This window comes from Sphingomonas sp. (genome assembly GCF_024508665.1).
In the GTDB taxonomy this organism is placed as follows: Bacteria; Pseudomonadota; Alphaproteobacteria; order Sphingomonadales; family Sphingomonadaceae; genus Sphingomonas.
On sequence record NZ_JANINP010000006.1, the window covers coordinates 167,024 to 220,670 of the forward strand.

Annotated in this window: 61 protein-coding genes and 1 tRNA gene (2 of these 62 cut by a window edge); 35 read left to right on the top strand and 27 right to left on the bottom strand. The window is 65.6% G+C overall.

The window, feature by feature from the left end:
• Positions 1-659, top strand: the 3' portion of a protein-coding gene (locus tag Q0L25_RS09570) for a cation:dicarboxylase symporter family transporter (RefSeq protein WP_296613696.1). The gene continues 619 nt to the left of window position 1, outside the view; 659 of the gene's 1,278 nt are visible here — the last part of the coding sequence; its start codon lies off the left edge, out of view; it ends in the stop codon at positions 657-659.
• A complete protein-coding gene (locus tag Q0L25_RS09575; protein ID WP_296613698.1) occupies positions 656-1,657 on the top strand; it encodes an aldo/keto reductase in 1,002 nt (333 codons plus the stop codon). The genes Q0L25_RS09570 and Q0L25_RS09575 overlap by 4 nt, the downstream gene beginning before the upstream one ends.
• Before the next feature lie 163 nt (positions 1,658-1,820).
• Here the strand turns inward: Q0L25_RS09575 and Q0L25_RS09580 are convergent, their stop codons facing one another.
• Positions 1,821-2,519, bottom strand: a complete 699-nt coding sequence (locus Q0L25_RS09580; RefSeq protein WP_296613700.1) for an NnrU family protein — start codon at positions 2,517-2,519, stop codon at positions 1,821-1,823.
• Positions 2,520-2,560: 41 nt separating this feature from the next.
• Positions 2,561-4,372 carry a peptide MFS transporter gene (locus Q0L25_RS09585; protein ID WP_296613702.1) on the bottom strand — a complete coding sequence of 604 codons (1,812 nt, stop codon included), beginning with the start codon at positions 4,370-4,372 and terminating at the stop codon, positions 2,561-2,563.
• Positions 4,373-4,521: 149 nt separating this feature from the next.
• Between Q0L25_RS09585 and Q0L25_RS09590 the strand changes: the two genes are divergently transcribed.
• From Q0L25_RS09590 to Q0L25_RS09600, 3 genes are all read left to right on the top strand, one after another.
• Entirely contained in the window at positions 4,522-5,100 is a 579-nt protein-coding gene (locus tag Q0L25_RS09590; RefSeq protein ID WP_296613703.1) for a nitroreductase, read from the top strand.
• A 39-nt stretch (positions 5,101-5,139) separates the two neighbouring features.
• Positions 5,140-5,493, top strand: a complete 354-nt coding sequence (locus Q0L25_RS09595) for a GntR family transcriptional regulator (RefSeq protein WP_296613705.1) — start codon at positions 5,140-5,142, stop codon at positions 5,491-5,493.
• A 139-nt stretch (positions 5,494-5,632) separates the two neighbouring features.
• A complete protein-coding gene (locus Q0L25_RS09600; RefSeq protein ID WP_296613707.1) occupies positions 5,633-7,195 on the top strand; it encodes a hypothetical protein in 1,563 nt (520 codons plus the stop codon).
• A gap of 185 nt (positions 7,196-7,380) precedes the next feature.
• Here the strand turns inward: Q0L25_RS09600 and Q0L25_RS09605 are convergent, their stop codons facing one another.
• On the bottom strand, positions 7,381-8,199 hold the full coding sequence (locus Q0L25_RS09605; protein ID WP_296613709.1) for an arylamine N-acetyltransferase: 819 nt from the start codon (positions 8,197-8,199) through the stop codon (positions 7,381-7,383).
• Positions 8,196-9,914: an acyl-CoA dehydrogenase gene (locus Q0L25_RS09610; RefSeq protein WP_296613711.1), complete on the bottom strand. Its 1,719-nt coding sequence runs from the start codon at positions 9,912-9,914 to the stop codon at positions 8,196-8,198. The genes Q0L25_RS09605 and Q0L25_RS09610 overlap by 4 nt, the downstream gene beginning before the upstream one ends.
• Positions 9,915-9,955: 41 nt before the next feature.
• Here Q0L25_RS09610 and Q0L25_RS09615 point away from each other — a divergent pair, with 41 nt between their 5' ends.
• Together Q0L25_RS09615 and aqpZ are read left to right on the top strand one after the other, a co-directional pair.
• On the top strand, positions 9,956-10,933 hold the full coding sequence (locus Q0L25_RS09615; protein ID WP_296613713.1) for an L-threonylcarbamoyladenylate synthase: 978 nt from the start codon (positions 9,956-9,958) through the stop codon (positions 10,931-10,933).
• Positions 10,934-11,047: 114 nt separating this feature from the next.
• Positions 11,048-11,773: an aquaporin Z gene (aqpZ, locus tag Q0L25_RS09620; protein ID WP_296613714.1), complete on the top strand. Its 726-nt coding sequence runs from the start codon at positions 11,048-11,050 to the stop codon at positions 11,771-11,773.
• A gap of 171 nt (positions 11,774-11,944) precedes the next feature.
• Here aqpZ and msrA read toward each other — a convergent pair whose 3' ends face one another.
• Positions 11,945-12,493, bottom strand: a complete 549-nt coding sequence (gene msrA / locus Q0L25_RS09625; protein ID WP_296613716.1) for a peptide-methionine (S)-S-oxide reductase MsrA — start codon at positions 12,491-12,493, stop codon at positions 11,945-11,947.
• Positions 12,494-12,644: 151 nt separating this feature from the next.
• Here msrA and galE point away from each other — a divergent pair, with 151 nt between their 5' ends.
• Positions 12,645-13,640, top strand: a complete 996-nt coding sequence (gene galE / locus Q0L25_RS09630) for a UDP-glucose 4-epimerase GalE (RefSeq protein ID WP_296613718.1) — start codon at positions 12,645-12,647, stop codon at positions 13,638-13,640.
• Between the two features lie 214 nt (positions 13,641-13,854).
• Here the strand turns inward: galE and Q0L25_RS09635 are convergent.
• Positions 13,855-13,930: transfer RNA gene (locus Q0L25_RS09635), tRNA-Lys, on the bottom strand.
• 108 nt (positions 13,931-14,038) lie between these two features.
• Between Q0L25_RS09635 and Q0L25_RS09640 the strand changes: the two genes are divergently transcribed.
• Positions 14,039-14,374, top strand: a complete 336-nt coding sequence (locus Q0L25_RS09640; RefSeq protein WP_296613720.1) for a hypothetical protein — start codon at positions 14,039-14,041, stop codon at positions 14,372-14,374.
• Here Q0L25_RS09640 and folK read toward each other — a convergent pair.
• Entirely contained in the window at positions 14,371-14,829 is a 459-nt protein-coding gene (folK, locus tag Q0L25_RS09645) for a 2-amino-4-hydroxy-6-hydroxymethyldihydropteridine diphosphokinase (RefSeq protein WP_296613722.1), read from the bottom strand. The two genes, Q0L25_RS09640 and folK, sit on opposite strands and share 4 nt — an antisense overlap.
• 26 nt (positions 14,830-14,855) lie before the next feature.
• Between folK and Q0L25_RS09650 the strand changes: the two genes are divergently transcribed.
• Complete coding sequence (locus Q0L25_RS09650; protein WP_296613724.1) at positions 14,856-15,515, top strand: uracil-DNA glycosylase; 660 nt, start codon at positions 14,856-14,858, stop codon at positions 15,513-15,515.
• Positions 15,516-15,523: 8 nt separating this feature from the next.
• Here Q0L25_RS09650 and Q0L25_RS09655 read toward each other — a convergent pair whose 3' ends face one another.
• Entirely contained in the window at positions 15,524-15,979 is a 456-nt protein-coding gene (locus Q0L25_RS09655; RefSeq protein WP_066590492.1) for an SRPBCC family protein, read from the bottom strand.
• On the bottom strand, positions 15,972-16,298 hold the full coding sequence (locus tag Q0L25_RS09660; RefSeq protein WP_296613727.1) for a helix-turn-helix transcriptional regulator: 327 nt from the start codon (positions 16,296-16,298) through the stop codon (positions 15,972-15,974). The genes Q0L25_RS09655 and Q0L25_RS09660 overlap by 8 nt, the downstream gene beginning before the upstream one ends.
• A 104-nt stretch (positions 16,299-16,402) precedes the next feature.
• On the opposite strand from Q0L25_RS09660, the gene Q0L25_RS09665 reads away from it, so the two are divergent.
• Positions 16,403-16,660, top strand: a complete 258-nt coding sequence (locus tag Q0L25_RS09665; protein WP_296613729.1) for a hypothetical protein — start codon at positions 16,403-16,405, stop codon at positions 16,658-16,660.
• A gap of 23 nt (positions 16,661-16,683) precedes the next feature.
• Here the strand turns inward: Q0L25_RS09665 and Q0L25_RS09670 are convergent, their stop codons facing one another.
• A complete protein-coding gene (locus tag Q0L25_RS09670) occupies positions 16,684-17,556 on the bottom strand; it encodes a sigma-70 family RNA polymerase sigma factor (protein ID WP_296613731.1) in 873 nt (290 codons plus the stop codon).
• Positions 17,557-17,699: 143 nt separating this feature from the next.
• On the opposite strand from Q0L25_RS09670, the gene Q0L25_RS09675 reads away from it, so the two are divergent.
• Entirely contained in the window at positions 17,700-18,323 is a 624-nt protein-coding gene (locus Q0L25_RS09675) for a glutathione S-transferase family protein (protein WP_296613733.1), read from the top strand.
• A 51-nt stretch (positions 18,324-18,374) separates the two neighbouring features.
• On the opposite strand, the gene aguB is transcribed toward Q0L25_RS09675, so the two are convergent.
• Entirely contained in the window at positions 18,375-19,223 is an 849-nt protein-coding gene (gene aguB, locus Q0L25_RS09680) for an N-carbamoylputrescine amidase (protein ID WP_296613735.1), read from the bottom strand.
• Positions 19,224-19,290: 67 nt separating this feature from the next.
• Between aguB and Q0L25_RS09685 the strand changes: the two genes are divergently transcribed.
• The gene (locus tag Q0L25_RS09685) at positions 19,291-19,698 is read left to right on the top strand and encodes a low affinity iron permease family protein (protein WP_296613737.1); all 408 of its coding nucleotides are present in this window, start codon (positions 19,291-19,293) and stop codon (positions 19,696-19,698) included.
• 22 nt (positions 19,699-19,720) lie between these two features.
• Here the strand turns inward: Q0L25_RS09685 and Q0L25_RS09690 are convergent, their stop codons facing one another.
• The gene (locus Q0L25_RS09690) at positions 19,721-20,938 is read right to left on the bottom strand and encodes an FAD-dependent monooxygenase (protein WP_296613738.1); all 1,218 of its coding nucleotides are present in this window, start codon (positions 20,936-20,938) and stop codon (positions 19,721-19,723) included.
• Between the two features lie 308 nt (positions 20,939-21,246).
• Here Q0L25_RS09690 and Q0L25_RS09695 point away from each other — a divergent pair, with 308 nt between their 5' ends.
• The 5 genes from Q0L25_RS09695 to Q0L25_RS09715 all read left to right on the top strand — a co-directional run bounded on the left by Q0L25_RS09695 (position 21,247) and on the right by Q0L25_RS09715 (position 26,720).
• Positions 21,247-23,550 (top strand): DNA translocase FtsK, encoded by a 2,304-nt coding sequence (locus tag Q0L25_RS09695; protein WP_296613740.1) that lies wholly within the window; start codon positions 21,247-21,249, stop codon positions 23,548-23,550.
• A gap of 129 nt (positions 23,551-23,679) precedes the next feature.
• On the top strand, positions 23,680-24,303 hold the full coding sequence (locus tag Q0L25_RS09700; protein ID WP_296613742.1) for an outer membrane lipoprotein carrier protein LolA: 624 nt from the start codon (positions 23,680-23,682) through the stop codon (positions 24,301-24,303).
• 306 nt (positions 24,304-24,609) lie between these two features.
• The gene (locus tag Q0L25_RS09705) at positions 24,610-25,392 is read left to right on the top strand and encodes an exodeoxyribonuclease III (protein WP_296613744.1); all 783 of its coding nucleotides are present in this window, start codon (positions 24,610-24,612) and stop codon (positions 25,390-25,392) included.
• Positions 25,393-25,417: 25 nt separating this feature from the next.
• Positions 25,418-26,470 (top strand): GTP cyclohydrolase II, encoded by a 1,053-nt coding sequence (gene ribA, locus Q0L25_RS09710; RefSeq protein ID WP_296613746.1) that lies wholly within the window; start codon positions 25,418-25,420, stop codon positions 26,468-26,470.
• A gap of 37 nt (positions 26,471-26,507) precedes the next feature.
• Positions 26,508-26,720 (top strand): hypothetical protein, encoded by a 213-nt coding sequence (locus tag Q0L25_RS09715; protein ID WP_296613748.1) that lies wholly within the window; start codon positions 26,508-26,510, stop codon positions 26,718-26,720.
• Positions 26,721-26,722: 2 nt separating this feature from the next.
• On the opposite strand, the gene Q0L25_RS09720 is transcribed toward Q0L25_RS09715, so the two are convergent.
• On the bottom strand, positions 26,723-27,406 hold the full coding sequence (locus tag Q0L25_RS09720; RefSeq protein ID WP_296613750.1) for an HAD family phosphatase: 684 nt from the start codon (positions 27,404-27,406) through the stop codon (positions 26,723-26,725).
• Positions 27,403-28,065 carry a YggS family pyridoxal phosphate-dependent enzyme gene (locus Q0L25_RS09725; protein ID WP_296613752.1) on the bottom strand — a complete coding sequence of 221 codons (663 nt, stop codon included), beginning with the start codon at positions 28,063-28,065 and terminating at the stop codon, positions 27,403-27,405. The genes Q0L25_RS09720 and Q0L25_RS09725 overlap by 4 nt, the downstream gene beginning before the upstream one ends.
• Before the next feature lie 61 nt (positions 28,066-28,126).
• On the opposite strand from Q0L25_RS09725, the gene Q0L25_RS09730 reads away from it, so the two are divergent.
• The gene (locus tag Q0L25_RS09730; RefSeq protein WP_296613754.1) at positions 28,127-28,624 is read left to right on the top strand and encodes a thiamine phosphate synthase; all 498 of its coding nucleotides are present in this window, start codon (positions 28,127-28,129) and stop codon (positions 28,622-28,624) included.
• Positions 28,625-28,711: 87 nt separating this feature from the next.
• Here Q0L25_RS09730 and Q0L25_RS09735 read toward each other — a convergent pair whose 3' ends face one another.
• Positions 28,712-29,401: a hypothetical protein gene (locus Q0L25_RS09735; RefSeq protein WP_296613756.1), complete on the bottom strand. Its 690-nt coding sequence runs from the start codon at positions 29,399-29,401 to the stop codon at positions 28,712-28,714.
• Between the two features lie 243 nt (positions 29,402-29,644).
• On the opposite strand from Q0L25_RS09735, the gene Q0L25_RS09740 reads away from it, so the two are divergent.
• From Q0L25_RS09740 to holA, 4 genes are read left to right on the top strand one after another with little or no spacing between them, the layout of a single operon-like run.
• Positions 29,645-30,034, top strand: coding sequence for a DUF3576 domain-containing protein (locus Q0L25_RS09740; RefSeq protein ID WP_296615661.1), 390 nt, complete (start codon positions 29,645-29,647; stop codon positions 30,032-30,034).
• Between the two features lie 48 nt (positions 30,035-30,082).
• Positions 30,083-32,575 (top strand): leucine--tRNA ligase, encoded by a 2,493-nt coding sequence (gene leuS / locus Q0L25_RS09745; RefSeq protein ID WP_296613758.1) that lies wholly within the window; start codon positions 30,083-30,085, stop codon positions 32,573-32,575.
• Complete coding sequence (lptE, locus tag Q0L25_RS09750) at positions 32,572-33,069, top strand: LPS assembly lipoprotein LptE (protein WP_296613760.1); 498 nt, start codon at positions 32,572-32,574, stop codon at positions 33,067-33,069. Before leuS ends, lptE begins: the two co-directional genes overlap by 4 nt.
• Complete coding sequence (holA, locus tag Q0L25_RS09755) at positions 33,066-34,085, top strand: DNA polymerase III subunit delta (protein WP_296613762.1); 1,020 nt, start codon at positions 33,066-33,068, stop codon at positions 34,083-34,085. Before lptE ends, holA begins: the two co-directional genes overlap by 4 nt.
• Positions 34,086-34,298: 213 nt before the next feature.
• On the opposite strand, the gene Q0L25_RS09760 is transcribed toward holA, so the two are convergent.
• The 6 genes from Q0L25_RS09760 to Q0L25_RS09785 are packed head-to-tail and all read right to left on the bottom strand — an operon-like array spanning position 34,299 to position 40,005.
• On the bottom strand, positions 34,299-35,204 hold the full coding sequence (locus Q0L25_RS09760) for a ParB/RepB/Spo0J family partition protein (protein WP_296613764.1): 906 nt from the start codon (positions 35,202-35,204) through the stop codon (positions 34,299-34,301).
• Complete coding sequence (locus Q0L25_RS09765; RefSeq protein WP_066589385.1) at positions 35,201-35,986, bottom strand: AAA family ATPase; 786 nt, start codon at positions 35,984-35,986, stop codon at positions 35,201-35,203. The genes Q0L25_RS09760 and Q0L25_RS09765 overlap by 4 nt, the downstream gene beginning before the upstream one ends.
• Positions 35,983-36,594, bottom strand: a complete 612-nt coding sequence (gene rsmG / locus Q0L25_RS09770) for a 16S rRNA (guanine(527)-N(7))-methyltransferase RsmG (protein WP_296613766.1) — start codon at positions 36,592-36,594, stop codon at positions 35,983-35,985. Before rsmG ends, Q0L25_RS09765 begins: the two co-directional genes overlap by 4 nt.
• Entirely contained in the window at positions 36,591-38,429 is a 1,839-nt protein-coding gene (gene mnmG, locus Q0L25_RS09775; protein ID WP_296613769.1) for a tRNA uridine-5-carboxymethylaminomethyl(34) synthesis enzyme MnmG, read from the bottom strand. The genes rsmG and mnmG overlap by 4 nt, the downstream gene beginning before the upstream one ends.
• A gap of 37 nt (positions 38,430-38,466) precedes the next feature.
• A complete protein-coding gene (mnmE, locus tag Q0L25_RS09780; protein ID WP_296613771.1) occupies positions 38,467-39,747 on the bottom strand; it encodes a tRNA uridine-5-carboxymethylaminomethyl(34) synthesis GTPase MnmE in 1,281 nt (426 codons plus the stop codon).
• Positions 39,748-39,774: 27 nt separating this feature from the next.
• Positions 39,775-40,005 (bottom strand): DUF6489 family protein, encoded by a 231-nt coding sequence (locus tag Q0L25_RS09785; protein WP_296613772.1) that lies wholly within the window; start codon positions 40,003-40,005, stop codon positions 39,775-39,777.
• 104 nt (positions 40,006-40,109) lie between these two features.
• Between Q0L25_RS09785 and Q0L25_RS09790 the strand changes: the two genes are divergently transcribed.
• On the top strand, positions 40,110-40,811 hold the full coding sequence (locus Q0L25_RS09790; protein ID WP_296613774.1) for a dienelactone hydrolase family protein: 702 nt from the start codon (positions 40,110-40,112) through the stop codon (positions 40,809-40,811).
• Positions 40,812-40,817: 6 nt separating this feature from the next.
• Here the strand turns inward: Q0L25_RS09790 and Q0L25_RS09795 are convergent, their stop codons facing one another.
• The 5 genes from Q0L25_RS09795 to hemE form a co-directional block, all read right to left on the bottom strand.
• Positions 40,818-41,468 (bottom strand): YjbE family putative metal transport protein, encoded by a 651-nt coding sequence (locus Q0L25_RS09795; RefSeq protein WP_296613776.1) that lies wholly within the window; start codon positions 41,466-41,468, stop codon positions 40,818-40,820.
• A 53-nt stretch (positions 41,469-41,521) separates the two neighbouring features.
• Complete coding sequence (locus Q0L25_RS09800; RefSeq protein WP_296613777.1) at positions 41,522-42,175, bottom strand: YjbE family putative metal transport protein; 654 nt, start codon at positions 42,173-42,175, stop codon at positions 41,522-41,524.
• A gap of 177 nt (positions 42,176-42,352) precedes the next feature.
• A complete protein-coding gene (gene rho, locus Q0L25_RS09805) occupies positions 42,353-43,609 on the bottom strand; it encodes a transcription termination factor Rho (RefSeq protein ID WP_296613779.1) in 1,257 nt (418 codons plus the stop codon).
• A 151-nt stretch (positions 43,610-43,760) separates the two neighbouring features.
• Positions 43,761-44,201, bottom strand: coding sequence for a CopD family protein (locus Q0L25_RS09810; protein ID WP_296613782.1), 441 nt, complete (start codon positions 44,199-44,201; stop codon positions 43,761-43,763).
• Positions 44,198-45,241, bottom strand: coding sequence for a uroporphyrinogen decarboxylase (hemE, locus tag Q0L25_RS09815; RefSeq protein ID WP_296613784.1), 1,044 nt, complete (start codon positions 45,239-45,241; stop codon positions 44,198-44,200). The genes Q0L25_RS09810 and hemE overlap by 4 nt, the downstream gene beginning before the upstream one ends.
• A gap of 289 nt (positions 45,242-45,530) precedes the next feature.
• Between hemE and Q0L25_RS09820 the strand changes: the two genes are divergently transcribed.
• From Q0L25_RS09820 to Q0L25_RS09870, 11 genes are all read left to right on the top strand, one after another.
• The gene (locus Q0L25_RS09820) at positions 45,531-46,343 is read left to right on the top strand and encodes a pyruvate, water dikinase regulatory protein (protein WP_066589417.1); all 813 of its coding nucleotides are present in this window, start codon (positions 45,531-45,533) and stop codon (positions 46,341-46,343) included.
• A complete protein-coding gene (locus Q0L25_RS09825) occupies positions 46,340-46,930 on the top strand; it encodes a nucleoside triphosphate pyrophosphatase (protein ID WP_296613787.1) in 591 nt (196 codons plus the stop codon). Before Q0L25_RS09820 ends, Q0L25_RS09825 begins: the two co-directional genes overlap by 4 nt.
• Entirely contained in the window at positions 46,927-47,730 is an 804-nt protein-coding gene (locus Q0L25_RS09830) for a shikimate dehydrogenase (protein WP_296613789.1), read from the top strand. The genes Q0L25_RS09825 and Q0L25_RS09830 overlap by 4 nt, the downstream gene beginning before the upstream one ends.
• The gene (gene coaE / locus Q0L25_RS09835; RefSeq protein ID WP_296613791.1) at positions 47,727-48,320 is read left to right on the top strand and encodes a dephospho-CoA kinase; all 594 of its coding nucleotides are present in this window, start codon (positions 47,727-47,729) and stop codon (positions 48,318-48,320) included. Before Q0L25_RS09830 ends, coaE begins: the two co-directional genes overlap by 4 nt.
• Before the next feature lie 8 nt (positions 48,321-48,328).
• Complete coding sequence (dnaQ, locus tag Q0L25_RS09840; RefSeq protein ID WP_296613792.1) at positions 48,329-49,030, top strand: DNA polymerase III subunit epsilon; 702 nt, start codon at positions 48,329-48,331, stop codon at positions 49,028-49,030.
• Positions 49,031-49,088: 58 nt separating this feature from the next.
• Entirely contained in the window at positions 49,089-49,673 is a 585-nt protein-coding gene (raiA, locus tag Q0L25_RS09845; RefSeq protein ID WP_296613794.1) for a ribosome-associated translation inhibitor RaiA, read from the top strand.
• A gap of 77 nt (positions 49,674-49,750) precedes the next feature.
• The gene (locus Q0L25_RS09850; RefSeq protein ID WP_296613796.1) at positions 49,751-50,218 is read left to right on the top strand and encodes a PTS sugar transporter subunit IIA; all 468 of its coding nucleotides are present in this window, start codon (positions 49,751-49,753) and stop codon (positions 50,216-50,218) included.
• On the top strand, positions 50,208-50,675 hold the full coding sequence (locus Q0L25_RS09855; RefSeq protein ID WP_296613797.1) for a PaaI family thioesterase: 468 nt from the start codon (positions 50,208-50,210) through the stop codon (positions 50,673-50,675). Before Q0L25_RS09850 ends, Q0L25_RS09855 begins: the two co-directional genes overlap by 11 nt.
• A 1-nt stretch (position 50,676) precedes the next feature.
• Positions 50,677-51,015 carry a DUF1491 family protein gene (locus tag Q0L25_RS09860; protein ID WP_296613798.1) on the top strand — a complete coding sequence of 113 codons (339 nt, stop codon included), beginning with the start codon at positions 50,677-50,679 and terminating at the stop codon, positions 51,013-51,015.
• Between the two features lie 157 nt (positions 51,016-51,172).
• Positions 51,173-51,844 (top strand): cell wall hydrolase, encoded by a 672-nt coding sequence (locus Q0L25_RS09865; protein ID WP_296613800.1) that lies wholly within the window; start codon positions 51,173-51,175, stop codon positions 51,842-51,844.
• A 119-nt stretch (positions 51,845-51,963) separates the two neighbouring features.
• The gene (locus Q0L25_RS09870; RefSeq protein ID WP_296613802.1) at positions 51,964-52,464 is read left to right on the top strand and encodes an MmcB family DNA repair protein; all 501 of its coding nucleotides are present in this window, start codon (positions 51,964-51,966) and stop codon (positions 52,462-52,464) included.
• 198 nt (positions 52,465-52,662) lie between these two features.
• On the opposite strand, the gene purH is transcribed toward Q0L25_RS09870, so the two are convergent.
• Positions 52,663-53,647 carry the 3' portion of a bifunctional phosphoribosylaminoimidazolecarboxamide formyltransferase/IMP cyclohydrolase gene (gene purH / locus Q0L25_RS09875; RefSeq protein WP_296613803.1) on the bottom strand. 593 nt of this gene lie beyond the right edge of the window, so 985 of the gene's 1,578 nt are visible here — the last part of the coding sequence; its start codon lies off the right edge, out of view; the stop codon is at positions 52,663-52,665.

Consider the following 53,647-nt stretch of genomic DNA (forward strand, 5'->3'; position numbering starts at 1 on the left):
CGTTCGGAGTTGGCATGCAGACGGGCGCGGCCGCGTTCGGCGCGCTGGCGCACTATATCCTGACGGTCTCGACCCTGGGCATCCTGGTCCTGTTGTCCGCCTATCCGATCGCCGCGGTCGGATCGCGGGTGAGCATCGGCCGCTTCGCGCGCGCGGTGCTGCCGAGCCAGATCGTCGCGATCAGCACCTCGTCCTCGCTCGCCTCTTTGCCGACCATGCTCAGGTCGAGCGAGGAGATCGGCGCCCCGGCGCGGGTGTCGGGCATCGTCCTTCCGATCGCGGTCGCGGTGTTCCGCGCCACCAGCCCGGCGATGAACCTGGCGGTGGCCCTCTATGTCGCGCATCTGACCGGAACGCCGATCGGCCCCGGCCAGCTCGCCGCCGGCGTGGTCACCGCGGCGATCACGACGATGGGGTCGGTGTCGTTGCCCGGCACGATCAGCTTCTTCGCGTCGGTCGCGCCGGTATCGGTGGCGATGGGCGTGCCGCTCGAGGCATTGGGGCTGCTGGTCGCGGTCGAGACTATCCCCGACTTGTTCCGAACGCTCGGCAACGTGACGATGGATGTCGCGGTCACCGGGACGATCGCGGCGCGGAGCGGGATCACCACTGACACCGAAAGCGAAACCGACCGCATGATCGAGGAGATCCCGGCATGAAATACCGCACGCTCGGCAGCCATGAAGGCGGCTTGAAAGTCTCGGCGATCGGCATCGGCTGCATGCCGATGATCCGCAACGGCAACATCAATTACGGCCATGCCGACGACGACGAATCGATCCGCACGATTCATGAGGCGATCGAACTGGGCATCACTTTCTTCGACACCGCGGAGATGTACGGTCCGTTCGCCAATGAGGAACTGGTCGGCCAGGCGATCAAGGGCAAGCGCGACGGTCTGGTGATCGCGACCAAGTTCGCGATGCGCTGGAACGGCAATGAGATGACCGGGCTCGACGGCAGCCCGGCCAATGCCCGCCGTGCGGTGGAGGGATCACTGAAGCGGCTGGGGATCGACACGATCGACCTGTTCTACCAGCACCGGGTCGACCCAAATGTGCCGATCGAGGAGACGGTCGGCGGCATGGCGGAGCTGGTCAAGGAAGGAAAGATCCGCCACATCGCCTTGTCGGAAGCGGGACCCCAGACGCTGCGCCGCGCCGCCACGGTGCATCCGATCACCGCGCTGCAGAGCGAATATTCGGTGTGGGAACGCGACGTCGAGGACGAGATCCTGCCGGCCTGTCGCGAGCTTGGCATCGGGTTCGTGCCGTACAGCCCGCTCGGTCGCGGCTTCCTCGCTGGCACTATCCGCAGTCTCGACGAACTGCCCGCCGACGACTGGCGCCGCAACGACCCGCGCTACCAGGCCGATACGCTGCCGCAGAACCTCAAGATCGTCGATGCGATCGCCGAGGTGGCGAAGCGTCACAAGGCGTCGAACGCACAGGTCGCGCTCGCCTGGCTACTCGCCCAGGGTGATGATGTGGTGCCGATCCCTGGCGTCAAGCGCCGCGAGACGATGCGCGATTCGGCCGGGTCGGTCGACGTCACGCTGACCGCCCACGACCTCGCCGCGATCGATGCCGCCGCGCCCAATGGCGGCACGGCAGGGCCGCGCTATGGCGAACGAGGTATGCGGATGGTCAAGCTATAGGCTGAATCTTGGCGGGATCTCCCTCTCCCCGTGTGGGAGAGGGAGGGGGCGCCGAAGGCGCGGAAGGGTGAGGGGGACTCACAGCTTTCGCCGATTCCCCCCTCATCCTTCCGGCACTGCGCGCCTCCCTCCTTCTCCCACAGGGGGAGAAGGAATCAGCCCCCTAACCGCCGATCCACCGCCAGATGCCGGCAGGCACCCCAGCGAGCGGCAGATGGGCCCAGGTCGCGGCCAGCCACAGCACGATCCCGCCGACCGCTGGCACGACGCCGGCGGGCGTGAACTTGACCCGTCCGCCGAGAATCGCGCCGAGCGGCCAATAGCTGGTCTGCTGTTCCCATGCCCGCCACGTCTCGGGCTGGAGTTTTTCCTTCTTCCTGTCCTGCAGCGCGGCACCGACCAAAGCGAGGAGGATGATCGTCTTGGCCAGCACGATATTGGCGGGCGTCGGCATTACCAGGATGTGCGCCACGCCCCAAAGCGCGAAGCTCCACATCATCGGGTGCCGGGTCACGCTGAACACGCCGCACGGTTCGGGCGGCACGCCCGGCGCTCGCGGCGGCCCGGGGAGTGCCGGGTTGCCACGCAGCGACCCCACGAACAGGACGCTCGCCGGCAGCATGATCAGCGTGCCGACGATCCACAATCCGTCGCCCACCGCCCAGAGCGGCGTTTCCGCCGGCACCGCGCGAAACGCCAAGGCAAGCCAGCCGAACGTCGCCAGTGCGACCAGCGAATAGATGCCCTGGAACGGCATCTCGCCGACCGCGCGGACGATCGGGGCACGCAATGGATGCGACAGCAGAAAGTGTGATCCGACGAATGCGACCGCGGCAGTTATTTCCCAGGATAACGGACTCATGGACCCTCTCCCCCGAACCCTTCGAGGGAGAGGCTAGAACATCACTGGACGCCGTGCATCCACTTCTTGAGCGGCCAGGACAGCAACAGCAGCAATACGCCGAGGCCGATCGCGACGAGCGCGATCACCGTGAAGGTGTGGGTATAGGTATCCAGGCTGACCTTTAGGTTGGTCGCCTGCCCGCCCACCGTCTCGACGCTGGCAAATTGCGCGACCAGGCCGGCGACATATTGCGCGACGGAGATCGACAGGAACCACACGCCCATCATCAACCCGACGACCCGCGCGATGGAGAGCTTGGTGATCATCGACAGGCCCACCGGCGAGATGCACAATTCGGCGATCGAGTGGATCACGTAGAGCCCGGCGAGCCACCACAAACCTACCTTGAAGCTGCTGTCGGCGAAGGTCGATCCCCAGACCAGGAACAGGAAGCCGGCCCCCACGCCCATCAGCGCGGCGGCGAACTTGATCGGGATCGACGGCTCCCAGCCGCGGCGCGCGAGCCAGCCCCAGAAAGCGCTCAGCACCGGCGCCAGCAGCACGATCGAGATCGGGTTGAAATTCTGCGTCTGTGGCGCCGACATCACCCAGTCGCCGATGATCGTGCGATCGGTATTGCGATCGGCGAACAGGGTCAGGCTCGACCCCGCCTGCTCGAACAAGGTCCAGAACACGACGTTGAACACGATCAGCACCATCGCGGCGAGCATCATCTGGCCTTCCACCTTGCTGCCCTTGATGAATGACCAGATCAGGATGCCCGGCACCGAGAGGATGAACGTCCCGAACAGCAATTTCCCCGTCAGCGGAAGTGACGCGAGATAGCCGATGAAGCCCGATCCTTCCGGCGGCTTTTCCGCCTGCATCAGATTGACGAAGAGGAAATAGATCACCGGCACGGCCAGGATCGCCAGCGCATAGATCAGCATCGCGCGATCGGGCCCGGTCCTGGCGGGCGGGTTGCCATAAGGGTCGAGCCGGCCGCCGTGATAGCTGATCATGAAGAACGAGATCACCATCGCCACGCCGGCGAGGCCGAGCCCGAGCGGCCAGCCGAAACTGTCGGCGAAGAACGCGCAGAGGAACTGGCCGAGGATCGAGCCGGTGTTGATCCCCATATAGAAGATCGTGAAGCCGGCATCGCGGCGGCGGTCGCCTTGCTCGTAGAGCTCGCCGACCATGGTCGAGATATTGGGCTTGAAGAAGCCGTTGCCGACCGAGACCAAGGACAGCGCCATCAACAGGATCATGGTCAGGAGCGGGCTGCGCTCGGCTTCCTCGACGAAGCTACCCTTGGCGAGACGGCGGACTTCCTTGCCGTCCGCGCCGAGCAGCGACATGCTGCCGTCCTCATTGCCGCGCATCGCGAGCTTCTTGCCGTTATCGACCAGATAACGCGCCTCGGCCGGATCGCTGGTCGGTGCGTCGCGGAAGTGATCGACGACCACTTCATACTTCTTGCCGTCGATCACCTGATAGGGCTTGGCCGGCTGGCCACCGAAAGCGAGGGTGAAATAGCCGATCGCCATCATCAGCGCGCCGAAGCGTACCGCGCGTTTCGAGCCGAGATATTGGTCGGCGAGCAGGCCGCCGACCAGCGGGGTCAGATAGACCAACGCGGTATAGCCGCCGTACAGGCCGGTAGAAGCACGGTCGCCGAGAATGAAATGCTTGGTGAGGTAGAGCGTGAGCAGCGCCCGCATGCCGTAAAAGCCGAACCGCTCCCACATCTCGGTGCCGAACAGCCAGAAGAGGGGCTTGGGATGGCCGAACCACGTCCCCTCTGCCGCGGGGTTGGTGTGGGTAATGTCCGGCTCGCGCGGATTGTCCGCGGTCGGGGTGTCCACCATGCATTCGCTCCCTGAAGTCTTGCTTCCGCCGTCTGAGTACGCGGCGGATGGATGAGCGGAGACTAGCGGCAAAGCGGGGGGAGTAAATATACCGGGGATAGCCGCCGGCCGCCGTTGCCGGTGCGCGCACGCGCTCCTAGATGGCGGCCATGTTCAACGACCTTTCCACTCCGCTGTCGCTGCTGTCGACCCGCCGGTCGGGCAAGCCGCGCGATCTCGTCGCGCCGGGGCCCGATGATGCCCAGCTGCAGCAGATCCTGGAGATCGCGGCGCGCACGCCCGACCATGGCAAGCTCGCACCGTGGCGGTTCGTGATCGTTCCCGCCGACAAGCGCGCGGCGCTGGCGGAGACGATCACCACTGCCTATCGCGCCGAGCGGCCGCAGGCGGCGCGGCTGGAGATCGAGGCGCTCGAGCAATTCGCGACCCAGGCGCCGACTTTGGTGGTGGTGCTGTCGTCGCCCAAGGTCGAAAGCCATATTCCTTTATGGGAGCAGCAATTGTCGGCGGGCGCGGCGTGCATGAACCTGCTTCACGCCGCGCATGCTCTGGGCTTCGCCGGCGGCTGGCTGACCGGCTGGGCGGCCTATTCGGACGCGGTCCGCGATGCGTTCGGCGCGGAACCCGAACGGATCGCCGGGTATATCTTCCTGGGAACGCCGGCAAAGCAACTAGAAGAAAGGCCGCGACCCGATCCGCAAAAGATTATTTCAACGTGGCAAGGGTAATTGACTGGACTCTTTTGGCCGTTGCTGTATTAGTGCACCATGGCACTTAGCAATGACGACAGCCCGGTCTACATCCGGCTGAGGGGCACGATCTCGGCGGCGATCCTGCGGGGCGAATATCGGGCGGGCGACCAATTGCCGTCGGTCCGCGCACTCGCGGCCGAACATGGCGCCAACCCGCTGACCGTCGCCAAGGCCTATCAGAGTTTCCAGGACGACGGTTATGTCGAGGTGCGGCGCGGCGTCGGCATGTTCGTCCTGCCCGGCGCGGCGGAAAAGCTACGCGTCGCCGAGCGCGACCGCTTCGTGACCCAGCAATGGCCGCGCATCGCCGAGTATATCGACCTGCTCGGACTCGACGCCGCCGATCTGCTGGAACGCGAACGCGCCTGAATCTTCGGCTGGGCTCTAACCCTTACGATCATCCAATACATCTCGTTAAGGCCGTCCAACCCGCGGCGTTGCGTCCCATCCCGACGCCTTCACGACGATCCGCTTTGACCTGGCGAGAGCTGCCGGTAATTAGCTGGCCATGGCGGGGCGGGAAACGGGAAGCGGATTAACCGCAGCGCTCAACCCCGGCACGATCCTGGTCAGTCGCGCGGCGATCGCCATTCTGGCGGCGGTGTTCCTCGCCGGGCTCGTGCGATTGACCGCACACGCTTCCGTCGCGCTCAGCTTTCCCTACGCCTTCGACTATGGCGAAGGCGTCGTCTGGCAACAGATGCGCAACATCGTCCAGGGCGAGGGCTACCGGGCGATCGGGATCTATCCCGCGATCGCCTATGAATACCCGCCCGTCTTCCATCTTTGCGCGGCAGGTGTCGCGCGGATCACCGGGATCGATGAGCTCTACGCCGGACGGCTCGTATCACTGGCATCGGCGATCGCCTCCGCGCTGCTCATCGCCCGGCTGACGGCCAATGTCCTTGCCGGCGAGAAGCGGAGAGTGGTCGTCGCCGCCGCGACCGTCGCGGGATTGGCGTTCCTTACGCTGCCGCTGGTCGGGGAATGGTCGCTGTTGATGCGGATCGACCTGTTGGCCTGCGCTTTTTCGCTCGGGGGCATGCTGCTGGCGATTCATGCCCCCCGGTCGATTGTCGCCTGTATCGCCGCGGGCCTCCTCTTCACGCTGGCGCTTTACACCCGCCAGACGAGCCTGCCGGCGCCGGCGGGTGCGTTTCTGGTCCTGCTCGCGGTACGTCCTGCCCGGGCCTGGCTGATGGCAGCCGTTTCGGTCGGCAGCGGTCTAGCGGTCCTTGGGGTGCTGGAAGCCATGACCCAGGGCGGCTTTCTGCTCAATATCGTTTCGTACAACATCAACCGCATCATCTGGGATCACGCGCTCGCGTTCGGCACCGTGCTGCTGGCCAATGTCGCGGTGATCGGGATCGCGCTCTTCGGCCTATTCGACAGCTTGCGCCTCTCGGGCGTGCGGCGGTGGCGCGATCTGAAGGCGTGGCTCGCCACCGATCCGAAAAATGTCGCAATCGCGGTCGTCGCCGCGACCTTGGGCTGCAAGACGCTGATGCTGCCGGCGATCTTGAAATCGGGCGCGAGCGACAATTACCTGATCGATTGGTTTTCCGAGCTCGCCATATTTTTCGGGATCGCGATGGTGCCGGTGCTGCGCGCGGCGTTAGGCTTGCATGCGAAACCGAATGCGATCCTGTTGGGCCTGGCCGGCATCGTTCTGCCGCTGCAAACCGCAGGAGCAGGGCTTTTGCCCGACCAGGGCGCCGTCCACGCTCAGCAGCGAGCGCTCGACGTGATCGTCGATCGCATCCGTCAGGCGAAACGGCCGGTGATTTCCGACGACGCCACCCTCTTGATCAGGGCGGGGCAAGCCATGCGTTGGGAGCCGTCCATCATTGCCGAGCTCGGCAGCGCCGGACGCTATGACGAAGCCAAATTCGTCACGCTGATCGAGGAACGCAAATTCGGATTTTTCGTCACCGATGGCGACCGCGGCGAAATGGTGTTCGATCAACGCTTCAATCCGAAGGTCGTCGAGGTGATCCACATCGCCTATCCTCGTCGCGAACGCATCGGCGGCCGGGTTTTGCACCTGCCGCGTCACGACGCGACTCCCTGAGGCCAATCGACTCAGGCGGAGCATGTCGGCTCTTTTCAATCCTCCCCCGCCAGGGGGAGGTGGCGGCCGTAGGTCGACGGAGGGGGCGGACGGCGACCCATGAGCCGTCGTGCTTCCTCCCCCTCCGCCAGGCCCGCCTGACACCTCCCCCTGGCGGGGGAGGATTATCTGAATGTCGATCCGCCCTAGAACAATCCCAGCCGAGCGACTTCCTCCTCGCTCAGGTCGATCCCGAACAGCAGGCTCAGCCGCATGCGATAGACGCGCGGGTCGTCGATCGTTCCGGCCGTGTCCTCGCCGGCCGAGTGGCGGCGATAGTCGCGGTCGGTTAGCGCGGCGAAACCGTGCGGCAGGACGATGCTGACCACGTTGAGGTCGACGAAACGCGTCCCCGGTGCGGTCGCGGTCCAATGGTTGGACATTTCGAAGTCGATCGGCGGCACCATGTCGAGCGTGAAGCTATATTGTTCGACCCAGCCGTCGCTCTCCACGCGCCCGTCTGTGGCTGCCGGATTGCCGTGGCGCGACAATACCCAGCCGCGGTCGTCGTGAAGCAGCCGATAGCGCGCGCCGTCGGGCGCGGTCGCCTCGGCGCCATCGATCAGCGGCATCACGGGCGAATAGCTGCCGCCGAACCCGGCATCGGCGATCCAGTCCTGGCCATCGATCGTCACCAGGAGCAGCATGTGGGTGCGCCCCGGCGTCGCCTCGGCACCGAACCAGACGCGCGCGAGCAACGGACGGACGGCGAAGCCGAGCGCGGTCAGCGCGTCGCAGAACAACCGGTTCTGCTCGAAGCAATAGCCGCCGCGCCGCCGCGTCACGAGCTTGGCGAAGACCGAGTCGCTGTCGATCGCGATCCCGCGGCCGAGCCGGATGTCGAGATTCTCGAACGGAATGGCGAGGCGATGCGCGCGCTGCACGGTCGCCAGCCCGTCGAGGTCGCAGGCTGGACGCTCGCCGAGGCGGATGCGCTCGAAATAGGCGTCGAGATCGAAACTCATGCGGCGAACAGCTCCGCCGGCAGTTGGTACAATGAAGATGCCGGCGCGGTCGCCGCGGCGTGGAGGCCGAGCGCCTCGGGTACGATCTGCGCGACATAAAAGCCACACACCGCGCGCTTCATGCGCAGGAAATCGTCATCGCCATCGGCCGCCGCACGTCCCTGACGCTCCATCAGCCAGCCGCAGACCGCGACCGACAGCATCGTCAGAAACGGATAGCTCGCCGCGAGCCGATCGTCGGCATCGGCCGTCGCCAGCCGCCGCCCGATTTCGTCACAGGCGTCGATCAGCATGCGCAGCGCCGAATCCTCGGCCTCGGCGCGCATGTCGGCGATGAGCGTCGCGAACGCCGCTCCGTTCGACAGGCCGAGCTTGCGTCCGACCAAGTCGGCGGCCTGGATGCCGTTGGTCCCTTCGTAGATCGGGGTGATGCGGGCATCGCGGAAGAACTGCGCCGCGCCGGTCTCCTCGATATAGCCCATGCCGCCATGGACCTGCACGCCCAGGCTCGCGACCTCGTTGCCAAGATCGGTGCCGTGCGCCTTGGCCAGCGGAGTCAGGATTTCGAGCCGATCCTTGGCCGTTTCATCGCCCAGGCCGGCGCGGTCCACCATGCCCGCCGCGAGATAGACGAGCGCGCGTGCTGCCTGGGTCTGCGCCTTCATCCGCATCAGCATGCGGCGCACATCGGGGTGCTCGACGATCGCGACCGGAGACTTGTCGGCCGAACCGGCGCGCGCCGACTGGATGCGCTCGCGGGCATAATCGACTGCTTTCTGCGTCGCGGCCTCGGCCACCTGAACGCCCTGCAGACCGACGTTGAGGCGGGCATTGTTCATCATCGTGAACATCGCGCGCATGCCGGCATTCTCCGCACCGATCAGCTCGCCGATACAATCGCCATTGTCGCCGAACGACAGTACGCAGGTGGGAGAAGCGTGCAGGCCCATCTTGTGTTCGATCGAGACGACGCGGACATCGTTGAACGCGCCAGGCCTGCCATCGGCATCGAGCCGATATTTGGGGACCAGGAACAGCGAGATGCCGCGCGTCCCCTCGGGCGCACCCGGCGTGCGGGCGAGGACGAGGTGGACGATATTGTCGGCCATGTCGTGGTCGCCGAACGAGATGAAGATCTTGGTCCCCGAAATCTTCCACTTGCCGTCGCCCGCCGGTTCGGCGCGGCTGCGCAGCGCGCCGACATCCGACCCTGCCTGGGGCTCGGTCAGGTTCATCGTGCCGGTCCATTCGCCGGTCGCGAGATGCGGGAGATAGGCTGCCCGCTGTTCGGGCGTGCCGTGGTGGAGCAGCGCCTCGATCGCACCGACGGTCAAGGTCGGGGCCAGCGCAAAGCCCATATTCGCGCTGCCGAGCGTTTCGAGCACTGCGCTCGATAGAACGAAGGGCAGGCCCTGCCCGCCGAAATCGCCGGGCGCGCCGATCGTGCCCCAGCCGCCCTCGACATAGGCCTTATAAGCTTCCGGATAGCCGGCCGGCATCTTCACGCCCTCGGGAGTCCATTTGGGACCGTCGGTATCGCCCGCACGCGCCAGCGGCGCCCATTCGCCCGCGGCGAACGCGCCGGCGCCTTCGAGCACCGCGTCGACCAGATCGGGCGTCGCATCGGCGAAGCGCTCGGTCGCGGCGAGAGCGGCCAGCTGGGCGACATGATCGAGCACGAAACGCTGCTCACGAACGGCGGGATTGAAGGGCATGCGGCTTCCTCTCCTGATCCGACGCGCTATAGCCCCCCGCCATGGCCGCGCAACTCACCCGCATTTTACGTTACGGAGCCGATTCTGTCGCCGAAGCGGCGGCGCTGATCCGGCAAGGCGCCTGCGTCGCGGTGCCGACCGAGACGGTCTATGGCCTGGCCGCCGACGCGACCAACGCCGCCGCGGTCACCGCCGTCTATGCGGCCAAGGGGCGGCCGAGCTTCAATCCGCTGATCGTCCACGTCCCTGATATCGCCGAGGCGAAGAAGCTGGCGGCGTTCGATCGGCGCGCCGACACGCTCGCCGAGGCCTTCTGGCCGGGGCCGCTGACCCTGGTCCTGCCGCTCAAGCCGTCGGCGCAGATCGCCTCGCTGGTCACCGCGGGGCTGGAGACGATCGCGATCCGCGTGCCGCGCCACCGCGCGATGCGAGCGCTGCTGGAGGCGAGCGGGCGTCCGCTCGCCGCACCTTCGGCCAACGCGTCGGGATCGATCAGCCCGACGCGCGCCGAACATGTCGCGGCCAGCCTCGACGGCCGCATCCCGCTGATTCTCGACGACGGGCCGACCAGCCAGGGCATCGAATCGACCATCGTCCGCGAAGTGTTCGGCATGACGCGCATCTTGCGCCACGGACCGGTCACGATCGACGAGGTGCGCGCGGCGATCACCCGGCCCGGCGTGAAGCTCGATCGCTTCGATACCGGCGAGGACGACGGCCCGCCCGAGACGATCGAATCGCCCGGACAGCTGCTCGCCCATTATGCGCCGCGCAAGCCTTTGCGGATCGACGCGCCGCGCGCCGCCGAGGACGAATGGATGATCGGCTTCGGCGCGACCGGGGGCGACGACAATCTCTCGCCGAGCGGCGATATGGCCGAGGCGGCGGCCAATCTGTTCGACGCGCTGCACCGGGGCGATGCCTCGTCGCGGCCCAGAATTGCGGTCGCGCCGGTGCCCAATGAGGGGATCGGCGTCGCGATCAACGACCGGCTGCGCCGCGCATCGCATCGGGAATGACTGCAAAACAAGCGTTTAAGTCTTTACACTCGCGAAACGAGGTTTAGTCTCCGCACCCATCGGGCCGTCCCGGCACTCGTTCCGTACAGGCGGCACGAACAAGGAGAGGGGCGTATGACGAACATCCAACGCGGATTGGCCGAGCTGATCGGCACGTTCTGGCTCGTTTTCGGCGGCTGCGGCGCCGCGGTCCTGGCCTGTAACTTCCCCGCCAGCGGCATCGGCTTTGCCGGCGTCGCTTTGGCGTTCGGCCTGACCGTACTGACCATGGCCTATACGATCGGACATATATCGGGTTGTCACCTCAACCCGGCGGTGACGCTCGGTCTATGGGCCGGCGGACGCTTCCCCGGCAAGGACATCCCGCTCTACGTCATCGCGCAAGTGCTGGGCGCGGTGATCGCCGCCTATCTGCTCTATTTCATCGCCTCGGGACAGCCGGGCTGGGAGCTGGGCGGGTTCGCCACCAACGGCTTCGGCGAGCATTCGCCCGGCCATTATTCGCTGGTCGCCGGCGTCACCATGGAGATCGTCATGACCTTCATGTTCCTGGTCGTGATCATGGGCGCGACCGATACACGCGCGCCGGCCGGGTTCGCGCCGATCGCGATCGGGCTCGCACTGACCTTGATCCACCTCGTCTCGATCCCGGTGACCAATACGTCGGTCAATCCGGCGCGCTCGACCGGCCAGGCATTGGTCGTCGGCGGCTGGGCGATCGAGCAGCTCTGGGTGTTCTGGGTCGCGCCGTTGATCGGCGGGATTTTGGGCGGCGTCGTCTACAAGGCGCTCGGCGCCGACGCGACGGTCAGGCCGCCGGTGGAAGGGGCGGCGCTGTAACTCCCGATTTCCCCTCCCTTTTAGGGAGGGAATCAAGGGGTGGGTATAGCGGCAGGCGAGGCTCGATGCCTCGTCTGCCGCTATTTTGCCGATGCGGAGGATGATTCTTCTGGCGCGCAGACGCGCGCACCCACCCCCAGCCCCTCCCTGCAAGCAGAGAGGGGAGATCGGTCACGCCGCCGCCGTTTCCGCTTTCGACCGCGCCGCGAAGCTCTTGCGGAGCTTCTTCAGCTTGGGCGGGATCACCGCCAGACAGTACGGATTGCGCTGGCCTTCGCCTTCCCAATATTCCTGGTGGTAATCCTCGGCCGGGTACCATTCGCCGAGCGGCTCGATCGTCGTCACGATCGGGTCGGGCCAATTGGCCGCGTTGCGCGCGATGGCCGCCTTGGCCTCTGCCTCCTGCGCCGCATCGTGCGGGAAGATCGCCGAGCGATATTGCGTGCCGACGTCATTGCCCTGGCGATTGAGCGTGGTCGGATCGTGCGTCGCGAAAAAGATGTCGAGCAGGTCGGCGTAGGAGATCTGCGCAGGATCGAAGCCGACGCGGATCGCCTCGGCATGGCCGGTGTCGCCGCCGCATACCTGTTTGTAGGTCGGGTTGGCGACCGTGCCGCCGATATACCCGCTTTCGACACTCTCGACGCCGATCACGTCGTTATACACCGCCTCGGTGCACCAGAAACAGCCGCCGGCAAGCGTCGCATATTCGAGGGACATTCGTCTCACTCCCTTTTCAAGTTGGCCTAAACATAGGTACGGCGCGCGCGGCGGCAAAGAGGCACGCCTGTGTTGGTTTCAGCTGCGCTGAAATCGGTGCCGGCCCGCAACCGGTTCAGCTGTGCTGAACCAAAACTGAAAAGGATTGCGCATGAGCAAAGGCAAGGTGCTGGTGACGGGCGGCGCGGGTTATATCGGCAGCCACGCGGTGCTGGCTTTGCTCGATGCCGGCTGGGACGTCGTCGTGGTCGACAATCTCGTCACCGGGTTCGACTGGGCGGTCGATCCGCGCGCCACATTGGTCGTCGCGAATATCGAGGATGACGACAAGGTCCGCGCCGCGATGCGGGAGCATGACGTCCTGGCAGTGATGCATTTCGCGGGATCGGTGGTGGTGCCCGAATCGGTCGAGAATCCGCTCAAATATTACCGCAACAACACCGTCGCGAGCCGCGCGCTGATCGAGAGCGCGGTGGTATCGGGCGTCAAGCACTTCATCTTCAGCTCGACCGCGGCGACCTATGGCACGCCCGAGCGCGTGCCGGTGGCCGAGGAAGATCCCAAGCTGCCGATCAATCCGTACGGCATGTCCAAATTGATGACCGAGGCGATGCTGAAGGACGTCGCCGCCGCACACCCGATCAATTATTGCGCGCTGCGCTATTTCAACGTCGCCGGCGCCGATCCGCAGGGCCGGTCGGGCCAGTCGACCGCGGGCGCCACCCATTTGATCAAGGTCGCGGTCGAGGCGGCGACCGGCAAGCGCGACCATGTCGGCGTGTTCGGCACCGATTTCGCGACCGCCGACGGTACCGGGGTGCGCGACTATATCCATGTCAGCGATCTTGCCGCCGCGCATGTCCATGCGCTCGACCGGTTGATTGCCGAGCCCAGCGAAAGCCTGACGATGAACGCTGGTTACGGGCACGGCTATTCGGTGCTGCAGGTGCTCGACGCCGTCGACCGCGTCACCAATCACGAGGTCAAGCGCGTGCTGCAGGGACGCCGCGCGGGCGATCCGGCCGAATTGGTGTCGGACAATCGCCGCATCCTGGCGACCTTGCCGTGGCGGCCGCAGTATGACGATCTCGACCGCATCGTGCGCGACGCGCTGGCGTGGGAGCGCAAGTTGGCGGAACGGGGGTGAGTCACCCAAAATCCTCTCCCCTTGCGGGAGAGGATAGCGAAGCTTGCGAGCTTGCTCGCTAGCGGAGCTTGGAAAGGGAAGCGGAGCGAAGCTCCGCGCGGTCGCGTTGCGACCGCACCCTCTCCCAACTCCGACTAGGGTCCTTATGGACCCAAGTCTCTGTATCCCTCTCCCGCAAGGGGAGAGGAAGGCAACACGTCGCTGCAGGAAATGCTGGTGGGTCCGCCGGGATTCGAACCCGGGACCTCTCGATTAAAAGTCGCTTGCTCTACCGACTGAGCTACGGACCCCAGCGTCGCGGCGCTTAGGGGTAGGGGCGCGCCGGGTCAACCATTGCGCGGCTTGGCATCGGGCGCGGCCGCCGCTAGCCATGCCGAATTGCAGCGATAAGGGGCATCATGGCCAGCGATCCCGATCCGATGCGCCCGTCGGTGCGCCCGGTTCCTTATTATCCCGAACCCATGGCCTCCGACGGGTCGGGTGCGGCGACCGCGTCGCTGGTGCTCGGCATATTGGGGCTGGTCTGTTCGATTATTCCGATCATCGGGCTGATCTCCTGGCTGCTCGCGCCCGCCGCGCTCATCACCGGTGGAATCGGACTGAAGAGCACCACCAGCAAGGGGCTTGCGATCGGTGGGCTGGTGACTGGCGGGCTCGCGTTGATTGTCTGTCTGTTGTGGCTGGTTCTGTTCGGCGCCGCGATCGCGTCGGTGGGAAGCGCGCGCAGCTTCTAGAACAGGCGTGCCGCCAACTGACGGATTGTCAGCCCGGTAACGGGGTCGCGCCAATTGGGGACGACCGCGGCAAGCGGCCGGAGCACGAAGTCGCGCCGGCGGAATTCGGGATGGGGCACGGTCAATCCGTCGCTCGACCAAGAACCGCCCGACCACAGGACGATGTCGAGGTCGATCACGCGATCGGTCCAGCGCTGCCCGCGCCTCCGCCCGAACGCGGCCTCGATCGCCTTCAGCCGTGCGAGCATTTCGGGCGGGCTGTCGTCGCTCTCGATCAGCGCCGCGGCATTGACGAAACGGCGCCGCGCCGGGCCGAGTGGTGGGGTCGTGATGAATGGCGACGTCACGACGACATCGCCACCGATTGCCGCCAGCGCCGCGCGCACCTCGTCGGCGGGCGCGCCGTGGCGGCCGCGGCGGTTGGAACCCAAGGCAATGACATAACTGGACGGCATGACGCCACCGCGCCTACCGCAAGCGCATGGACTTTGCACCCGGCCCGATCCCCGACACCGAACCGCCGCACGATTGCCCGCGCTGCCCGCGCCTGGTGACGTTCCGCGAGCAATTGCGGGCCGAGCAACCCGATTGGTGGAACGCCCCGGTGCCGGCGTTCGGCGATCCCGATGGCTGGCTGTGCATCGTCGGGCTCGCGCCGGGCAAGAACGGCGCCAATCGCACCGGACGGCCGTTCACCGGCGATTATGCCGGCGACCTGTTGTTCGCGACGCTCGCCAAGTTCGGCTTCACCCGCGGCACCTATCAATCGCGCCCCGATGACGGGCTGACGCTAGAGGGTGTGATCATCTGCAATTCGGTCAAATGTCTGCCGCCGGAGAACAAGCCGACTCCCGAGGAGATTCGCGCCTGCCGTCCATTCCTGGAGGGGCAGGTCGATGCTCTTCCCAAGGCGCGTGTCTTCATTGCGCTCGGCCAGATCGCGCATCAATCGGCGGTCAAGGTGCTGGGCGGCAAGCTTCCCAAATGCCGCTTCGCCCATCTTGCCGAACATCGCGTGCCCGATGGCCGGATGCTGATCGATAGCTATCATTGCTCGCGCTACAATACGAATACCGGCCGCCTGACCGCCGAGATGTTCGAGGCGGTGTTCGCGCGGGCGATCGCATTGCGCGGCGCCTGACCATCCGATCAGGGCTTGTTGGGCAGCACCACCGTCCCGGTTTCGATCAGTGATTTCAGATTGGAGAGGATTTTCGGCCAGCCGCCGGATACCGCGGCGATGAACTGCGAATCGGCGCGCTCGATGCTGTGCGTGACGCTGAGCTTCACGCCGTCTCCGACCGGTTCCAATTCCATCATGCAGACCGAATAGCCCTCGGCATTGAACTCGGGCTTCCATTCGTTGCGCCAGCGGATGCCGAGGCGCTTCGCCGGTTCGAACGCGACGATCTCGCCCTGATCGGCGATGCGACCGTCTGGGAACAGCAGTTTCCAGCTGCCGCCGAGCCGCCAATCCGCCTCCGGCCGATTGCCGAGCCAATATTGCGCGACGAAATCGGGGTCGATCAGCGCTTCCCACAGCCGGTCCGGGCTGGTTTTGACGTAGGTCACGTAGACGAAGCTGCTCTGCGCATGGTCAGTCATTGTTGTCTCCTTCGAGATTTCGCTTGAGCGCGGATAGCGCGCTCAGGCGCGGCTGATCGAACTTGCCGATCCAGCGTTCAGCGATTTCGTTGATCGGCACGCGGTTGATGAAATGGTGCTTTTCCCGGCCCTGCCGGACCGCGACGACGAGATTGGCGGCCTCCAGGATGGCGAGATGTTTCGCCACAGCCTGGCGCGTCATGGCGAGGCCTGCGCACAAGTCGCCGAGCGACTGGCCGTCGGCCGCATGCAAGCGATCGAGCAGTCGCCGTCTGCTGGGATCGGCCAAGGCCCTGAAGATGTCGTCGTCTGTCGGCATGACAGGCAACCTAATAGTTGCCTTTTTCGAGATATGCAACCCTATGGTTGCATATCTAGCGGGGCTTGGTTGAACTTCGGCCGCGGTCGTCGGTTGTTTCGGGCATGACCCACGAACCGCCCGTCCCGCCCGACAATCAGTCGCCTTATCCGATCGCCGAGCCGCCGCACGAACATCACGCCGCGCCGTTGCCCGCTCCCGAATCCGAGTCAGAGGACCCGTCCGGGCCGCCGCGTATGCTACTGGTCGGCGGCGCTATCGCCGCCGCCGGGGTCGCAGCGATCGGCGGGCTGGCTGCGTTCCTGCTCCGACGCGGCAAATCGCGGCCCAAAGCGGCGCCCAAGGCCAAGCGGAAGCGCTGAAGGCCGATCAGCCGGAGGGCACTTTACGTAAGCGGCGAGATTACCGCGTCGCGAAGCACGTAGCGCGCGTGATGGAAATCGCGCAGGCGGACGATGCGGCCGTCGGCCCAGTCGATCACGATCAGTCCGGTCGGCGGCCCCGCCGGATCGGCGGGATCATGGACGATCGCCGCGGAGCGACCTTCGATCATGCCGACCGAGAGGCGCCATGACGTCATTTCGGTATAACGCGTGAAATAGGTTTCGAACGCCGCGCGGCCGCGCGTCATGCGCGCCACCAGGTCGAACCGCACGTCATCGGCCAGCATCGCGCGAATCGCGTCGAAATCGCGCGCATTGAACCGGTCGACATAGGTCTGCAGGCGGATCACGTCGCCGGGATCGGCGGGCGGCGAGGATGGCGGCGTGTCGGCCAGTACACGCAAACGCGCCCGGCCGCGATGCAGCGCTGCCTTGGTCGCCGCCAGGGTGGTGTCGAGAATCCCCGCCGCTTCATCGTTCGAATAGCCCAGCACATCCTTCAGGATCACGGTCCCGCGCTGCAGCGGCGGCAGGTGCATGAAGACCGCCAGCGCGGCGCCGGCGGCAACCCGGCGCGCGGCCTCGTCACCCTCCGAGACCATATCCTCCTCCTGGATCTCCTGTTCGCCGGCGCGGCGGGCGCGCGCCCGCAAATGGTCGATCGCGGCATTGTGCGCGATGCGGAACGCCCAGGCCGTGCCATCTCCCTCGGGCGGCGTCCGGTCGAGCGCGGCCATGGCGCGCGCGATCGCGTCCTGGACGACATCCTCGCCGTCGAGCACCGATCCCACCATGCGCGCGGCATAACGATGCAGCGCCGGTCGCAGCTCGACCAACATTGCCTCGACCCGGGCCCGATCCTGCTCGTCCGTCATGTCTCTCGCCATCCGCCTGTCTTCTATCGGGATAGACGATGGCGGCCCCGAAAAAGATTCGGCCGCGCGAATCCTTTTTCGCCGAGCCTCCGTCCTTGGCGATAGCGGGCGGCGTTGGGCTGCCCCGTTCTACGGAGACTGACATGAAACTCTATGCGCTGACCAAATCGCTCAATTCCCGCAAGGTTTTGGCGCTGATCCACCATCTCGACCTGCCGGTCGAGATCCACGCCATGACCGTCGAGCAGGTCCAGTCCGACGCCTATGCCGCGACCAACCCCAATCGTCTCGCTCCGACCCTGGTCGATGGCGATTTCGTGCTGTGGGAATCGAACGCGATCGGCGTCTATCTTGCCGAGGGCAGTGCGATGCTGCCGATCGGGCGCCGCGAGCGCGCGGACATGGCGCGCTGGCTGCTTTGGGAAGGCGTGCATTACAACAAGGCGCTCGGCACGATCTTCTTCGAATCGGTCGTGCGGCCGCAATTGGGCTGGGGCGAGACCAACCAGCCGCTGGTCGACGATGCACTGGTACAAGCGGCGCGCCTGCTGCCGGTGCTCGACGCGCATCTCGCGACGCGCGCGTTCATGCTGGGCGACATGCTAAGCTTCGCCGACTTGGCGATCGCCTCGGCCGAGCCGTATCGCGATGCGATGCCGATCGACTTCGACGCCTATCCCAATGTGCAGCGCTTCTACGACACGATCGCGCTGCTGCCGGCATGGCAAAAGGCGCTCGGCACGCCGCGGATGGCGGTCGCTGCCTGAATGCCGTCGGGCGCCGTCACCTCGCGGCGCCCGGCTCCAAAATCGGGACGATCAGATGTCCTGGACCAGCCTGCCGTACAATTCGGGGCGACGGTCGCGGAAGAAACCGAAGGCGGCGCGGTGACGCTTGACGCGATCGAGGTCGAGCGTCGCGGTGATCACGCCCTCTTCCTCACGGTCGAGTTCGGCGAGGATGTCGCCGCGCTCATCGGTGATGAAGCTGGTGCCGTAGAAGGTCTGGCCATGTTCGGTACCGACGCGATTGGCGGCGACCACCGGTACCACGTTGGACACTGCGTGCCCCACCATCGCCCGGCGCCATAGCCGCGCGGTATCGAGGCCCTCGTCATGCGGCTCGCTGCCGATCGCGGTCGGATAGAACAGGATTTCCGCGCCCATCAGTATCATCGCGCGTGCGGTTTCGGGATACCATTGGTCCCAGCACACGCCGACGCCGAGCTTGGCCGACGGTCCGTCCCACACCTTGAAGCCGGTGTTGCCGGGGCGGAAATAGAATTTCTCCTCGTAACCCGGACCATCGGGAATATGGCTCTTGCGATAGACGCCGGCGACCTTGCCATCGGGATCGACCATGGCCAGGCTGTTATAGTGATGCGGGCCGTCGGCCTCGAAGAAACTGGTCGGAATCCACACCTTGAGTTCGGCGGCGAGCGCCTGCATCGCCTGGACCGCGCGATGCTCGGCAGTCGGCCGCGCATTGGCGAACAGCCCCTCATCCTCGACGCGGCAGAAATATTCGCCTTCGAACAATTCGGGCGGAAGGATCACTTGCGCGCCTCTACCCGCCGCCTCGCGGACCATGCGGGAGACGTTGGCGATATTCGCCTCGATATCGTTGGAGAAGGCGAGCTGGAGCGCGGCGACGCTTATCTGGGTCATGACCTCTGCCATAGCGGGGAAGGGCGGAAAGTGGCAGTCCTTGTCGCCGGTTCAAGAGGAACGGCGGATGGAACGCATTTTCGAGACGATCGCGGGCAAGGTCGCGAGCTGGACCGGACGCCCCCCGGCCTTCATGCTGGCGCTTGCGGTGATCATCGTCTGGGGCGTGACCGGGCCGATCTTTCACTATTCGGACACCTGGCAGCTGATCATCAACACCGGCACCACCATCGTCACCTTCCTGATGGTGTTCCTGATCCAGAATGCCCAGAATCGCGACGGATCGGCGATCCAGGCCAAGCTCGACGAACTGATCCGCGCGCTCAAGGGGCCACGCAACGAGTTCGTCGGGATCGAGCATTTGTCGCAACAGGAACTCGAACAAATCAAGGCGAAGCTCGAAGAGCTATGCGGTGGTGATGGCGACCAGGGTAGCGACCATGCTTCGTTCAAGCGGCTGATCTCGCGGTTGTGAGACGCTGCCTGGGGTCGGATCCCTAAACCGTCAGCCCCGCGAGCAGCTTGGGCAACGCGCCCGATTCGCCGCGTGCCTCGGCAATGAAGCGATCCTTGAGCGCCGGCGCGTGCTGCACCGCGGATAGCCCGAACCGCCGCACCGCGCTGGCGGTCTTGCCGGGAATACCGAACAATCGGGTCAGTCCGTCAGTCGCCGCCGCGACCATGAAGGTATCGAGGCTGCGCCACCGTTCGTAGCGCTTCAGCAGCGCGCGGTCGCCGACATCGAGCCCGATCCGCTTGCCGTCGACCAGCACTTCCACCAACGCGGCGACGTCGCGGAAGCCGACGTTCACGCCCTGGCCGGCGATCGGGTGGATGCCGTGCGCGGCGTCGCCGACCAGCGCCAGCCGCTCCGCGGTGATCGTCGCGGCGTGATGGAAGCCCAGCGGATAGGCGAAACGCGGGCCGAGCCAGGTGATCTGTCCGAGGAAACCGCCCATCTTGCGATCGAGTTCGGCCATGTAGCCGCGATCGCCGAGCTTCTGCATGCCCGGCCCCTGCGCACCGCGCACCGACCAGACGATCGCCGAGCGATGCCCGCGTTCGTCGTCGTTGAGCGGCAGGATGGCGAACGGGCCTTCGGGATAGAAGATCTCGTAGGCGACATTGTCGTGGCTGTGCTCGTGCCCGATCGAGGTGACCAAAGCGACATGGTCGTAAGTCCAGCGCGCGACGTTGAGCCCCGCCGCCTCGCGCGTCGGCGAATTGCGCCCTTCCGCCCCGATCAGCAGCGACGCACGCACCTCGCTGCCGTCGCTCAGAGCCGCGCGGACGCCTGCTTCGTCGCGGTCGACCGCCGCAGCGCGCGTCTGCATCCGGAGGTCGACGCCGGGTGCCGCGCCGGCAGCGTCGAGCAAGGCGGTACGGAGATCGCGATTCTCGAACATCGTGCCGAGCGCGGACTCGCCGTCCTGCGGCACGAAATCGAGCGCGCCCGGCTCGAGGCCGTCGGACACGCGGATTCCCTCGATCGGGCAACCCTTGCCCGCCAGCCGGTCGGCGACCCCGATCGCACGCAGCATGTTCATCGGCGCGCTGGCGATCGCCGAGGCGCGTCCGTCGAACCCGGCCGCGGTGATCACCGCCGGATCGGCGGGATCAACCACGATGCTGGTGATGCCATGCGCGTCGGCCGCGACCGCAAGCGCGCTGCCGACCAGCCCGCCGCCGAGGATGAGGAGATCCGCCTGAGACATGGGCAATGCCCTACGACTTGAGGGTCGGAGCGGCAATGGGGGCGAGGAACCCAATCCTCCCCGTTCACGGGGAGGGGGACCGCGCGGCGCCAGCCGCGTGGTGGAGGGGGCCCTCCTCACGTTCGTCGCTTGAGGCCCGCCCCCTCCACCAAGCCGCTGCGCGTCTTGGTCCCCCTCCCCACAAGTGGGGAGGATTTGCGTCAGTCAGCCCGTTCCCGCCCCATCCCATCCACACCGCCTTGACGTCAGACTCCGCTGGCGCGAGAATCCATCGTGAACGCACAGCGTACATTTCGGGGGATTCGAGCATGGCCAGCCGCGCGCAGACGCCGCTCTGGCGGGAAACGGTGAAGGCGGGCGCGGCCCGATCGGGCGCGATGATCGTCGCTGTGGCGGTCGCCGCGGTATCGTTGCTGCTCATCCTCTCGCTCGCCAGCTATCATTCGGGCGACCCGTCGCTCAGCACCGCGGCGGGCGGTCCGGCGCAGAATCTGGTCGGCTATCCCGGCGCGGTGATCGCCGATCTGGCCTATACCGTCCTGGGCTGGCCGGCCTGGGGCATGCTGGCGGTCGGGCCGGTGATCGCGTGGCGGTTATGGCGCGGCGAGGGTGCCGGCGGCTGGGGCAGGATGGCGCTGACCGCTGCGTTCGGCCTCCTGTTGGTCGCCACCGCGCAGGGATTCGTGTCGAGCGGCGCCAGCCTCGACTGGCCGGCGGGCAAGAGCGGGCTGGTCGGCATGCTGATCGCCGACGGCCTCAAATGGCTGATCGCGCTGATCGGCAATCCGGTCGCCGTTTTGTGGACCGACCGCGTGGTCGGCACGCTCGCCGGCCTGTCGGGCGCGGTGATCTGGTTCATGAGCCTGGAGGTCGGGCTCCCGCGCGTGCCGGCGATGCCGCGGATCGGCCGATCGGCCGAGGTGCAGCGCCTGACCGACCAGCGCCCAGGTGATCGCGTGATCGACATGGAGCCGGAGCCGTCGATTCGTCAGCCGCGCGCCGTCGCGCTGCCCGACAATCGTCCGGCGCCGGTGATCGCCGAGCGCAACGCCGCGCCGGCGCCGGCCAAGCCGGCCAAGCCCAAACAGGGCAGTTTCGACCTGCGCGACAATTATCCATTGCCGTCGCTCGATCTGCTCAAGGCGCCGCCGCCCTCGACCGGCGGGCCGATCGACAAGGCCGCGCTGGAGCGCAACGCACGGTTGCTCGAAACGGTGCTCGACGATTTCCACGTCAAGGGCCAGATCACCGCCGTCCACCCCGGCCCGGTGGTCACGATCTACGAGCTCGAGCCCGCCGCCGGGACCAAGGCGAGCCGCGTCGTCCAGCTTGCCGACGACATCGCGCGCAACATGTCGGCGGTTTCGGCGCGCATCGCCCCGATTCCCGGCCGCACCGTGATCGGCATCGAATTGCCCAATGCACGGCGCGAGACGGTCAATCTGCACGAGCTGATGGCGTCGGACGCGTTCGAGGATCAGTCGGCGTCACTGCCGATCGTGCTCGGCAAGAACACCGCGGGCGACCCGGTGATCGTCGACCTGGCGCCGATGCCGCACCTGCTCGTCGCCGGCACCACCGGTTCGGGCAAGTCGGTCGGTCTGAACTGCATGATCCTGTCGCTGCTCTACAAGCTCGATCCCAAGCAGTGCCGGATGATCATGATCGATCCGAAGATGCTCGAACTGAGCATGTACGACGACATTCCGCATCTGCTCTCGCCGGTGGTCACCGATCCGTCCAAGGCGGTGCGCGCGCTCAAATGGGCGGTCGAGCAGATGGAGGACCGCTATCGCATGATGGCCTCGGTCAACGTGCGCGGGCTCGCCAGCTTCAACGACAAGGTGCGCGCGGCCAAAGCCAAGGGCCAGCCGCTCGGCCGCAAGGTCCAGATCGGATATGAGGACGGCAAGCCGGTCTATGAGGAAGAGCAGCTCGAATACGAGCCGCTGCCGCAGATCGTCGTCATCGTCGACGAACTCGCGGACCTGATGATGACCGCGGGTAAGGAAGTCGAATTCCTGATCCAGCGGCTGGCGCAGAAAGCGCGCGCCGCGGGCATCCACCTGATCATGGCGACGCAGCGCCCCTCGGTTGACGTCATCACCGGCGTGATCAAGGCGAATCTGCCGACGCGCATCTCGTTCAACGTCACCAGCAAGATCGATTCGCGCACCATCCTGGGCGAACAGGGCGCCGAGCAGCTGCTGGGCAAGGGCGACATGCTGTACATGGCGTACGGCAAGCAGATCAGCCGCGTCCATGGTCCGTTCGTCAGCGACGACGAGGTGCGCGCGGTCGCCGATCACTGGCGCGCGCAGGGTCAGCCCGATTACATCCAGTCGGTGACCGAGGAGAGCGAGGACGGCTTCGCACTCGACGGCGCGCCGCTCGGCGAGGATTCGGCCGAGGACCAGCAATATCGCGGTGCGATCCAGTTGGTGGTCGAAAGCCAGAAGGCGTCGACTTCGTGGCTGCAGCGCCAGATGCGAATCGGCTACAATTCGGCGGCGCGGCTGATCGAGCGGATGGAGAAAGACGGCATCGTCGGCCGTCCCGATCATGTCGGCCGCCGCGAAGTATTGCGCGATCGCGAGGGCAACCCGCTCTGATATGAAGTCAGCTTCGCTGACCGGCACCGGCTTCCGGTTCGGCGAAGCTGAACCGGACCAAGACTTACGCGTTCAGAGCGGGTTCAAGCCCATGGCGCCACCCTGGCCGCCTGTTTCAGGAGAATATTCGTGACGTCTCGCGCCCTAGCGCTGTTGTTCGTGCCCGCCTTGGTCGCCACCGCGGCCGTCGCCGCACCGGCGGCGACCTCGCCCGATCTCGCTAAGGTCCAAGCGCATCTGCGCGCGGTCCAGTCGATGACCGCGGCGTTCAGCCAATATGACCGCAACGGCAAGACGCTGACCGGCACGCTGTCGTTGAAACAACCCGGCAAGCTCCGCTTCCAATATCAGAAGAACGTGCCGATCCTGATCGTCGCCGACGGCAAGTCCTTATGGTTCCTCGACTACCAGGTCGGGCAGAAGCAACGCTGGCCGATCGGCGGCTCGCCGCTGGGTGTATTGCTCGACCCCAGCAAGGACATCAGCCGCTTCGCAAAGGTGATGCCGACCGCCGACCCATCGGTCATTTCGGTCGACGCCAGCGATCCCAAACACCCCGAATATGGCCGCATAACCCTGGTGTTCGAGCGCAATGCGGCGGGGCCGGCGGGCCTGATCCTGCGCGGCTGGGTGGCGCTCGATGCGCAGAACAATCGGACGACGATCCGACTGTCGGATCCCAAGTTCAACGTGCCGATTTCCGACGGAACGTTCCGCTTCAACGATCCGGTGCGCGGCGGATTCAAAAAATAACGAACCGTTCATCTGGGCGACAGCTTCGCCCGCCTAATACACGTTTCGCGGATGTGGGGCGGTTCGGGATTTTCCCCCTGTTGCCCGAAACAAACCACTTCCCGCCTGCGTGACGAACGCTAGGTCGGCCCCTGTTCCATGCCCCCGGAACAGGGGCCTTTCCTTTGCGCAGAGCGGACGGCGGCGCCCCGCCGCCAACTCGCCCAAGCACGGCCGGCGCCGCGTAGCGGCGTCCGACGACGACGCGGCTTCGCCGCGACGCGTGCAAGGGTGACGAAACCGCATGAACTCCCTAAGTGCGCTTCCGTGAAGATCGTTTCCTGGAACATTAACTCGGTCCGCTTCCGTATCGAGATCGTCGAGAAATTCCTGCGCGAGGTCGCGCCCGACATCTTGTGCCTGCAGGAAACCAAGGTGATCGACGCCGACTTTCCCGAAGGTGCCTTCCGTGCGCTCGGCTACGACACGATCTTCCTCCACGGCCAACGCATGCACCATGGCGTGGCGATCATCAGCCGCGTCCCGCTGGTCGAGGACGACCGGTTCGACTGGCAGGCCAATCGCGAGGCACGGCACGTCGGGGTGCGGTTGCCGAACGGCGTGCGACTGGAGAATGTCTATGTGCCCGCGGGCGGCGACATCCCGGATCGCGAGGTCAATCCCAAGTTCGGCCAGAAGCTCGATTTCGTCGAGCGGATGACCGCCTGGTCGGCGACACTCGATTGCCCGACGATCCTGACCGGCGATTTCAACATCGCACCGCTCGAATCGGACGTGTGGAACCACAAGCAGTTGCTCAAGGTCGTCAGCCATACGCCGATCGAGGTCGACGCGCTCAATCGGCTCAAGGACTCGAACAGCTGGGTCGATCTCGGGCGTCATTTCTACCCCGCGCCAGCACGCCTCCACACCTGGTGGAGCTATCGCTCGCCCGACTGGACCAAGAATGACCGCGGCCGCCGGCTCGACCATATGTGGGCGACCGCCGACGTCGCCGCCAAGGCGCGGTCGCATCAGGTGTTCGAGGATTGTCGCAATTGGCTGAAGCCGTCGGATCACGTCCCGATCATGACCGAGTTCGACCTGTGAGGGCGCCGACCATGAATGCACGGCCATGAGCGCGCGTAACGTCGCCCGTGCGATCGACGCGCTGCGCCGCGGCTGGCCGATCGCCATAAAGGGCGCCGGCGCGCCGGTCGGCCTGCTCGCGATCGAAACCGCCGATGCCGGGCGGATGAAGGCGTTCGACCCGGACGGCGAGTCGCCGATCCTGCTGTCGGCCGGGCGCGCCGCCACGCTCAAGCTTGCCAACCAGCTCGAGGCGGCGATTCCCGATTCGCCCGTGCTGGTAGAGCGCACCTTCTGGATCGATTTCGACTGCGCGGTCGCGCTCGCCGACCCGCAGCTCGACATGGCCACCCCGATGAAGGGCCCGTTCCGCGCGATCCATGTCGACGATCGTGACGTCATGGCGGCCGCGCTGTCGCTCGCGCGTACCGCGGGCGTCCTTCCTGCCTTCTTCGTCGGCCAGGCGCCGGAGGAGATCATCACGATCGCCGATATCGAGGCGTTCGAGGATCCGATCAGCCTGGCGATCGCGGCGCGGGCCAAGCTCCCGGTCGCCGGGTCGGAAAATTCGGAGATCGTCGCGTTCCGCTCCCCCGATTCGCCCGGCGAGCATGTCGCGCTGATCATCGGCCAGCCGGATGGCCGTCCGCCTCTGGTGCGCCTGCACAGCGAATGCCTGACCGGCGACGTGCTCGGCAGCCTCAAATGCGATTGCGGGCCGCAGCTCCATGCCGCGATCCATGCGATGGAAGATACCGGCTGGGGCATATTGCTCTATCTGCGCCAGGAAGGACGCGGGATCGGGCTGGTCAACAAGTTGCGCGCCTATGCGCTGCAGGATCAGGGGTTCGACACGGTCGACGCCAATACCCGCCTGGGCTTCGCGGTCGATGCGCGCGATTTCCGCATCGCGGCGCGCATGCTCGAGCTGCTCGGCCAGACCAGGATCCGGCTGCTGACCAACAACCCCGAAAAGGTCCGCGTGCTCGAAGCAGCCGGGATCACGGTCACCGAACGCGTGCCGATCGCGCTGCCGCCCAATCCGTTCAATGCCAAGTATCTGGCGACCAAGCGCGACCGGACGGGGCATCAACTCTAAAATGGCGGGAGGCGGCTGGCGGGCGATACATGTCGGGATGACGAAGGACGGCCTGACGATCGACGGCGCCGACATTTGGGCGCTGACATGGCACCGGACGCGCGAACCGACGCTGCAACTGCCCCACCCGACCTATCCCGATCAACTCGACTATTTCGATATCTACGAGGTCGACGGTCCCGCCGGCCGACTGCGCTTCGCCGCAGGCGAGCTGTCGGGCGGCGTCTGGGGATTCTACGTCCCCGCCTGAGATCAGCCGAGCAGCGCTGCGACCTCGTCGAAGCTCGACGCCACCGCCGCTACCCCGATCGCCCGCAGGCGCTCGCTATGGTCCGGCGCGCAATGATTGCCCGCGCACAATCCGATGACATGTCCGCCCGAGGCGACGGCGCCGGTCGCGCCGACCGGCGAATCCTCGATGATCGCGCAGTCGCCGATCGCCACGCCGAGTTTGTCGGCGGCGTAGAGGTAGAGATCCGGCGCCGGCTTGCCGCGCTCGACATGCTCGCGGCCCGAATAGAGATGATCGCCGAACGCGTCGGACAGGCCGATATGGTCGAGATGGCGGCGGATCCAGCGCGTCGAGCTGGACGACACCACCGCCTTGGGCAGATCGGCAGGCAGCGAGCGGACGAAGGCAACCGCTCCGGCGACCTCGCCGATCCCTTCCGCCATCACCCGCGCATCCTCGGCCTCGCGCGCGGCGAAGAAATCGTCGGGCAGCGCGCGGCCGATCCACGCCTCGACGCGGTCGAGAAAGTCCTTGCCCGCATACCCCATGAAATTGGCCATGGATTCTTCGGGCGTGGTCGGATGGCCGATCGACGTTAGAAAATCGGCGATATGCTTGTTGCCGACATATTCGCTCTCGATCAGCACGCCGTCGAAATCGAACAGCAAGGCCGCGAACCTGATCGGGATTACGCCGCCGCTCATGCGCGCGCTCCGAACAAAGCGGAACCGACGCGCACATGGGTGGCACCAAGCGTCACCGCGGTCGGATAATCGCCCGACATCCCCATGCTGAGCCCCGCCACGCCGTTGTCGCGCGCCAATTTGGCCAGCAACGCGAAATAGGGGGCCGGTTCGACGTCGAGCGGCGGCACCGCCATCAACCCGACGATCGGCAGCCCGGCGGCGCGCGCTTCGGCAAGCAGACCGGGAAGATCGGCGATCGCGCATCCGCCTTTTTGCGGCTCGTCGCCGATATTGACCTGGACGAAGCAATCCGGGCGGCGGCCGCTTTCCATCGCCCTGGCGAGAGCGGCGATCAGCGAGGCGCGATCGACCGAATGGATTTCGTCGAACAACGCCACCGCGTCGGCCGCCTTGTTCGATTGCAGCTGGCCGACCAGGGCGAGCCGCAGGTCCGGGTGGCGCTCGCGCAGCACCGGCCATTTGGCCTGCGCTTCCTGCACGCGATTCTCGCCGAACACACGTTGCCCCGCGGCGATCAGCGGTTCGATCGCCTCGGCGGGATGCGTCTTGGAAATGGCGATCAGCTCGATCTGGTCGCTGCGCCCGGCGAGCTTCGCCGCCCGGGCAATCGCATCGCGGACGCCGGCGAGCCGCGCGGCGGGGTCGTCGGTCGTCATGCCGCGCGCTATAGGCAGGGTCGTGCCGCATCGCCAGTCCCCGATCCCAGTTTTGTGGCTGATGACCGACGAGCGGCTTGGCGACGGCCTATGGGCGGCGTTGCGGCGCTTGCCACGGGGAAGCGGGGTCGTGTTTCGGCATTACGCGACGGCGGCGCGGGAGCGGCGGATGCTGTTTCGGCGCGTGGCGCGGATCGCGCGGGCGCGAGGGCTGGTGGTGGTGCGAGCCGGGAAGCAGGCCGGATTTGGCGAGGATGGGGTGCATGGGCGCGGCCCCGGCCAAGGGCTGCGGACGGCGCCGGCGCATGACCGGCGCGAGGCGGTCGCGGCGATGCGGCGGGGGGCGGATGTGTTGTTTGTGTCGCCGGTGTTCGCGACTCGATCGCATCCGGGGGCTGAGGCGCTGGGCGCGCGGAAGGCGCGGAGGATTGCTCAAGGGCTACCTGTTATCGCGATTGCCTTGGGAGGCATGGACTCGCGGCGGTTTCGGACACTCGCCGGATTCGACGGATGGGCGGCGATCGATGCGTGGCGTTCGCTGGGTAGCGGCGCGAAGTGAATTCGCGCCGTCGGTCCTCGCTGCGCGAGGCCGGCCGAGCTTCCTGCTTTTCCGTGATTTAGCTGCCGCTAAATCGCGGCAGGAAGCTTAGAACCTGAACGCCGTCCCGACATATACCGCCTGGCTGTCACGCTGCGCGTCGGGCAACGGGGCGAGGCGATCGCGATCCTGCGACTTGTAGCGGACGCCCGCGGTCACATCGAGATTGCGGCTGAGCGAGTAGGACCCGCCGACATCGATCGAATCCTTGGGCTGATAGCCCGTCAGGCGCGTATCGCCGACCGTGGTCCGTTCGCTGGTCGCCTTCAGCCTGGTGCTGCGGCGGACCGAGAAGCTGGTGCCGATATCGATCGGCTTGCGGCCAACCGGGCTCGCGGCCAGATCGATCTTGAGATCGCTCGGCGTGACCACGCGCTTCACCGGCGCGTTGCGGCCAAGATCATAGGCGATCGGTGCCAGGCCGACCGATTCGGTATCGACCGACGGTGCACCGCGCAGCGTCACGACACCGGTCTTGACCGCCGGCGGCGGCGTCACGCGGCGTTGCGTGCCACGCGATTCGGCGGGAGTGAAGCGGAAGGGAGTCGTGTCGAGCCCGTTGCGCGCAATCAGCGCGGCAAGCTTGGGGTCGGCCGAAGCCGGGGTGAAGAAAGACGCGACAGGCCGCGAAATCAGCCGCTTGGCGGCATCGGGCGCGCCGATCGCGGGCACGGCAAACGCGGCGGTGACAGCGACTGCCCCCACGACGGTTCCGAAAATCACCCGCTTCGCGACCACGATTGGTTCCCTGCGACTCCAATAGTCATACGAGCCCTAACACGGTTCGATCCCGACTCGCCACATCTGATCGCGTTTTTCCGCCAAGTGTTGCATCGCGTCCACAGACTCGTTCTCACCTCTCGGCGCTTGCGGCGGGCGGCCCTGTGTCTATAGATGCGCGATACTCTCCCCTTTCGTATCAGGGAACGACCGATGACCCTTCTGCGCCGTGCCGCGTATCTGGCCCTTCCGCTCTCGCTGATGGCGTGCGCGCACCACCGGGGAGGAGCCGCCAAGGCCGACATTGCCGCATCGAAGGTGACGACGATCGGCGTCAATGCCTATCTGTGGCGCGCGACTCTCGACACGCTGAGCTTCATGCCGCTGCTCCAGACCGATTCCAACGGCGGCGTCATCGTCACCGACTGGTACGTCAATCCGCGCTCGCCCGGCGAGCGGATGAAGGTCACGGTGTCGATCCTCGACCAGGATCTGCGCGCCGACGCGGTCCGCGTCGCGGCGTTGCGCGAAGTCAGCACCAACGGCCAATGGGTCGCGGCGCCGGTCCAGGCGGCAACGGTGCAGAAGCTCGAGGACGTGATCCTCACCCGCGCTCGCGACCTTCGTCGCCAGGCGATCGCACCCAAATAAGCAAGAACCCGGCGGGCGGGTACTGCCCGCCCAGCAGGATAGACCAAGATGTCGCGCTTCAACCCGCTGAAAGCGGATGCCCATTGGCAAAAGGTCTGGGACGATGCCCAGACCTTTGCCGCGCGAGACGATTCGCCCAAACCCAAAAGCTATGTGCTCGAGATGTTTCCGTACCCGTCGGGGCGGATCCATATGGGCCATGTCCGCAACTATACGATGGGCGACGTGCTCGCACGCTATCGGCGGATGAAGGGGATGGAAGTGCTCCATCCGATGGGTTGGGACGCGTTCGGCATGCCGGCCGAGAACGCCGCGATGGAAAAGCACGTCCATCCCGGCGGCTGGACCCGCCAGAATATCGCGACGATGAAGGCGCAGCTGAAGCGGCTGGGCTTCGCGCTCGATTGGTCGCGCGAGATCGCGACCTGCGAACCCGATTATTACGGCCAGGAACAGGCGCTGTTCCTCGACATGTACGCCGCCGGGCTGGTCTATCGCCGCGAATCGGCGGTCAATTGGGACCCGGTCGACATGACCGTGCTGGCCAACGAACAAGTGATCGACGGCCGCGGCTGGCGGTCGGGCGCGCTGGTCGAGAAGCGCAAGCTCAACCAATGGTTCCTCAAGATCACCCAGTTCGCCGACGAATTGCTCGAGGGGTTGAAGGGCCTCGATCACTGGCCCGACAAGGTCCGGGTGATGCAGGAGAATTGGATCGGCAAGAGCCAGGGGCTGCAATTCGCCTGGTCGCTGTCCGACGGCGGATCGGTCGAGGTATTCTCGACGCGTCCCGACACGATCTTCGGCGCGAGCTTCATCGCGGTCGCCGCCGACCATCCCATCGCGCAGGCCGCCGCCGCGCGTGACCCAGAAGCCGCGGCGTTCATCGAGCTGTGCAAGCAGGGCGGGACCACCGCCGCCGAGCTCGAGACGCAGGAGAAACTGGGCTACGACACCGGCATCACCGCGACGCATCCCTTTGATCCGGCATGGCAAATTCCGGTCTACATCGCCAATTTCGTGCTGATGGACTATGGTACCGGCGCGGTGTTCGGCGTACCCGCGCACGACCAGCGCGACTTCGAGTTCGCCACCAAATATCATCTGCCGATTCGCCGCGTCGTGTCGGACGGCGACAAGACCGATCCCGATTTCACCGAGGCGGAAGCCTATTCGGGCCCGGGCACGATCGTGAACTCGCACTTCCTCGAAGGCATGGATGTCGAGGACGCCAAGCGCGAAGTGATCGTCCGCGCCGAGGCGGGCGGCTGGGGAACCGGCACCACCGTCTATCGCCTGCGCGACTGGGGAGTCAGCCGCCAGCGTTACTGGGGCACGCCGATTCCGATCATCCATTGCGACCAATGCGGCGCGGTGCCGGTGCCGCGCGACCAATTGCCGGTGGTGCTGCCCGAGGATGTCAGTTTCGACATTCCCGGCAACCCGCTCGACCGCCATCCGACCTGGAAGCATGTCGATTGCCCGTCCTGCGGCGGCGAGGCCGTGCGCGAGACCGACACGCTCGACACCTTCGCCGATTCGTCCTGGTATTTCATCCGCTTCGCCAGCCAGCCCAAGGACAAGCCGTTCGACCGCGATATGGCCGAGCAATGGCTGCCGGTCGGCCAGTATATCGGCGGGGTCGAGCATGCGATCCTGCACTTGCTCTACGCGCGCTTCTGGACACGCGCGCTCAAGCATATCGGCATGCTCGACATCGCCGAGCCGTTCGCCGGGCTGTTCACCCAGGGGATGGTGACGCACGAGACCTACAAGTCGGTCGAGGGCAAGTGGCTGAGCCCCGATGACGTGCGTGACGGCAAGGAGATCGCTACCGGACAGCCGATCACGGTCGGCCGTACCGAGAAGATGTCCAAATCGAAGAAGAATACGATCGATCCCGAGCCGATCGTCGACCAATATGGTGCCGACGCGACGCGCTGGTTCATGCTGTCCGATTCTCCGCCCGAACGCGATCTCGCCTGGTCCGAAGCGGGGATCGAGGGCTCGTGGCGCTTCGTCCAGCGACTGTGGCGCCTGGTCGACGGGATCGAGCAGGGCGAGGGCGCCGACACCGCGCTCGACCGCAAGCTGGCGCAAACGATCGCCGGCGTCGCCGCCGATATCGAGGCGCTGCAGTTCAACAAGGCGGTCGCCAAGCTCTACGAACTGGTCAACGCGATCGAGAAGGCCAAGCCGTCCGCCTCTCGCAGCAACGCGATTCGCACGCTCGTCCGCCTGGTCGCGCCGATGACCCCGCATCTCGCCGAGGAAGCCTGGGCGGCGATGGGCGAATCGGGGCTGGTCGCCAATGCCGATTGGCCGTCTTATGATCCGGCCTTGCTGGTTGAGGACGAGGTGACGATCGCGGTGCAGGTCAACGGCAAGCTGCGCGACACGCTCGTCATGCCCAAGGGCGCCGACAGAGCGTTGGTCGAGGCCGCGGCGCGCGCCAATCCCAACGTCCTCCGCGTCCTGGATGGCGCCGAACCGAAGAAGGTGATTGTCGTGCCCGATCGTCTGGTCAATCTGGTCGCATGAAGCGACTCGCGCTCCTCCTCGCGCTGGCGACTGCCGGCTGTGGTCTCCATCCGCTTTACGAAGGCGGCGCGTCGGGTCCGGTGGCTTCCAGCCTGTCGCGAGTCGAGGTCGCGCCGATCCCGGGCAAGAACGGCTATCTGATGTCGAACGCGCTGCGCGACCGGCTTCCGCAGAGCAGTCGCGAGCCGCCATTGTACCGGCTCGAGGTCAAGCTCGATGATTCGATCACCGGCCTGGGCGTGAAGCGCGACGACACGATCACGCGCGAGCGCCGATCGCTGCGCGCGCGCTATCAATTGGTCGCAGCCTCGAGCGGGGAAGTGCTGCTCGACGCGACCGCGGGGTCGGACGCCGGCATCGACGTGGTCAATTCGGAATATGCCACGATCGCGGCCGAGAATACCGCGCTGGAAAACCTGTCGCAGATCGTCGCCGATCAGATCGTTACGCGGATTGCCGTCTATCAGCGCCGCGCCGCCGCCGCGGAAAAGTGAAAGCGTCTGAAAATCAGTTAGTTAACTCGCTGGATTCGGCGGCTTCGGCGGTCCGGCTCTATTTGCTCCATGGCCCTGACGAAGCCGGCGCGATGGACTATGCCGCGCGACTCGGACGTGCGCTCGGCGCCGATGCGGAGAAGGTCGCGATCGAGGGACCAACCCTGCGTGGCGATCCCGGCAAGCTGGTCGACGAGGCGCGCTCGCTCGCCTTGTTCGGGGGGCGGCGCTGGATCCTGATCGCCAATGCCGGCGACGAATCGCTCGAGGCCGCTCAATTGCTGCTCGCCGAGCCCCAGGTCGAGCATCCGGTGGTGATGATCGGGCCGGGGCTGCGCACCACGTCGAAACTGGTCCAGTTCGCGATCGCCCAGCCGGCGGCGATGAGCTTCGCCTGCTATGTTCCCGATGGCGCCAATGCCGACCGCATGGTGGTCGGAATCGCGCGAGAATATGGGCTCCGTCCGACGCCGAGCGCGATCCGGCGGTTGATGGCGGCATCGGGCGGCGATCGCAGCGTGATCGCGCGCGAAGTCGAAAAGCTCGCCCTTTATCTCGATGCGGCAGGCGACCGACCGCGCGAGCTCGACGACGATGCGCTCGACGCGCTGGGGGCCGATCTTGGCGAATCGCAAATGTCCGACGTGGTCGATGCCGCGCTCGAAGGGCGGGTGCACGATATCGCGCGCGAACTCGCCCGATTCGCCGATTCGGGCGGTGCTGCCATCCCGCTGCTGCGCCAGATCGTCCGCAAGCTGATGACCCTGGCGGCGATGCGCGCCGAGGTCGACGCCGGCAAACAGCCGTCAGCGGTGGTCAAGGCGCGCCGCGTCCATTTCCGCGAAGAACCGGGGATGATTCGCCAGGTCCAGAAGTGGAAATCCCCCGACATCGCCGCCGCGATCGACCGACTGCGGCGTGCCGAACGCCAGCTGATGGCGCCAGGCGGGGCAGGGGAATTGCTCTCCGACGTCGCCATCACCGAGACGACGCGCGCCGCGGCGCGGATGCGGTAATTTTCACGCTAAGGCGCAAAGGCGCAAAGAAAAATAGGTTGATGTTCACGCGGAGGCGCGGAGGGCGCGGAGTCGCCTCTCCTTAAGTTGTGGGCGAATTTCTAATGCGACGATCAGACGCCGAACAACGCCAGATTGCCTGAAAATCTATGCGACCGCTGCGCCTCTGCGCGACAACCTCTTCGCGCCTTTGCGTCTTTGTGCGTGAAAATATTAAAGCGGTTCGCCGGTCAGGCGCTGGCAGACCATGTCGAGTTGGTCGAGAGTCGAATAGGAGACGGTGACCGCTCCCCCTTTTGCGCCATAAGTGATCTTCACGCCCAGCCCGATGACGTCGGTCAATTGGCGTTCGAGCGCCGCGATATCGGCGTTGCGCCCGTGGCTGCCACTACCGCCGCCGCCATGGCCACTGGATGCGCCGTCGTCCTTTGCCACCTTGGCCAGCCGCTCGGTCTCGCGCACCGAGAGGCCGCGCGCGACGACTTCGGCGGCCAGACGTTCGACATCGGGCACGCCGATCAGCGCACGGGCATGGCCCATGTCGATCTTGCCGTCGGTCAGCAGCGACAGAACAAAATCTGGAAGGTCAAGCAATCTCAACAGGTTAGCGATATGACTGCGCGATTTGTGAACCAGCTTCGCCAGCGCTTCCTGGGTATGGCCGAACTCGTTGATCAGCCGCTTATAGGCATCGGCTTCTTCGACCGCGTTGAGGTCGCGGCGCTGGATATTTTCGAGCAGCGCGATTTCGAACGTATCGGCATCGTCGAGCTCGCGGACGATCACCGGGACTTCGTGCAGCCGTGCGCGCTGCGCCGCGCGCCAGCGGCGCTCGCCGGCGACGATCTGGTAATTGCGGCCGTGCGGACGGACCAGGATCGGCTGGAGCACGCCCCGCGTCGCGATCGACTGCGCCAATTCCTCGAGCGCAACGTCGTCGAATACGCGTCGGGGCTGGCCGGGTTGGGGAGTCAATGCGCCGACCGGCAACATGCGGATGCCCGACGGCGTTTCGCCTCCACCCGAAGTCGGTACGGCCTCGGGCGCTATGTCGCCGAGCAGGGCATTGAGCCCGCGGCCAAGGCTGGGACGGGGTTTGCGGGGAGCTTCGGTGGTCATGCGGCAATCGCCGGAGCGGCAGGGGGCAGGCGCCCGATCAGCTCGCGCGCCAAGGCCATATAGGCTTCGGAGCCCGAGCAGCGATAATCGTAGATGAGCGCCGGCACGCCATGACTGGGCGCCTCCGACAGGCGCACGTTGCGCGGAATCACGGTGTCGAACACCACCTTGCCCAGCACCGCGCGAACGTCCGCCGACACTTGGTCGGTCAGGCGGTTGCGGCGATCGTACATGGTCAGCGCCACGCCCAGGATCGCCAGCCCCGGGTTGAATCGCGTGCGGATACGCTCAACCGTCGACAGCAACTGGCTGAGTCCTTCGAGCGCGAAGAACTCGCACTGCAGCGGCACCAGCAGCGAATCGGCCGCGACCATCGCGTTGATCGTCAGCAGGCCGAGAGAAGGTGGGCAGTCGATCAGCACCACGTCCCAACGATCGCTGGCGGCGTCGAGCGCATGATCGAGCCGGTGCGTGCGCTCCTCATAATCGACCAGCTCGATTTCGGCGCCCGATAGATCGACCGTCGCGGGGACGATATCGAGCCCTGGCACGACGGTGCCGATTACCGCATCGACCACCGAACATTCGCCGATCAGCACGTCGTAGCTCGACTTCTTGCGGTCGGCGCGATGGATGCCGAGCCCGGTCGAGGCATTACCTTGCGGGTCGAGATCGATGATCAGCACGCGCTTGTCGGTCGCTGCCAGCGCAGTGCCCAAGTTGATCGCGGTCGTGGTCTTGCCCACGCCACCCTTCTGGTTGGCCACGGCAATGACAGTCATCGCGCTCGTACTCCGCGCGCGATCACGATGCTCGAGTCTGGATCGGTGATGCTCTGTTCCACGTGGAACATTCCATGCCATCTTTGCTTGGCGCGCGCCACCTCTTCGCGTGCCGATCGGCCCTTTGGTAGCAGCCAAAGCGTCTCATTGCTGGCGCATTGCGCCGCCGACGCGATTACCTGTGCTACCTGCGCGACCGCCCGCGCCGAGATCACCGCTACCGGCTGGCGCACATTTTCGACCTTGCCGGTGATCACCTCGACCAAGGGAAGGGCGAGCGTCGCGGCGGTGTCGCGCAGGAAGTCGGCGCGCAACCGGCGTGGTTCAACCAGGATGAAGCGGCGATCGGGCTGCACCGCCGCCAACGCCAAGCCAGGAAAGCCCGCGCCCGTTCCGATATCGAGCCAATCCCCCTGGTCGGGTGCGAGCGGTGCGAGCTGCAGCGAATCGACGATATGCCGCGACCAGATCGTCGCCAGCGTCGACCGCGCCACCAGATTCTGTTGATCGCTTTCGACCGTCACGAGCGCGGCCAGATGATCGAGCCGGGCAATCGCCTCGGCGTCAAAGCGCGCCGTCGCCCAATCGCGCGCGTCTTCGTCGGTCATGCCGCAGCCCGCGTCGCGTGAAGCAGGATCGCGGTCAGCGCCGCCGGCGTGATTCCCCGGATGCGCCCTGCGGCGGCCAGCGTGGCCGGGCGCGCGGCGGTAAGCCGCTCGACCATCTCATTGGACAGTCCAGGGATGGCCGCAAAATCGAGATCTGGACCCAGCGCGATGCGCTCGCTGGCGCGTAGCTCGGACACTTCCGCCTCCTGCCGCTCGACATATGGGGCATAGCGCGCATCCTCGATCGCCTCGTCGATCACCAGGCTAGGCTCGGCTGCAAGGGTAGGGGAGACGTGCGCCAGCTCGACACCTGGGAAGCGCAGCCACTCCCCGGCGGAGCGCCGCGCGCCGTCCTGCGCGACCTGGGCGCCGCGCGCCACCAGCGCGCTCGCCGTGATCGGCTCGGCGAGGTGCGCGTCGATCGCCGAGCGTTCGACCTCGCGCTCCCGGACATGACGCAGCCGCTCCGCACCGAGTAATCCAGCGGCTTCCGCTACCGCGCTCAAACGCGTCTCGGCATTGTCGGCGCGTAGCCGCAAGCGGAACTCGGCGCGCGCGGTGAGCATGCGATAGGGCTCGGTCACCCCCTGCAGCACGAGGTCGTCGATCATCACGCCGAGATAGGATTGCGCGCGGTCGGGGACGAAGTCCGCCAGCCCCAGCGCTGCGGCCGCGGCATTGGCGCCCGCGACCAGGCCCTGCGCCGCCGCTTCCTCATAACCCGTGGTGCCATTGATCTGCCCGGCGCAGAACAACCCGGGCAGGGCGCCGACCGCCAGTCGATGATCGAGCGCGCGCGGGTCGATATGATCATATTCGACGGCATAGCCGAACGCGGTGATGCGGGTCCGCTCGAGCCCCGGAATCGAAGCGATCAGTGCTTGCTGCACATCCGCCGGCAACGACGTCGAGATCCCGTTGGGGTAGACCGTGGCGTCGTCGAGACCTTCGGGCTCGAGGAAGACCTGATGGCCGTCGCGATCGCCGAAGCGATGGACCTTGTCCTCGATCGACGGACAATAACGCGGTCCCACGCCTTCGATATCGCCCGAAAAGAGCGGGGAGCGGTCGAGCCCGGCGCGAATGGTCGCGTGCGTTTCCTCGGTCGTCCGCGTGATCGCACACCATAATTGGGGGAGGGGGCGGCCGCGCGACAGTGCGGACATCGTCCAGCTATCGGCTTCCGACGGTTGAACTTCGGTGCGTGCCCAGTCGATCGTACGCCCGTCCAGGCGCGGTGGAGTGCCCGTCTTGAGCCGCGTCATCGGCAGACCGAGATCGCGCAATTGCTCGGCCATCACCGTCGCAGCACGCTCGCCCAGCCGTCCACCCGCGTCGCGCTCGTCGCCGCGGAACATCTTCGCGCCGAGAAACGTCCCGGTGGCCAGGACGACTGCCGGTGCCGCCATATGCGTGCCATCCGCCATCTCGATACCGGCGACCCGTCCACCATCGATCATCAATGCCGTCGCTTCGTTCGCGACCAGCTGCACATTGTCGTAGCGGGAGAGCAATTGCCGCACGGCGGCACCGAACCTCCGACGGTCGGCCTGGATGCGCGGACCACGCACGGCGGCGCCCTTGGAGCGATTGAGCATGCGGTAATGGATCGCACCGGCATCGGCGGCTCGGGCGATGATCCCATCGCAGGCATCGACCTCGCGAACCAGATGGCCTTTGCCGAGCCCGCCTATACTGGGGTTGCACGACATCGTTCCGATATTGCCCGCGTCGAACGTCACCAGCGCGACCAACGCACCGCGGCGCGCGGCCGCCGCCGCGGCCTCGACACCGGCATGGCCGCCGCCGATCACGATGACATCGAAGCTGTTCATGGCGGCGCGATTAGCAGGGATGTTCCACGTGGAACACTCACTTTCCGATGCAGAACCTCGAGAACAACGCGTCAAGCATCGCCTCGATGCCGACATCGCCGGTAATCCGCGCCAAGGCTATATTGGCGCGGCGCAATGCGTCAGCGACAACGAGCTCGTCGGTCGCATCCATGTCACCAAGCGCCTCGAGTGCTTCGCGGCAATGCGCCCGCTGGCGCTGATTGAGCGCCATATCGGCCGCGCCAGGAATCAGCGTCGAGGACTTGGCGAGCAATAGCTCCCACAATTGCTCGATCCCGGCTCCTGTTTCGGCCGATACTGCGAGCGCGGCTCCCTCGGGCACAGCGTCGCGACCGGCGATATCGGCGCGCGCATGAATCCATAGCATCCGATCCTCCGGCGGAGGCTCATCTCCCAACCAGAGCACCAAATCGGCGCCGGCGATGGCTTGCCCAGCGCGATCGATACCGATCGCCTCGATCGCGTCGCCGGCCGAGTCGCGCAGCCCAGCCGTATCGGTCAGTACGAACGGGATGCCGGCGCGCGATACGGGGACCTCGATCCGGTCGCGCGTAGTGCCAGCGACCGGCGAGACGATCGCCGCCTCGCGTCGGGTAAGGGCGTTGAGCAAGGTCGACTTGCCGCTATTGGGCGGTCCCGCCAGGACGACCCGAATGCCGTCTCGCAGGCGATCCACCGCCGGAGCGGCCAGTGCTGCCTCGATCGCGGAGGCTATCGTGCGGGCATCGCTCCGAATGCCATCGAGCAGGACGGGGTCGACATCGGCCTCGTCCGAAAAATCGAGCGACGCTTCGAGCCGTGCCGCCAGTCCAAGCAACGCGGCACGCCATTGGGCGATTCGCCGCGACAGCGTGCCGTCAGCCATCGCCAGCGCGGCGCGCCGCTGCAACTCGGTTTCCGCCGATAGCAGGTCGCCAAGCCCCTCGGCTTCGGCAAGATCGATGCGGCCATTTGTCAGCGCGCGCCGGGTAAATTCGCCAGGCTCGGCGCGCCGCAATCCTGGCTGCTGGGCCAGCGCCGCCTCAACCGCGGCAACTACCGCCCGCCCGCCATGGACATGCAGTTCGACCAGATCCTCGCCCGTCGCGGTGTTGGGGGCGGGGAAAACCAGCACCAGCGCGCTGTCGAGGTGATCGCCGCTCGCCGGGTCGCGCAACGTCCGCAACCGTGCTTCACGTGGAACAGGCAAGCTGCCGGCCAGCGCACGCGCGCCCGCGAACGCCTGAGGTCCGCTGATGCGGATGACGGCGATCGCCGCCGGCGGCAAACCGGACGATGGGGCGAAGATCGTGCTCATGGCAATGTCACAACATCGGGCGGACGATCACTCGCTCTTGCCGCTCTCGAACATCTTGCGCCAGAATTGCATCCCGGCGTCGCCCATCGGCATCCAACTCTTCATCATCGTCTCGAGCAGTTCGGGCTTGACCATATTGCCGTCCATCGCCCCCATCAGTGCCTGGACATATTTCTCGTGAATCGGCGTGAGATCGGGCAGGCCGATCGCGCGGCGCGCCTCTTCGGGGGTGCAATCCACCTCGACATTGATCTTCATCGCCGAAACTCCGCTTGAGCGCGCCGGCCGCGCTGCTACCTAGTTGAGCGACCTGTATGCGCGCGACGGACCGTCAACCGCAACCGCCCCATTCGGAGAGAGCCATGACCGCGACGATCAAGATCGAGACGCTCGAAAAGGACGCCAGCTTCGACGCCTATGTCGCCGAGCCGGCCGGCGGCAAGGCGACCGCCGCGATCATCGTCATCCAGGAGATTTTCGGCGTGAATGCCGGCATTCGCCGCAAGTGCGACCAGCTCGCCGAAGCCGGCTATCTGGCGATCGCACCCGACCTGTTCTGGCGGCTCGAGCCGGGAATCGAGCTCGATCCCGATATCCCCGACCAGTTCAAGGCCGCGCTGGATTATATGGGCAAGTTCAACCAGGATCAGGGCATTCGCGACATCGAGGCGACGATCCATGCGGCGCGGAATCGTGTCGGCGGCGGGAAGGTCGGGGCGGTCGGTTACTGCCTGGGTGGCCGGCTGGCCTATATGACCGCCGCGCGCACCGACGTGGACGCTACGGTCGGCTATTACGCGGTCGGGATCGACGGCCTGCTGCGCGAGAAGCATGCCATCGCGCGCCCGCTCATGCTCCACATTGCCGGCGCCGACGGCTTCGTCAGCCCCGAGGTGCAAAAGGCGATGCATGAGGGGTTGGACGACCATCCCAAAGTCACGCTGCACGACTATCCCGGCGTCGATCACGGCTTCGCCACCGAATTCGGCAACCGCCGGAGAGACGAGGCGGCCAATCAGGCGGACGCGCGGACGATGGCGTTCTTCGCCGATAATTTGAAGTGATTATCGTTATATCTTAGGTAGTTGTGGTAATTTTATGTCAACCCCCAGCGCTGGCAGCACGCCCAGGCGCTGGTCGGTCAGGCCGTCATAGATCATCGAACAGGCGACCCAGAGGATCACGACCAGTCCGACATAAGCGATCCAGCGATGGCGATCGATGATCCGCGCGATGAAATTGGCGGCAAGCCCCATCAAGGCGACCGAGAAGATCAGCCCGAAGATCAGGATGGCGGGATGATCGCGCGCCGCGCCGGCGACACCCAGCACATTGTCCAAACTCATGCTGACATCGGCGAGCGCGACCGCGACGACCGCGCCGCCGAAGGTCTTGGCCTTTTTGCCGTCCTTGCCGTCCTGCGTGGCGCGATGCCGCAATTCGCGCCATAATTTCCACGCGACCCACAGGAGCAACAAGCCGCCCGCTGCGAGAACGCCAATGAAATGAAGCATGTAGGTCGCGATCAGCGCGAAACCGATACGCAGCACCAGCGCCGCGACCGTCCCGGCGATGATGACCTTGCGCTGTTTGTCCTTGGGCAGGCCGGCGGCGAGCGAGCCCACCACTACCGCATTATCGCCAGCCAGGGCGAGATCGATCACCACCACTTCGCCCAGGACGGCGAGCGATTGGGCGGAAAAGAGAGCGGCGATGTCCATGCGCGGACTCTACAAGCCCGTCACGGCATGGGTTGTTCCCTGAGGGTTCGAACTCAGATCCAGCCGAACAGCCGTCCCAATCCGATCGAAGGGTCGACAATGCCCTCGTGAATCATCGATCCCGCGACATAAAGGATCACCACCAGCCCGAGATAGGCGATCCAGTGGTACCGCTCGATCAGCCGCGCGATGTAATTCGCCGCGATCGCCATCAGCGTCACCGACAGCGCCAACCCGAACAGGAGCACGGTGGGATGGTCGCGCGCCGCGCCGGCTACCGCGAGCACATTGTCGAGGCTCATCGATAGGTCGGCGAGCGCGACCTGGAACGCCGCCTTGGCAAAGCTCTTCGGCGCGCGGGCCGGGGTGGCCGCGTCTGCCGCCACCGCCTTGTCATGGTGCCGCGCATGCTGCAGCTCGCGGAACAGCTTCCACGCCACCCACAGCAGGAGCACGCCCCCCGCGAACAGCAAGCCGACGACATGCAGCAATTGCGTCGCGACGAAGGCGAAGATGACCAGGCAGAGCAACGCTACGCCGACACCGATCGACAGGACCCGCTTACGGTCCTTGTCCGGCAATCCGGCCGCGAGCGTGCCGAGGACGACGACATTGTCGCCCGCCAGCATCAGGTCGATCATGATGACCTGGCCGAGCGCGGCGAGCCCCGCGGCGGTGAAGACGTCGGAAATGTCGATGATCGGCATGCTTAGGCGTTAGCAGCGGGGAGGGGGGGTGCAAATGAAAACGGCGCGGGGTTGGCCGCGCCGTTTTCTTGGGTTCGGGATTGCGGCGCGAAGTGAATTCGCGCCGTCGGTCGGACCTACGGCCCGCCGGCCGATCAGGAGCGAGTCCAGGGATTAGCGAGCGCTAATCCCGGCCGCTCACTGGTTCATACTGTCGAAGAAGTCCTCGTTGGTCTTGGAATCCTTCATCTTGTCGAGCAGGAATTCCATCGCGTCGGTCGTGCCCATCTGCATCAGGATACGACGCAGCACCCACATCTTGGAGAGCTTGCTCTTCTCGACCAGCAGCTCTTCCTTGCGCGTGCCGGACTTGCCGACGTCCATTGCCGGGAAGATGCGCTTGTCGGCGACCTTGCGGTCGAGCACGATTTCCGAGTTGCCGGTGCCCTTGAACTCTTCGAAGATGACTTCGTCCATGCGGCTGCCGGTATCGATCAGCGCGGTGGCGATGATCGACAGCGAGCCGCCTTCCTCGATATTGCGGGCGGCACCGAAGAAGCGCTTCGGCCGCTGCAGCGCGTTGGCATCGACACCGCCGGTCAGCACCTTGCCCGACGACGGTACGACGGTGTTGTAGGCGCGGCCGAGACGGGTGATCGAGTCGAGCAGGATCACGACGTCCTTCTTGTGCTCGACCAGACGCTTGGCCTTTTCGATCACCATTTCGGCGACCTGGACGTGACGCTGCGCGGGTTCGTCGAAGGTCGAGGAGACGACCTCACCCTTCACGCTGCGCTGCATGTCGGTGACCTCTTCCGGGCGCTCGTCGATGAGGAGCACGATCAGGAAGACTTCGGGATGATTGTCGGTAATCGCCTTGGCGATGTTCTGCAGCATCACCGTCTTGCCGACGCGCGGCGGCGCGACGATCAGCGTGCGCTGGCCCTTGCCCTGCGGGCTGACGATGTCGATGACCCGCGCCGACTTGTCCTTGATCGTCGGGTCGAGCTGATCGAGCGTCAGCTTCTGTTCGGGATAGAGCGGGGTGAGGTTGTCGAAATTGACGCGATGGCGGACCGCGTCGGGATCGTCGAAATTGACGCTGGTGAGCCGCGTCAGCGCGAAATAGCGCTCGCCGTCCTTGGGCGCGCGGATCTCGCCTTCGACCGTGTCGCCAGTCCTCAGGCCGAACTTACGGACCTGGTTGGGCGAGATGTAGATGTCGTCGGGACCGGCGAGGTAATTCGCCTCGGGGCTGCGCAGGAAACCGAAACCGTCGGGCAGCACTTCGATCGTGCCCAGGCCCATGATCTGGTCGCCATTTTCGGCCTGTTCCTTGAGGATCGCGAACAGCAGATCCTGCTTGCGCAGGGTCGACGCGCTCTCGACCCCCAGCTCCTCGGCCATCGCGACGAGCTCGGCGGGGGGTTTCTTCTTGAGGTCTTTAAGATGCATTTCGGGTGTAATCCGGGTGTCTTGGGGGAGATTTTTCGAGCTTCTGTCGGCGAGGATCGCGACGATGCTGGAGGAAGGAGGAGAGCGAGCGTCCCGAAGGGCACCGCTCGTCTCCACGATCTATGGAGCGGATTCCCTCAAGTCAAGGCGATCAGAACGGTTTCACCACCACCAGGATGACGATCAGCGCAACGAACAGCGCGGGAAGTTCGTTGACCATGCGGAGCTGCTTCAACGTCAGCGTCGCCTTGCCGGCGGCGAGCTTCTTCGCATAGGCCGTCATCCAGCCGTGATAACCACTCATCACGATCACCAGCAGCAGCTTGGCGTGGAGCCAGCCCTCGTTCCAATGCTGGCCGACGGTCGCGATGGTCAGGCCGAACACCCAGACCAGGATCATCGACGGGGTCATGATGATCTTGCGCAACTTGGTCTCGCGCTCGACCCATTTCGCCGCCTCGGGGGTGCCGAGCGATTCCTGATGATGGACCAGATAACGCGGCAGCATGAACAGCCCGGCCATCCAGAAGATCACGAAAATGACGTGCGCCGCCTTGAGCCACAGATAGATCGAGGCGAGGAATTCCATCATCGATTCCTTACGAAAGTCAGAAGCTGCTCGACATGCGCGATCGGCGTGTCGGGCAGGATGCCATGGCCCAGGTTGAAGATATGCGGGCGGTCGGCGAATGCCGCAAGGATGCCGCGTGCGGCCGATGTCATGGCGTCACCGCCGGTGATCAGCGCGAGCGGATCGAGATTGCCCTGCACCGGCAATCCGTGCGGCAATACGTCATTCGCCCAGACCGGATCGACCGTCTCGTCCAATCCGATCGCGTCGGCCCGCGTCTCGCGCGCATAAGCGGCGAGCTTCGCGCCCGCGCCCTTGGGAAAACCGATCACCGGCGTATCCGGATGCCGCTCGGCCAGCGCCGCGACGATGCGCGCGGTCGGGGCGATCACCCAGCGCTCGAATTCGCTCGGCGCCAGGCTGCCCGCCCAGCTGTCGAACAATTGCACCGCCTCGGCACCCGCTTCGATCTGCTTCGACAGATAGTCGATCGTCACCGTCTCGATCGCGCTGACGATCGCCTGGAATGCCTGGGGATCGCGATAGGCCAGCCGCCGCGTCTCGCCCTGGTCGCGGCTACCTTGTCCGGCGACCATATAGGTGGCGACCGTCCATGGGCTGCCGGCAAATCCCAGCATCGTCGTTTCGGCGGATAACTGCGCGACCACACGGCGCACCGTCTCGTATACCGGCTCGAGCCGGTCCGGCGCCGTCTGAAGCTCGCTGAGCGCGGTATCGACCAGCCTGGGTGCCAGGCGCGGTCCTTCGCCTTGTTCGAACCACAGACGCTGTCCCAGCGCCCAGGGCACCATCAAGATGTCGGAGAACAGGATCGCCCCGTCCATCCCGAAGCGGCGCACCGGCTGCAGCGTGATCTCGCACGCCGCCTCGCTGTCGGTGGCGAGATCGAGGAACCCGCCCTTCTTTTCCCGCAACTCGCGATATTCGGGAAGGTAACGGCCCGCCTGGCGCATCAGCCAGATGGAAGGCACGTCCTGGCGCTCGCCGCGCAACGTCGCGAGTAGGGGTTTTTCCGGAATCTGGACTGTCCCAAGAATCATATAGAAAGAGAGATAAGAAGGTTGTTGCAGTTGTTGGCCGGTGGATGCCGGGGCTTATGCGTTCATCCCGCAAATGCCAACAGCTTGACCCTCGGGCATCCGCGGAATCGTGCCGATTCCCGTTGGCTCATCCCCGTAATCCACAGCTTGTGCGGGGAAATGTTGCCTGTCGATGACGTTGTGGATGAATGACTCATTTTTCCACGGCCGGGCATCGCTTGGCCGCGGTGGCGACTTGCGCTAGCGGTTTTACCGATGTTGCCCACAGGCTTTTCAGCGCGCCGGTAAAATGCGGCTCCATTTGCACCTCCTGTCCGATTCCACCGGCGAGACGCTGGAGAACATCGCCAAGGCAGCGCTGGCGCAATATGACGACGTCGAGACGATCCGGCATTTCTGGCCGATGGTCAGGAGCGAGGCGCATCTCGAGCGCATCCTGCAGGAAATCGCGCATAATCCGGGGCTGGTGCTGTTCACCCTGGTGTCTAGCGAGATGCGCCGCGCGCTGGAGACACGCTGCCGTGCGCTCGGCCTGCCCGCGGTGGCGCCGCTCGATCCGGTCAACGACGCTCTGTCCAATCTGCTCGGCCAGCAGGCGAAGGCGCGGCCCGGCCGCCAGCACGTGCTCGATGCCGCCTATTTCGCGCGGGTCGACGCGATCCAGTTCACCATCGCGCATGACGACGGCATCGGCTGGGAGAATTGGGAAGAGGCCGACATCGTGCTTGCCGGCGTGTCGCGCACCTCGAAGACCCCGACCTCGATCTACCTTGCCAATCGCGGCTACAAGACCGCCAATATCCCGATCGTTCCGGAAAGCCCGCCACCGGCGAAATTGTTCGAGCTCAAACATCCGATCGTCGTCGGGCTGACGACCAGCGCCGATCGCCTGATCCAGGTGCGGCGCAATCGCCTGCTGTCGCTGAATCAATCGCCGGAGACCGCCTATGTCGATCAGGAAGCCGTGACTCGCGAAGTCGCCTTCGCGCGGCGGATGTTCGCCGACAATGGCTGGCCGGTGATCGATGTCACGCGGCGCTCGATCGAAGAGACCGCGGCGGCGATCGTCGCCTTGATCAACGACCAGACGGGTGACGAATGACGGTGATCCTCGCCTCGCAAAGCGCCTCCAGGCGAGCGATGCTCGATGCCGCCGGCGTCACGTATGTCGCCGAGCCGGCGCGGGTCGACGAACATGGCGTCAAGGCGGCAATGGCCGGCCAGCCGGCGCGCGACATCGCCGACGCATTGGCTGAGCTCAAGGCATTGAAAGTGTCGCAGGCGCATCCCGGCGCGCTGGTGCTGGGCAGCGATTCGATCGTCGCGCTCGCCGACGGCAGGCTGCTCGACAAGCCGCTGACGCGGGAACAGGCCGGCGATCATCTCCGTGCCATGTCCGATGGCGAACACGCCTTGTGGAGCGCGGCGGTGATCGCCGAACAGGGCCGTCCGGTCTGGCGTCACGTCGATCGCGCGCGGCTGTTCGTGCGCCCGCTGTCGGAAGCGTTCATCCAGGCCTATCTCGACCTCGAATGGCCGGCGATCGCGGGTTGCGTCGGCTGTTTCCGGATCGAGGGACCCGGCGTCCAATTGTTCGGCCGGATCGAGGGCAGCCACTTCACCGTCCTCGGCATGCCGCTGCTTCCGGTGCTCGACTATCTGCGCACCCGGGGGGAAATGACGTCATGACATATGCCGAAGTGATCGGCGACCCGATCAGCCATTCCAAATCGCCGCTGATCCACGGTTTCTGGCTGAAGGCGCTGGGACTCGACGGCGACTATCGCGCCACCCATGTCACGCCCGAGGGATTGGCCGACTATTTCGCCACGCGCAGGGCCGATCCCGATTGGCTCGGCTGCAACATTACCATTCCGCACAAGGAAACCGCGCTCGCCTTTGTCGAGGATCGCGGTGGGGTTAAGCAATCGATCGGCGCGATCAACCTGGCGTTCCGCTCCGACGGGGCGCTGGTCGGGACCAATACCGACGCGGCCGGATTCTATGCGCCGATTTCGGGGCTGGATCTTGCCGGCCAACCGATCGTGGTGATCGGGGCAGGCGGCGCGGCGCGCGCGATCCTGTTCGCGCTGTCGCGGGTCGGGGTCGGGCCGGTGACCGTGCTCAACCGCAATCCGCTCAAGGGCGCCGCGTTGCTCGCCAGCTTCGGGCTCAAGGGAGACGCGCTCAAGCTCGACGCGCCGCTGCCGCCCGCCGCCTTGCTGGTCAATGCCACCTCGCTCGGCATGGCGGGGCAACCGCCGCTCGATCTCGATCTGTCGCCGCTCCCGGACGACGCGGTCGTATACGACATCGTCTACGCTCCGATCGAAACCGGATTGCTCAAGGCGGCGCGAGCGCGCGACCTCGATATTGTCGACGGGCTCGACATGCTGATCGGCCAGGCGGCGTTGGCGTTCGAACTGCTGTTCGGTGCCGAACCGCCGCGCGACCGCGACGACGAGCTCAGGGCTCTCTTGACGTCATGAAGACGATCGGCCTCACCGGATCGATCGGGATGGGCAAATCGACGGTGGCGCAGATGTTCGCCGATGAAGGGATTGCGGTCTTCGACGCCGACGCCACGGTGCGCTGGCTTCAGGGCCCGGGTGGCCATTTGCTGCCGGCGATCGAGGCGGCGTTTCCCGGAACCACCGGTCCGCATGGTGTCGACCGCGCCGAACTCGGCGCGCGCGTGTTCGGCGACGACGCGGCGATCAAGCGGCTGGAGGCGATCGTCCATCCGGCGGTCGGCGAGGAACGCGCCGCGTTTCTGGCACGACATGCCGATGACGACATGGTCGTGTTCGACATTCCCTTGCTGTTCGAAACCGGCGGAGACCGCAACGTCGACCTGGTCGTGGTGGTGTCCGCCGACGCCGCCACCCAGCAAGCACGCGTCCTGGCGCGCCCCGGCATGACGCGCGAACGTCTTGCCGAGATACTCGCCCGCCAGACCCCCGATGCGGAAAAAAGAGCGCGGGCGGACCATGTCATCGCGACCGATTGCCCGATGGATCAAACCCGGGCCGCCGTGCGTAGGGTGATAGCTTGCGTCCGTGCCAGCCAAGACCGATAAAAGGACAAATGCGCGAAATCGTCTTCGACACCGAAACCACCGGCCTCTCCTTCAGCGGGGGCGACCGTATGGTCGAGATCGGCTGCATCGAGATGATCAATCGAGTCGAAACCGGGCGCAGTTTCCACCTCTATTTCAACCCCGATCGCCCGATGCCGGTCGAGGCATTTCGCGTCCACGGCCTGTCGGACGTGTTCCTGTCGGACAAGCCGCGCTTCCACGAAAAGGTCGATGAGCTGCTCGAGTTCCTGGGCGACGATTCGCGGCTGGTCGCGCACAATGCCAGCTTCGACTTCGGGTTCCTGAACGGCGAACTCGCCAGGATCGGCCGCGAGGTTATTTCGCTCGACCGTATGATCGACACCGTGGCGATGGCGCGACAGCGCCATCCGGGCGCCAAACATTCGCTCGACGCTCTGTGTGCCCGCTACGGCATCGACCGCAGCCACCGCGTGCTCCACGGCGCGTTGCTCGACGCGCAATTGCTGTCGCAAGTCTATGTCGAGCTGACCGGCGGCCGCCAGATCGGCCTGACCCTGGTCAGCGAAGTCGAGGAGACGATCGAAATCTCCGTGGTCGAGATCGATCCGCGCACCGCCCAACCGCGGCCGATGCGCGTGTTCGAGCCGAGCGCGGAGGAACTGGCGCGCCACGCAGGGTTCGTGGCGACGCTCAAAAACCCTTTATGGGGGGCCGAGGCGTCCGGTTGACGCGCGTTGCGATGGACAAGGCGAATGCGCCGCTATCGCCAAGAATGGAGAAGAGAAAATGGATATCCGTGTCTCGGGACATCAGGTTGAAACGGGCGAAGCGCTGAAAAGCCATGTCCAGGATCGCCTCCAGGGTATTGCGGACAAATATTTCTCGCGCGCCATCTCTGCTCAGGTGACTTTCGGGAAAGGCCCGCACGACAATCGATTCAAATGCGATGTCGTCGCCCACGTCATGCAAGGCCTGGTGCTGAAAGCCAGCAATGACGGCAACGACGCGCACGGCGCGTTCGACGGATCGGCCGACAAGATCGAGAAGCAATTGCGCCGCTACATGCGCCGGCTGAAGGATCGCAAGGCGGCCGGGACCGTCGCCAACGGTGAGATCGAGCCTGACGCCAATGCCGGCTATACCCTGTTCCAGGAATCGACCGACGAGGACGAAGCGGGCGATTCGCCGCTGATCATCGCCGAAACCCGAGTCGACGTGCCCGAGGCATCGGTGTCCGACGCGGTGATGATGCTTGATCTGCGCAACACCCAGGCGCTGATGTTCAAGAATAGCGGGACGGGATCATACAACATGGTCTATCGCCGCGGCGACGGCACGATCGGCTGGGTAGAGCCGCAGCGCGCCAGCTGATCGGACACAAGCGTCGTGCGGAAAAGCGGGCGCCGGTTTTCCGCACGAGGCGACCACGACAAAGTAGAGAGCGGGATATGATCGACTTGTCGGACCTGATCCGGCCCGAGGCGGTGGCCGAGGGGCTGGCGGCGGCGAGCAAGAAAATGCTGTTCCAGCAGATCGGCGCGCTCGCCGCGACGGCCTATGGGATCGACGCCAAGGCCGCGGCCGAGGGACTCGCCCAGCGCGAGAAACTCGGCTCGACCGGGTTCGGCGGCGGCATCGCCATTCCGCATGCGCGGATCGAGGGGATCGATGCGATCCACGGGGTGTTCGTGCGGGTGGCGCGGCCGCTCGATTTCACCGCGGTCGACGATCTGCCGGTCGACCTGGTGTTCGCTTTGTTCTCGCCGCCCGATGCCGGCGCCGCGCATCTCAAGGCACTGGCGCGGGTATCGCGGCTGCTGCGCGACGTGGCCTTCGTCGCCAAATTGCGCGGTGCGGGGTCGAAGGATGCACTCTACTTCCTGCTGACCCAGGACGAGGCACGAGATGCCGCCTGAATCGGGCGGTGTGGATTCGGGTGCCCAGGCGCATTTTCGCGCGCTCGAATCGCTCTATGCCGCGGCCCCGATCAATCAATTGTTCAAATCGCGGTTGGAGATTCCCGAAAGCGGAGTCGCGCGGATCCATTTCGAGATAGGCGAACAGCATTATCATGCCGGCGGTGCTGCGCATGGCACGAGCTATTTCAAGATGCTCGACGATGCCGCCTTTTATGCCTGCAACAGCCTGGTCACCGATCGTTTCCTTCTCACCACCGCGTTCAACCTGCTGTTCACGCGACCGCTGAAAGTGGGCCCGGTGGTCGCCGAGGGGAAATGGGTCAGCGGCCAGCGCCGCGTGTTCGTCGGCGAGGCGCGGTTGATCGACGAGCATGGCGAGGAAGTCGCGCGCGGCACCGGCACGTTCATGCGCTCCTCGATCCCGCTCGCCGGGCTGCCCGGATATCGGAGCTAGCGTGACGCAAGCGCGGCTGGCGACCGGCGCGCTGGTCAATGCGCTGGTACGGCGCGCCAACCGGGCAGGTGGTTTCGCCACCGTTCTGGCCAAGGGCGACGCGACCGCCGGGGCCGTGCTGGTGGTGGCACAGGATCGCGGTCAGCTTGTCCGGCTGTGGGAACGCGGCATTGGTCCGAGCGGCAATGTCGAACTGATCGCGGTCGGCCCGGAGGGCGATGCGCAGGCATTGACTGAGTATTGGGCGAAACGCCGCCGAAACGATCCCGACCTGTGGGTAGTGGAACTGGATATCCCGCAGGCGGAACGGTTCGCCGCTGAAACCCTCATCGGCGATTGACCTGCTGCGTTGCACAATTAAAGGGCTCATCCACCAATTATCCGCGTTGTGCCGCGATGGGGTGCGATCCCTAACGGTTACGCAGTCGGGTGGTGGTCCGGGCGATCCTCTTTCTTGCGATCGCGTCCGCGCCCCAACCGCACTTTAGCAAGTCTAAATGCTGTTTTCCTCTCGCGCCGCGAGCCTCGCGGCGACGTTCATTGCACTAACCACGCTCGCCGGTTTCACCGCATCGAGCAAGGCCCTGGGTGCGGATCGCGACGCAACGCTGATCCCGGCAATCGCCACCACGGCCACCACGTCCGCTATCAACCCGTCAGTCCCCAAGCCGGTTCCATCGATCGAACCAGGCGACAGCACGACGACCTCTCCGAATGAGGTCCGGACGACGGCGCCTGCACCCGCGCAGGGGCTCCAATTCGCCAGTCTGGCCGCGGCGGTCGCTGGGCAGGATGTTGACGAAGGCGCCGATTCCGAATTGTCGTGCCTTGCCGGCGCGGTCTATTTCGAAGCCAAGGGCGAGCCCCTGTCGGGTCAGCTCGCCGTCGCCAACGTGATCATCAATCGCGCCAATTCGGGCCGCTTCCCGAGCACGATCTGTGGCGTGGTCAAGCAGCCGGGACAATTCTCGTTCGTCCGCGGCGGGACGATCCCGGCGATCCGCTCGGCCGCGCAATATCGTACCGCGATGGCCATCGCGCAGGTCGCGATGGACAAGGAATGGGACAATCCCACGCCCGGCGCGCTCTATTTCCACGCCCGCCGCGTATCGCCGGGCTGGGGTCGTCCGCGCGTCGCGACGATCGGCAATCACGTCTTCTTTCGCTGATTTGATGCGTTAGCGCGCATGCGCGGCACCAGCCCGAGCGGGCTGGTACTGCTCGTTTGGCTGACGCCAAACGAAAAACGCGTCTTCACGATGTTCCCGTGATGTTCTAAAGCGGGGAGATGCTTGATGTGTCTCCCCGCTGTCCTCCGACAGGAACCGAGGCGCTGTGTGCGGCCGATGTCGCGCGCGGCGTCATTCGCATGCTCGCTCGCCACGATCTCGCGGCGATGACCGAAGTGCCGCTCGACGGCGGCAGGCGCGCCGACATCATGGCAATCGATTCGCGCGGCCAGATCGTCATCGTCGAGATCAAGGTGTCGCGCGCCGATCTGCTCGGCGACGGCAAGTGGTTCGACTATCTCGACCATTGCGACCGCTTCTTCTGGGCGGTGCCCGACGGTTTCGACCACGGGCCGCTGCACGGCGAGGCCTTCCTGCCCGAACGATCGGGCGTGATCATCGCCGACCGCTACGACGCGGCTATCCTGCGCGAAGCAGCGACGCACCCGTTGAGCACGCCGGGGCGCAAGAAATGCACCCTCGCCTTCGCGCGGCGCGCGGCGCGTCGGGCTAGCGGCTTGGCCGATCCCGAGCTGGGGTTCTTGCTCCAGGCGGAGTAAATTTTACTCGCACAAAGACACAAAGCCACGAAGGTTGTCGCCAGCGTGACAGCGCGCTGCTCACGTCAATCGTCACGGGCGAAAGAAAGAGCCTCGCAAAGCGAGGCTCAATTTTCAGCTTCCTAATCCGCACGGTTTCGGTGGGCAAAGCCCTTCTTCGTGGCTTCGTGTCTTTGTGCGAGCCAATCGGCAGCCTAATCAGTGCCGGAAGTGGCGCATCCCGGTGAACACCATCGCCAGCCCGGCTTCGTCGGCCGCCGCGATGACTTCGTTGTCGCGAATCGAGCCGCCCGGCTGGATCACTGCGGTGGCGCCCGCCTCGACCGCGGCGAGCAATCCGTCGGCGAAGGGGAAGAAGGCGTCCGATGCAACGGCGGAGCCGATCGTGCGCGGCGTCGCCCAGCCGGCCTTGTCGGCGGCGTCCTTGGCTTTCCAGGCGGCGATCCGGGCCGATTCGAGTCGGTTCATCTGCCCCGCGCCGACCCCGGCGGTGGCGCCGTCCTTGGCATAGACGATAGCATTCGACTTGACGTGCTTGGCCACCGTCCAGGCGAACAGGCAATCGGCCAGTTCCTGAGGCGTCGGCTGGCGCTTGGTCACCGTCTTGAGGTCGGCCGCGGTGACCCGGCCATTGTCGCGTCCCTGGACCAGCCAGCCGCCGGTGATCGACTTGACGTCCAACCCGCCCCGCGCCGGATCGGGCAATTCGCCGGTCAGCAGAAGCCGCAGGTTCTTCTTGGCCGCGAACAGCGCCAGCGCTTCCTCGTCGGCGTCGGGCGCGACCACGACTTCGGTGAATATCCCGGTGATCTGGCGCGCCGTCGCCGCGTCGAGCGGGCGGTTGACCGCGATGATCCCGCCAAACGCCGATACGGTGTCGCAGGCGAAGGCCTCGGCATAAGCGGTCTCGAGGTTCGCCGCGGTTGCGACTCCGCATGGATTGGCGTGCTTGACGATGACGCAGGTCGGCGCGGCATCGCGGAACTCGGCGACGAGCTGGAGCGCGGCGTCGGCGTCGTTGAGATTGTTGTAGCTGAGCTCCTTGCCCTGCACCTGGCGTGCCTGGCCGATGCCGCGAGCGGACGGGCCGGCATGACGGTAAAAGGCGGCCTGCTGGTGCGGATTCTCGCCATAGCGCAGCACCGTCGGCTGGTTGAGCACGAGCGGCAGCGTCTCGGGGAAC

Excerpts from the sequence above, each read along its gene's own strand:
- Q0L25_RS09575 (WP_296613698.1), top strand. The coding sequence starts at position 656 with ATGAAATACCGCACGCTCGGCAGCCATGAAGGCGGCTTGAAAGTCTCG.
- Q0L25_RS09580 (WP_296613700.1), bottom strand. The coding sequence starts at position 2,519 with ATGAGTCCGTTATCCTGGGAAATAACTGCCGCGGTCGCATTCGTCGGA.
- Q0L25_RS09585 (WP_296613702.1), bottom strand. The coding sequence starts at position 4,372 with ATGGTGGACACCCCGACCGCGGACAATCCGCGCGAGCCGGACATTACC.
- Q0L25_RS09590 (WP_296613703.1), top strand. The coding sequence starts at position 4,522 with ATGTTCAACGACCTTTCCACTCCGCTGTCGCTGCTGTCGACCCGCCGG.
- Q0L25_RS09595 (WP_296613705.1), top strand. The coding sequence starts at position 5,140 with ATGGCACTTAGCAATGACGACAGCCCGGTCTACATCCGGCTGAGGGGC.
- Q0L25_RS09600 (WP_296613707.1), top strand. The coding sequence starts at position 5,633 with ATGGCGGGGCGGGAAACGGGAAGCGGATTAACCGCAGCGCTCAACCCC.
- Q0L25_RS09605 (WP_296613709.1), bottom strand. The coding sequence starts at position 8,199 with ATGAGTTTCGATCTCGACGCCTATTTCGAGCGCATCCGCCTCGGCGAG.
- Q0L25_RS09610 (WP_296613711.1), bottom strand. The coding sequence starts at position 9,914 with ATGCCCTTCAATCCCGCCGTTCGTGAGCAGCGTTTCGTGCTCGATCAT.
- Q0L25_RS09615 (WP_296613713.1), top strand. The coding sequence starts at position 9,956 with ATGGCCGCGCAACTCACCCGCATTTTACGTTACGGAGCCGATTCTGTC.
- aqpZ (WP_296613714.1), top strand. The coding sequence starts at position 11,048 with ATGACGAACATCCAACGCGGATTGGCCGAGCTGATCGGCACGTTCTGG.
- msrA (WP_296613716.1), bottom strand. The coding sequence starts at position 12,493 with ATGTCCCTCGAATATGCGACGCTTGCCGGCGGCTGTTTCTGGTGCACC.
- galE (WP_296613718.1), top strand. The coding sequence starts at position 12,645 with ATGAGCAAAGGCAAGGTGCTGGTGACGGGCGGCGCGGGTTATATCGGC.
- Q0L25_RS09640 (WP_296613720.1), top strand. The coding sequence starts at position 14,039 with ATGGCCAGCGATCCCGATCCGATGCGCCCGTCGGTGCGCCCGGTTCCT.
- folK (WP_296613722.1), bottom strand. The coding sequence starts at position 14,829 with ATGCCGTCCAGTTATGTCATTGCCTTGGGTTCCAACCGCCGCGGCCGC.
- Q0L25_RS09650 (WP_296613724.1), top strand. The coding sequence starts at position 14,856 with ATGGACTTTGCACCCGGCCCGATCCCCGACACCGAACCGCCGCACGAT.
- Q0L25_RS09655 (WP_066590492.1), bottom strand. The coding sequence starts at position 15,979 with ATGACTGACCATGCGCAGAGCAGCTTCGTCTACGTGACCTACGTCAAA.
- Q0L25_RS09660 (WP_296613727.1), bottom strand. The coding sequence starts at position 16,298 with ATGCCGACAGACGACGACATCTTCAGGGCCTTGGCCGATCCCAGCAGA.
- Q0L25_RS09665 (WP_296613729.1), top strand. The coding sequence starts at position 16,403 with ATGACCCACGAACCGCCCGTCCCGCCCGACAATCAGTCGCCTTATCCG.
- Q0L25_RS09670 (WP_296613731.1), bottom strand. The coding sequence starts at position 17,556 with ATGACGGACGAGCAGGATCGGGCCCGGGTCGAGGCAATGTTGGTCGAG.
- Q0L25_RS09675 (WP_296613733.1), top strand. The coding sequence starts at position 17,700 with ATGAAACTCTATGCGCTGACCAAATCGCTCAATTCCCGCAAGGTTTTG.
- aguB (WP_296613735.1), bottom strand. The coding sequence starts at position 19,223 with ATGACCCAGATAAGCGTCGCCGCGCTCCAGCTCGCCTTCTCCAACGAT.
- Q0L25_RS09685 (WP_296613737.1), top strand. The coding sequence starts at position 19,291 with ATGGAACGCATTTTCGAGACGATCGCGGGCAAGGTCGCGAGCTGGACC.
- Q0L25_RS09690 (WP_296613738.1), bottom strand. The coding sequence starts at position 20,938 with ATGTCTCAGGCGGATCTCCTCATCCTCGGCGGCGGGCTGGTCGGCAGC.
- Q0L25_RS09695 (WP_296613740.1), top strand. The coding sequence starts at position 21,247 with ATGGCCAGCCGCGCGCAGACGCCGCTCTGGCGGGAAACGGTGAAGGCG.
- ribA (WP_296613746.1), top strand. The coding sequence starts at position 25,418 with ATGAGCGCGCGTAACGTCGCCCGTGCGATCGACGCGCTGCGCCGCGGC.
- Q0L25_RS09715 (WP_296613748.1), top strand. The coding sequence starts at position 26,508 with ATGACGAAGGACGGCCTGACGATCGACGGCGCCGACATTTGGGCGCTG.
- Q0L25_RS09720 (WP_296613750.1), bottom strand. The coding sequence starts at position 27,406 with ATGAGCGGCGGCGTAATCCCGATCAGGTTCGCGGCCTTGCTGTTCGAT.
- Q0L25_RS09725 (WP_296613752.1), bottom strand. The coding sequence starts at position 28,065 with ATGACGACCGACGACCCCGCCGCGCGGCTCGCCGGCGTCCGCGATGCG.
- Q0L25_RS09730 (WP_296613754.1), top strand. The coding sequence starts at position 28,127 with ATGACCGACGAGCGGCTTGGCGACGGCCTATGGGCGGCGTTGCGGCGC.
- Q0L25_RS09740 (WP_296615661.1), top strand. The coding sequence starts at position 29,645 with ATGGCGTGCGCGCACCACCGGGGAGGAGCCGCCAAGGCCGACATTGCC.
- leuS (WP_296613758.1), top strand. The coding sequence starts at position 30,083 with ATGTCGCGCTTCAACCCGCTGAAAGCGGATGCCCATTGGCAAAAGGTC.
- lptE (WP_296613760.1), top strand. The coding sequence starts at position 32,572 with ATGAAGCGACTCGCGCTCCTCCTCGCGCTGGCGACTGCCGGCTGTGGT.
- Q0L25_RS09760 (WP_296613764.1), bottom strand. The coding sequence starts at position 35,204 with ATGACCACCGAAGCTCCCCGCAAACCCCGTCCCAGCCTTGGCCGCGGG.
- Q0L25_RS09765 (WP_066589385.1), bottom strand. The coding sequence starts at position 35,986 with ATGACTGTCATTGCCGTGGCCAACCAGAAGGGTGGCGTGGGCAAGACC.
- rsmG (WP_296613766.1), bottom strand. The coding sequence starts at position 36,594 with ATGACCGACGAAGACGCGCGCGATTGGGCGACGGCGCGCTTTGACGCC.
- mnmG (WP_296613769.1), bottom strand. The coding sequence starts at position 38,429 with ATGAACAGCTTCGATGTCATCGTGATCGGCGGCGGCCATGCCGGTGTC.
- mnmE (WP_296613771.1), bottom strand. The coding sequence starts at position 39,747 with ATGAGCACGATCTTCGCCCCATCGTCCGGTTTGCCGCCGGCGGCGATC.
- Q0L25_RS09785 (WP_296613772.1), bottom strand. The coding sequence starts at position 40,005 with ATGAAGATCAATGTCGAGGTGGATTGCACCCCCGAAGAGGCGCGCCGC.
- Q0L25_RS09790 (WP_296613774.1), top strand. The coding sequence starts at position 40,110 with ATGACCGCGACGATCAAGATCGAGACGCTCGAAAAGGACGCCAGCTTC.
- Q0L25_RS09795 (WP_296613776.1), bottom strand. The coding sequence starts at position 41,468 with ATGGACATCGCCGCTCTCTTTTCCGCCCAATCGCTCGCCGTCCTGGGC.
- Q0L25_RS09800 (WP_296613777.1), bottom strand. The coding sequence starts at position 42,175 with ATGCCGATCATCGACATTTCCGACGTCTTCACCGCCGCGGGGCTCGCC.
- rho (WP_296613779.1), bottom strand. The coding sequence starts at position 43,609 with ATGCATCTTAAAGACCTCAAGAAGAAACCCCCCGCCGAGCTCGTCGCG.
- Q0L25_RS09810 (WP_296613782.1), bottom strand. The coding sequence starts at position 44,201 with ATGATGGAATTCCTCGCCTCGATCTATCTGTGGCTCAAGGCGGCGCAC.
- hemE (WP_296613784.1), bottom strand. The coding sequence starts at position 45,241 with ATGATTCTTGGGACAGTCCAGATTCCGGAAAAACCCCTACTCGCGACG.
- Q0L25_RS09820 (WP_066589417.1), top strand. The coding sequence starts at position 45,531 with ATGCGGCTCCATTTGCACCTCCTGTCCGATTCCACCGGCGAGACGCTG.
- Q0L25_RS09825 (WP_296613787.1), top strand. The coding sequence starts at position 46,340 with ATGACGGTGATCCTCGCCTCGCAAAGCGCCTCCAGGCGAGCGATGCTC.
- Q0L25_RS09830 (WP_296613789.1), top strand. The coding sequence starts at position 46,927 with ATGACATATGCCGAAGTGATCGGCGACCCGATCAGCCATTCCAAATCG.
- coaE (WP_296613791.1), top strand. The coding sequence starts at position 47,727 with ATGAAGACGATCGGCCTCACCGGATCGATCGGGATGGGCAAATCGACG.
- dnaQ (WP_296613792.1), top strand. The coding sequence starts at position 48,329 with ATGCGCGAAATCGTCTTCGACACCGAAACCACCGGCCTCTCCTTCAGC.
- raiA (WP_296613794.1), top strand. The coding sequence starts at position 49,089 with ATGGATATCCGTGTCTCGGGACATCAGGTTGAAACGGGCGAAGCGCTG.
- Q0L25_RS09850 (WP_296613796.1), top strand. The coding sequence starts at position 49,751 with ATGATCGACTTGTCGGACCTGATCCGGCCCGAGGCGGTGGCCGAGGGG.
- Q0L25_RS09855 (WP_296613797.1), top strand. The coding sequence starts at position 50,208 with ATGCCGCCTGAATCGGGCGGTGTGGATTCGGGTGCCCAGGCGCATTTT.
- Q0L25_RS09865 (WP_296613800.1), top strand. The coding sequence starts at position 51,173 with ATGCTGTTTTCCTCTCGCGCCGCGAGCCTCGCGGCGACGTTCATTGCA.
- Q0L25_RS09870 (WP_296613802.1), top strand. The coding sequence starts at position 51,964 with ATGCTTGATGTGTCTCCCCGCTGTCCTCCGACAGGAACCGAGGCGCTG.